The following is a 56,114-nucleotide window of genomic DNA, read 5'->3' as shown; positions in this document are numbered from 1 at the left end:
CTTTGGTGCTTGCCTACAGGGTGGCGGCGTCGGTGGCGCGAGTGGTTTAGGCCGCCGGCTGACGATGGGGGCGACGAGGTGCCCGGGTACCGGGGGGCAGATTGCTTCGCTTCGCTCGCAATGACGGGTTTTGTTGGTGTGCGCGGAGCCTAGAGGGATCAGGAGGTAAGCAGGCCCATGGTGATGGTGACGGACGTGCAGCGGATGGATCAGGCGGACTTGCTGGATCTGCAGCAGCAGGCGGCGCGCCAGGCAGGCGTGTCGGTTGGGTTTCGTGACGAGGCGCGTTCCGGCGCGTCGACGCCGGAGCTGCAGGTGATTCCGGCCGGGGAGTTCGAGATGGGTTCGGATGCCTCGGAGTACGGCCATCAGCCACACGAGGCACCGCGGCGCTACGTGGCGCTGGAGCGACCCTTTGCGCTGGGGCGCTATCAGGTCACCCGCGAGGAGTGGGAGGCTTTCCAGGCGGCGACTGGCTGGGAACCCTGGGAGTGGCTAGTGTGGCCCAGCACCCCGCGCATGCCGATCTTCAACATCAAGCCGGACAGCATCCAGCAGTATCTGGACTGGCTGAGCGAGGAGACGGGCAAGCGCTATCGCCTGCCGACCGAGGCGGAGTGGGAATACGCCTGTCGGGCGGGCACGCGCACGCCGTTCGTCTTTGGCGAGGTGGTGGGGTGCCGCGACGTGCACTTCAATTCGCTGTTTCCGTACGAGGAGCGGCGCCAGCGGCGCAGGTGGTATATCCCGGCGTGTTTCCCGTTGTCGCGGCCGCTGGATGTGGGCAGCTTCCAGCCGAACCTCTGGGGGCTGTACGACATGCACGGTAACGTGCAGGAGTTCACCTCCACCCCCTGGCACGACGGACACCAGTCGCTGCCGCGTGACGGCGTCTATCGCCGAGACCCGGAAAACGAGTGGGTGGTGACCAAGGGTGGCTCCTGGTTCGACCCTGCCGTGAACACGCGCAGCGCCGCCCGGCGCCGCCGCAACATCGACGAGATGGATACCAACCTGGGCTTCCGCGTCCTGCGCGAGCTGGACGATTAGTCGCTTCGCCGGAGGGCGATGCGTTTCGCTGCGCTCAACAGCATCCTACGCGGGGCTGGCTGGACGTAGGGTGCACTGAGCGAAGCGAGCTGCACCGTGTTCAGGAAGGCGCTACAGCCAGCGGGCGAGCCAGAGGCGCAGGCGCAGTTCGAGCGGCGGGGCGTAGCCCTGCTTGCGGAAGACGATTTCGCCGTCGGGTGTGATGATGAAGCTGGCCGGGACGCCGCGCACGTTGTAGCGCGCGGCGAGGGCGCCCTCCGGGTCGTTGATCACGGCGAGTTCGCGCTCCTGTTCGGTCATGTGTTCGAGCAGCTCTTCGTCCACGCCGGACTGCATGGCGACCGTCAGAACCGGGTGGCCTTGCGACAGGCGCACGATTTCGCCTGCCTCCAGGCGGCAGATCGGGCACCAGGTGGCCCAGAAGTGCAGCAGCATGGGTTCGTCCGCGTAGTCCGCCAGTGTCACGGGCGTTCCATCCAGCAGATGGGCCTCGAATTGGGGCGCCGGGCCCTCGACCATGTCGCGGGCCATCCAGGCGCGCACCGCCAGGAAGATCACCAGCGCGAGCCCGATCTGGATGCCCCAGCTGAGCGCGCGGCGGCGCCGCGAGGGCTTGGGGCGTTTCGGCTTTTCTGGCTGGGTCTCGGTCAACGGATCATCTCGGCTTGTCCTGGGCGTGCGCGGGTGCCGCGGGTCTTCGGGCCCTTGCGCACGGCGATGCGTACCAGTTCGTCCTCGTCTTTCATCAGGCGTTCCCTCTGTGCCTCGGTCAACAGCGGATTGCGCGCGACGAAGTAGCGCAGGTTGGGGTCGCGGTCGTTTACGCAGGCCTCCACCTGGTCCGGGGTCAGGTCCGGGCGCTTGGCGCAGTTGAGGCGCACGGTCTGGTTCGGGTCGGCCAGTAGGAGGACGACCTCTTCCGGCGTCAGGTCCATGCGCCGCGAGAAATACGCCTTCACCTGGGCGTGCTGGTCGCGTACCAGTAGCGGGCGCCACTGGTCCTCGAGGTCCGCGGACAGGGCCAGGTCCATGCGTTCCTCGAACGTCATCGCCTTGTATTGCTGCTTCAGCTCGGTCATGGCCGCGACATTATAGGCGGGCCGGTTGGGATGCGCGGATACGACCCCACAATGTGCAGGAACGACAGCGGCCGGGGCCCTGTCGTACTATTAGAAGACGATGATCTACCCCGGATCCTGGGGTGAGAGGGCAGATGAACGCACCGGTGGCCGAAAAACCGATCTTCCACGTGCCGCGCACGGACCATGTGACGGCCTCGCTGCACGCGTTGACCGACACCCAGCGCGACGAGCTGGTGCGCCGCATCAAGCGCTTGCTGATCGAGCGCAACGCGGTGCTGGTTGCGCATTACTACGTGGACGAATCCCTGCAGCGCCTGGCGGACGAGACCGGCGGCTGTGTGTCCGACTCCCTGGAGATGGCGCGTTTCGGCAAGGAGCACCCGGCCGAGACGCTGGTGGTGGCCGGCGTGCGCTTCATGGGCGAGACCGCCAAGATCCTGAGCCCGGAAAAGCGCGTGCTGATGCCGACGCTGGAGGCGGAGTGCTCGCTGGACCTCGGCTGCCCCCCGGACGAGTTCGCGAAGTTCCGCGCGCAATACCCGGATCACACGGTCGTCGTGTATTCGAATACCTCGGTGGACGTGAAGGCGCAGGCCGATTACGTCGTCACCTCCAGCATCGCCGTGCCGTTGGTCGAGCACCTGCGCGACCAGGGCAAGAAGGTTCTCTGGGCCCCGGACAAGCACCTGGGCGATTACATCCGCCGTACCACCGGCGCCGACATGGTGCTTTGGGACGGCTCCTGCGTGGTGCACGACGAATTCCGCTCCTGGGCGCTGGAAGATCTGCGCGGGCGCCATCCCGGCGCCGCCGTGCTGGTCCACCCGGAATCCCCGCGCGAGGTGATCCACCAGGCGGATGTGGTGGGGTCCACCAGCCAGCTGATCGCGGCGGTGAAGGACCGCCCGGAACAGGAATTCATCGTCGCGACGGACAAGGGCATCTTCTACAAGATGCAGCAGGCCGCGCCGGACAAGAAGCTGATCGAGGCGCCCACTGGTGGCCACAGCGCCACCTGCACCAGTTGCGCGCACTGCCCGTGGATGGCGATGAACGACCTGGTCTCGCTGGCCGAGACGCTGGAAGACACCAACGAGCCGGCGAAGAACGAGATCTTCGTCGACGAGACCGCGCGCCAGAAGGCCCTGGTCGCCACCCAGCGCATGCTCGATTTCGCCGCCGAACATCGCAAGGCCACCGAAGGCGACGCGTAGCGGGACGGGCCCTGCCCGTCATCGCGGGGCGCTTGTGGGAGCCTGCTTGCAGGCGAATGCCCCTGCCCGCGTCCAACTCTGGCAGGGGCTTCGCCTGCAAGCAGGCTCCTACGATGGGATTGCTGTTTATCGGTCGTTAAGCCACGCGGCCCACTGCGAGTGGGTGGAGGCGTCCACGCCGGCAGCCTTTGCTTCCTGCTGCAGGTGGGTCTGCAGGTCGGCCATCAGTTCGGAATCCATCAGCTCGGGCTCCAGCGTCAGTTGCGCGTGCAGCGTGCTGTAGACGAGCTTCAGTTCATTCACCGGATAATGCGACCAGTCGAGGTGGGCCATGGTGTCCGTTCTCCATATGGGGTGGGTAATTCGTGTCTCTGAATATAGCTTGGCGTTGACCTCGGTGGCTGGACAAATGGGCTTGCGGGGTATCGGACATGTTTAAGCGGCGGGCGCGCCTGCTGGTGGCGGCCGAGCGGGCCGACGGGCGTGCTGCACGCGTGGCCGAGCTGGGCGCAGCAGCGGAGTTCGAGGACTGGATCGAGGTGCGCCCGGCGCGGATCATGGGCGGGGTCACGGCAGAGGATCTGGCGTGGGCCGATCTGCTCGTGGCGGTCGACGCGGCGGCCGCCCGCGCGATGCCCGCCGAACGCCCGGCCACCTGCCGCCCGAAGTACTGGACGCTGCCGGGCGAGACCGGGGCGGCGTTCGACCTGCAGACCCTGGAGGCGCTGCGTTGCATGGTTGGGGGGATGCGCATGCTCGCGCGCGTGGACGCCGAAGACGACGCCTGACGCATCCTCTCCACGTTCGTCATCCCGGAAACCGGGTAGCAGTTATCCGGGATCTCTTGACCCTGTCCCCATTCCGGCGAGATCCCGGCTCTACGCTCCGCTTCGCCGGGACGGCGATATCCTCCGTGGGCCGTGGCAATATCCATCCGAAACCCCGATGCTCGCGGGTGAGGGGGTGGCGTTCGGGTTGTCCGCGGAGGTCGCCACGGCGCGGCGCGCCTCGCGATGACGTACCCATCAATCCGTCGTGGGGGGCTCCACCGGGGGCTGAGGTGCTTCTACTCCGGGTGGTAGGGGACGGGTGCGCGGGCGTGGAGCTGGGCCAGGTGGTCTTCGTAGAGCGCCCAGATGCGCGGGGCGATGGCGCCGCGCGAGCCGGGGTAGGTGAGGCGGTCGGGGTTGAAGCTGATCAGGCGCTCGATCTCGGTGCAGCGCAGTTCCTCGTTGATCACGTTGAAGATGAGGATCTGCGTACCCTGGTCAGCGATGGGCAGCAGGGCGCCGATGAGGCCGGTGTCGTTCAGCCCGGGGTCGCCGCGGGCATCGCCCAGCTCGGCGGGGGGGCGCACCAGCGTGCCCAACAGCTCCTGATAGGCCTGGTCACAGGCATAGCAGATTTCCGGTGCACGCAGGCCCTGCACGCGCGCACAGGCTTGACGCACAGTTCCGTCTGGCAGCGCCATGCGTTCCGGGGCGACCGGGATGCGGTTGGTCTTGCCGTTCGGAAGCAGGCGCGGGACCGACTCCTGGCAGGAGGGGCAGCGCCATGTTGAGACTCGCGGGCCGTCGATTACGTTATTGGGCGGCATGCGGCGCTCCCCGGAAAATAGATGGGGTCAGTATACGGCGCGGCGAGGGGCTTGTTGGGGATGGCCCGCGGGCGAATGCTCCGGCCAGGATTGGGCGCGGGCAGGGGCATTCGCGGGCAGGCTCGCTCCCACAGGGCTGTTCCCACAAAGCCTTGTTTGAACAGGAGTGCCCGGTTCAGCTGAAGTAGTCGGGCTCGTTTCCCGGGCGCCACTTGATGTTGCAGCCGAGGCTCGGGTGCTGGGGCTCGGGTGCCGGCTTGCCGGCCAGGAGTGCGTCGCTGGCGGCGCGCAGGTCACGTCCGGTCACCGGGACGTCGGATCCCGGGCGGGTCTCGTCGAACTGGCCGCGATAGTAGAGCTTGCGTTCGGCGTCGAACAGGTAGAAGTCCGGCGTGCAGGCGGCGTGATAGGCCTTGGCGACGGACTGGTCCTCGTCCAGGCAGTAGGGGAAGTTGTAGCCGAAGCGGCGGGCATCGTCCTTCATTTTGTCCGGCGCGTCGTCCGGTACGGCCTGGATGTCGTTGGAGTTGATCGCGATGACCGCGATGCCCTTGGTGGAGTATTCGCGGCCGTAGCGGGCGAATTCGTGACGGATGAGCTGCACGAACGGGCAGTGATTGCAGATAAAGGCGATGATGTAGCCTTTCGCGTCGGGGAAGCTGTCGAGGCTGATGGTCTCGCCGGAGACGACGTCCGGAAGGGAAAAGCGGGGTGCCTCGGTGCCGAGTTCGATCATCTGCGAGGGGGTGCGGGCCATGACTGCTCCAGTGTTCGGATTTGCGACAATTATACGGCGTTGGCCGGGGGTGCTTGAAACCTTCCGGCCCCGCCAGCACTCTTCGAGATAATACCCGAGCAATGGAGTAAGGAATATGGGCTGGGTGACCGGTGTCGTACAGGAGCGCAAGCAGTGGACGGATCGACTCTTCTCGCTGCGGGTGGATGCCGAGGTCGAGCTGTTCAAGGCCGGGCAGTTCAACCGCCTGCGTCTGGAGATCGACGGCGAGCCGGTGGCGCGGCCGTATTCCTATGTGAATGCGCCGGGCGAAACGCCGCTGGACTTCTATCTGATCACCGTTCCGGATGGACCGCTGTCCAATCGTCTGGCGCAACTGGGGCCGGGCGACACGGTGGAGCTGATGCCGCGCGCGACCGGCTTTTTCACCCTGGATGAGCTACCGGACAGCCGCGACCTGTGGCTGCTTTCCACGGGCACTGCGCTGGGGCCGTTCCTGTCCATGCTGAAGACCGATACCCCCTGGGAACGCTTCGAGAACATCCGCCTGATCCACGCGGCGCGCAAGGCCGAAGAACTGACCTATCAGGACACGATCCGGCAGTTCCAGGAACGTGATGCGAAGCGGTTCCAGTACATCCCGTTTGTCAGCCGCGAGCCGTTCCCGGGTGGGCTCGAGGGCCGGGTACCGGCCGCGATTGCCGAGGGCCGCCTGGAGCATCACGCGGGCCTGAAGATCACGCCGGAGCACTCCCAGGTCATGCTGTGCGGCAACCCGGACATGGTGAAGGATACCGCCGCGATCCTGCGCGAGCGCGGCCTGGAGAAGAACCGCCGACGCAAGCCGGGGCAGATCACGACCGAGAACTACTGGTAGGTCCCCGGATATGTAGGAGCGTGCTTGCACGCGAAGCCCCTGCCAAAGTCGGAAGTGGGCAGGGGCTTCGCGTGCAAGCACGCTCCTGCGAGTATCAAGCCCCCGGTGCGGGCCCCGGTGCTAGTCCAGCAGGTTCGCCGACCAGGCGCGGATCAGGCCGGCGACATAGCGGGTGTGTTCCGGGCGCGAGAGCAGGTGGTCGGTCTGGTGCAGGGCGACGAAGCTCTTCGGGTGATGGGCCTGCTGGAAAATCTTGCGGGCGTGGTCGACGCTGACCACGGTGTCGCCCGGTGCATGCAGCAGCAGGAGTGGCTGCTCCAGGGTCTCCAGTGCGGCATCCAGGGTCGGCTCCTCGATCGACTCGATAAAGGCGTGGCCGATTTCCACCGGGCGCCCGCCGATGCTGATGCGGGCCGAACCCTCGCGCCGAATCTCCTCCGCGGTATCGCCGAACAGGTGGGCGACATGGCCGGGGCGGCTGGGGGCGGCGATGGTCACGATGCCGTCCAGTGACTCGCGCTGCGCCCCCACATAGATCGCCATGGCGCCGCCGAAGCTATGGCCGATCAGCAGGTTGGTATGCCGCCCCGTGTAGGTCTCCAGCGCCTCGATGGCGGAGTGCAGATCCTCGCAGTAGGTCGCAAGCGTGCTGTCGCGAAACTCCCCTTCGGAGTCGCCCAGCCCCATGAAGTCGAAGCGCAGGGTGGCGATGCCTTCCGCGGCCAGGGCGCGCGCCAGGCGCACCGTGGCGGGGAAGTCCTTGGAGCAGGCGAAACAGTGGGCAATGCAGGCCTGGCCGCGGAGGGCATCGGGCTCGGGCGCGACGATCACGCCGCCGAGGCGGGCGCCGCGTGGGGTCTGAATGGTCAGCGGCGTGTTGTGGATCGCCATCGGGGGCTCCGGATGCAGGGTATTCGCTATGGTCCCACCGGGGACGGTCTGCGATCATACGGGTTTGATGATCCGAATGGCCACGCGGGGTGTCTCCCGGTATACGGCCACCACTTCACGGGACCACTGGGGGACGGCTTGGAAACCGAGAGTCAGATTCGCGCACGCCTGGCCGAGCTGGAGGCCGAGCACCGGGCTCTGGATTCCGCGATCGGCGTGATGCACGAGCAGGCCGCACCGGACATCTTCGCCATCCAGCGCCTGAAGAAGCGCAAGCTGCAGTTGAAGGACTCTATCCAGCGCCTGCGCAGCCGCCTGATCCCCGACCTCAACGCCTGACCCGGGTGTATTCACCACGAAGCGAATGAAGGCACGAAGAAGGGCAGGGATCAGGCGGTTGTCAGGCGAGTAGGATGCGTTGAGCGTTGCGAAACGCATCAGGGGGTGGCAGTTCCGCGGAACCGATGCGATTCGCTGTGCTCATCGGCATCCTACCCTTCCTGTATGTTATCCCCGGCTTCATCCGTGACCTCTGTGGTGCAAATCGCCCTTCTTCGTGTTCGTGGTGGCCGCCAACAAAAAACGGCGCCCGGAGGCGCCGTTTGAGTGTGTTCCATAGTGGAACGCTGGAGCTTAGCCCCAGATGTCGCTGGTGATGCCGTTGTACCAGGCGCGGGTGTATTCCGCCTCGCGGCGACGGAAGCTGGTGCTGGCACCCGACGGGCTGACCCCACCGGCACCGGATACCCCGGCCATCGCACCGTCCTGGTACTGGTAGACCGCGGCTACGCTGACCGCGTAATCGGGGGTCACCAGGCTGTAGCAGGTGTTGGCGGACGAGGGGTTGATGGGCTCCTGCCCCGCCAGTTCGCGGACGATGGCGGCCGCCACGATCTTGCCCTGGTTGTTGGCCGAGTGGCCGGACTTCGGCATGGCGCCCGCCACGCTGGCATCCCCCAGGACGTAGATGTTGTCGTCCATCTCCGACTTGAAGGTCAGCTGGTCGACCGGCACCCAGCCTTCGTCGTTGGTCAGGCCGACGTCATGGGCGATCTGACCGGCGCGCTGGGCCGGGATGAAGTTCAGCACGTCGGCGCGGACGCGTTCGAAACCGCTGTCGGCCAGTACGGTCATGTTGGAGACGTCGATCTCCTCGGCGCGCCCGCCCGATGAGCCGGCCCGCCACTCGATCATGTCGCCATAATGCTCGGCCCAGCCTTCCTCGAACAGGCCCTGCTTGGAGAAGCCATCCTTCGGGTCGAGGATGATGATCTTGGAACGTGGCTTCTCCTGCTTGAAGTAGTTCGCGACCAGGGATACCCGTTCGTACGGCCCCGGCGGGCAGCGGAACGGGTTGGGCGGGGCGACCATGACGAATACGCCGCCGTTCGGCATGTCCTGCAGCTGGGAGCGCAGCAGTTCGGTCTGCGAACCGGCCTTCCAGGCATGCGGGATGCGCTCGGCATCGGACTCGGAGATGCCCGGCATGTCGTCGTAGCGGAAGTCGATGCCCGGGGACATCACGAGCTTGTCGTAGCTCACGCGGTCGCCTCCGCTCAGGCGCACGCTGCGCGCATCGGCGTCCACCGCGGTGACCCGGTCCTCGATGATTTCGATGCCGTATTCATCGCGCAGGGTGTCGTAGCCCTGGGCGATGTCGTCCATGCCGGCGAAGCCGCCGATCACCCAGTTACTGCCGTAGCAGGTGTAGTAGGTGGCGTTGGGCTCGATCAGCGTTACGCGCATGTCGGGCGAGAACTGTTTGATGTATTTCGCGGTGGTCGCGCCGCCGGAGCCGCCGCCGACGACCACGATGTGGGCCTTTTCGGCCCCGCGCATGCCATTGGCGGCACAGCCGATACCGGTGAGGGCCGCGGCGCTGCTGATGCCCGCGACCTTCAGGAAATTACGTCGATTAAAGTCATGCATGATTCGTTTCCCCCTGATCAGAAGCGGCTGAAGTAGCCGGCCATCGATTCGATTTCCTCGTCGGTGTAGCCCTTGGCGTGACGATCCATGATCGTCGCGTCGCGGTCACCGTCGCGGAATGCCTTCATTTGGCTCTCGATGACTTCAGCGGGAATGCGGTTCAGTTCCGGTACGCCGTCGTCTGCAGCGGCTGCGTTGTGGCAGGCCTTGCAGGACGCGGCCATCAGCTGGCCCCGGGTGATTTCGTCGTCGGCAAGGGCCTGGGTAGCAGTGCCCGCCATCGCCAGCGAGGCGGCAAGCCCCACCAGGTACAAGTGCGATTTCTTCATTGAAACGGACTCCTCCGTAAGAAGTGGCTTTTAGCGAGCGACAGCTGTGAAGTACTGTCTTCATCCTTTGGCCCGGTGTGAAGATCCGGGTTGTGATTACGCCACCGGGTTCGAGCCCGGTAGTTGCGCCTGATCGCGAAAACCAACGATCATGAACCTCGTATAGCACAGAAAAAACGCCTTTTCGATGCATTGCAAAGGCATATGCCGCCAGGAGGAGTGCCATGACAGGAGAACGACGTCGTCATCCAAGGATCCCGATGACGGTCGAGGTCGTGGCCGAGTGCGAGAGCGGGGATACGGTCACCCTGACCACGAACGATATCTCCGGCGGGGGGGCCTTCCTCGAGTGGGAAGACCCGGAAAATGCCTGCGTGGGGCACCTGATGAAGCTCGCCTCGGACGACGAACTGATGCTGCAGGTATTCGGCATGCTGGGGGATGGCGGCGCGGCGCCGCGGGTCAAGGCCCAGGTGGTGCGGGTGATGGACGGGGGTATTGCGGTGCGCTTTGACCCCGAAGAGCTGGAATAGCCAACGGGAACGGGGGTTACGCCTCGCGCTCGATCTGTTCCAGCCCCGCGGCCCATTCGTCGGCGATCAGCGGATTGGTCAGCAGCCAGTTCACGGTGTCCGGGCTCCAGTCATCCTGCGCCTCTTGCAGGGCGCTCTCCCAGTCTGCTGCCGTGTAATCCCCGCGCCCCAGGGTGCTGAGGGCCTGCAGCTCCGCCTGTTGGTCCGGACCCAGGTCGCGCAGCGTGCCCTCCAGTTCCTGCAGGGTCAGGTCGCTGGCGTGATCAGCCAGGATCTGCATCGCCCAGTCATTGTCGCTACCCTCGCTTCCGGTATCCGGGAAGACCACATCCTCTTTGGCATGGAATTCCCGCGCGGCCTGGATTAACCGCTCCATCGTCTCGCCGGTGATGCCGAGGGAGATGGCCATCTAGTGGGCCGGCGTCCGTTCCTGGGCCAGGACCCAGGGGGCGGCCACGATCGCAGTGAAGATCGGGTCGTTCGCGGCCCAGCGGCGGGCATCGTCATCCGAGGCCCGCGCGACCTGGTCGTTGGCCAGCCATTCGCTGACCTGATGGGTCGCATCGTCGCGGATGGCGCGGGCGACCTCGATCAGATCCAGCTCCGGCGCCACGCGGATCACCACGCCGCGCGCGAAATGCGGCATCAGGTCTTTCCACGGCAGCGGGCCGGCCTGTTCTTCCAGTGGGACTTCGGGTTGTTCGGCAGTGGCGTCGTGCATGACGGTTCCAGTCGGTTTCAGATATCGTTCAGGCTAGGCCGATACCCTTGTATCTTCAACATCTGCCCACGCACGCGTCCGGAGAATGCACCGATATGCGACCCACGCCGGATCTCCAGCCCGGATACCGCGGGCGGGACCTGACGCGGCCCCGCGCGGGCCACGCACTGGTGCTGGCGACGCTGCTGTTCGTGGCGCTTCCGGCGCAAGGCCAGTTCAACACGGATGACCCCGAGGCCGCCGTCTGGGATCTCGACGAGGCCGTTGCCCAGATCGAGGCGCACTACCCGGGCCGGGTGCTCCACGCGCGCGAGGATGTGAGCCAGTTCGGGGCGCGTCTGTTCATCATCCGTATCCTGACCAACGATCAACAAGTGCGTACCCTCCGGATCGAGGAAGGCACCGAAGTGGAGCTCCCGGAATGAACCTACGCGTGGTACTGATTGAAGACGACGTCGCGCTGCGCAACCAGATTGGCGACGAGTTGGACCGCAGTGGCTGCCGCGTGGATACCGCCTCGGACGGCGAGACCGGGCTTTACCTGCTGACCGAGTACCACTGCGACATCGCGGTGGTGGATCTGGGCCTGCCGGGCATGGATGGGCTGGACGTAATCCGCAAGGCGCGCGAGTCCAAGCCGCGCCTGCCGATCCTGATCCTGACCGCGCGCGACCGCTGGCAGGACAAGGTCGAGGGCCTGGAGGCCGGGGCCGACGACTACCTGGCCAAGCCGTTCCACATCGAGGAATTGCTGGCGCGGCTGCGCGCCCTGGCACGCCGCAGCCTGCAGTCGGGCCAGGAGCGGCTGGCGTTCGGGCCGCTGGTGATCGACACCGCGGGTGACGAGGTCTGGCTGAATGGCGAGCCGGTCACCCTGACCACATTCGAATACCGCCTGCTGATGACATTGGTCCGCCAGCCGGGCCGGGTGCTCAGCAAGGATGCGCTGGCGGACTACCTCTACGATCACGATGAGGACCGCGAAAGCAACGTGATCGAGGTCCTGATCGGGCGCCTGCGGCGCAAGCTGGATGCCGACGGCAGCCTGGGCTTGATCGAGACCCTGCGCGGACGCGGCTACCGCTTCGCCCGCGAACCCGACGCCGTGCCGGAAAACGAGTCGGACAGCCCTCGATGACCTGCCGCGAGGCTGCCGGGTCCGCATGACAGCGGCCCTGCGCAAGCTGCGTGGGAGTCTGGTCCTGCGCTTGGCGGGGGTCACGGCGATCACCGTGCTGATCTTCTCGTTGCTGACCGCCTGGGTGCTGGAGGCCGCCTTCCGCGACAATGCGGCGGATGCGGTAGAAACCCGCCTCGAGGCGCAAGTCCTGCTGCTGATGGGGCTGGCCGAAGTGGTCGGCCCGGCCGATGTGCGCGTCCCCGAGATGCTCCCCGAGAGCCGGCTGCAGTTGCCAGTCAGCGGGCTCTACGCGCGCATCCTGGGCGAGGAGGGGCAGACCCTGTGGCGCTCGCCGTCAGCGGTCGGCGTCTCCCTGCGCGGCTGGACGGAAGACGAGTACTTCAGCTTCAGCCTGCCGGTGCAGTGGGAGCTGGACGGCGGTCAGGTCGGCCTGACCTTCCAGATGCTGGAGGACCGCGAGGCCTTCAGCGAACAGGTCGAGCAGTACCGCACCAGCCTCTGGCAGGGGCTGATGACCATGACCCTCTCCATGATCCTGGTCCTCTCGCTGGCGTTGTGGTTCTGGGGCTTGCGCCCGCTGCGCCAGGTCCGGCGTGACCTCGATGCCCTGCGCCACGGCGACCATGCGCATCTGGCGGGCGATTATCCCACCGAGGTTCGCGCCCTGACCGGCAGCATCAACGACCTGGTCGAGTTCGAACGCGCCCGACTGGCGCGCCAGCAAAATGCCCTCGCGGACCTGGCTCACAGCCTGAAGACCCCAATCTCCGCCCTGCGCCTGAACCTCGAGAGCGCGCGACCGGATAATGACGACATGCAGCGCCAGGTCGACCGGCTGCAGGGCATCGTCCAGCATCAGCTCAACCAGGCCCAGCGGCTTGGGCCGGCCCCGTTCCAGGCTGCCGAGCCGCTGGGGCCGATCATCGAGCGTACCGGACAGGCATTGGGACGGCTCGCGGCCCAGGAAGGGGTGGCGCTGGAGACCGATCTGGCTGCGGGCTGCGTCCTGCGCATGGACAGCGGGGCGATCTTCGAGCTCCTCGGCAATACCCTGGACAATGCCATCCGCCATGCGACCACGCGGGTGCGCATTACCACTCGCTGCCAGCCCGGCGAGGTGATGCTAATCATCGACGATGACGGCCCCGGCATCCCGCCGGCCGATCGTGCCCGGGTGCTGGAGCGCGGGCAGCGCGCCGATACCCGCGGGGGCCAGGATGACGGCCGCGGTGAGGGTCAGGGGCTCGGTCTCAGCATCATCCACACCCTGGTGACCGACCACGGCGGGACGCTGTTCATCGAGCAGGCCCCGGAGCTCCACGGCGCGCGCATCCGCATGGTTTTTTCCGCGTCCTGAAGCCAGTGCGGGCGGGGTCGGGGGTTGCTCCATGATGCGTTTCGCGGTGCTCAACGCATCCTACAAAGCTCCGCAACGACACCGCGCGGCTGGACATCGCCCCCGTAGGATGCGTTGAGCACCGCGAAACGCATCAACCAGGGTGTGTCGCTCCCCAAACCGTTCGAAATCAGAGTGTCAGGCCGTCCATCGGCAACGCCGGGGGTTCGCCCAGCACGCTGTCGCGCACCAGCGCGGCCGCGCCGCAGGCGAAGGTCCAGCCGAGGTGGCCGGATCCGGTATTGAGGTAAAGGCCGGGTACCGCGGTCGCCCCGAGGATCGGGGTGCCGCGTGCGCTCATCGGGCGCAGGCCGGTCCACGGGGCCATGGTCTCGGCATCCATTTGCTCGGGCAGGCTGGCCAGGGTACGCCGGCAATGATCCAGTACGCTGGCGGCCCGTTGCGGGTTCAGGCTGCCGTCGCGACCCGCGAACTCCGCGGTGCCGGCCAGGCGCAGGCGATCGCCCAGCGGGGTCATCACGACCTTGTTGGCGTCGTCGATCAGTGGCAGGTGAATCCGGGTTCCGGCGTTCATCGGCAGGGTCAGCGAGTAGCCCTTGACCGGTGCCACGGGCAGCCGGATCCCGAGTGGGCGCAGCAGATCGGGCGCGTGGTAGCCGTTGGCAACGACACAGGCATCCGCGGCGATCGGGCCTTCCGAGGTCTCCAGTGCATTGAGGCGGCCGCGGAAGGTGCGCAGGCGGCGCACCGCCACGCCCGGGCAATAGGTCAGTCCGCGGCGGCGGGCGATGGCCAGCAGGCCCGCGGTAAAGCGCGCGGCATCGCCGATGGCATCGTCGGGAAAGTAGAGCCCGCCGCACAATTGATCGCGCACGGGGGCCAGCGCCGGCTCTTCGGCGATGATGCGTTCCACGGTCCAGTCCTCGAAGCGCACGCCGGCGTCCGCCATGTCCTCGCTGGCGGTGCGATTGCGGGCCTGGCTGGTCGGGTCCTGGAATAGCTTGAGGATGCCGCTGCGGCGGAAGTCGAAGTCCAGCCCCTCGGGTGCCAGCTCGCGCTGCAGGCGGTCGATCTCCTTCAGGGAGAAGGCCGCCAGGCGCGCATTGAGCCGGGTGTGTTCCTCGAAGCGCGCGCGGCGGCTGTTGCCGAGAAAGCGCAGGCCCCAGCCGATCAGCCCCGGTATGGCGTGCGGGCGCACCAGCAGTGGCGAATCGCGGCGCCCGAGATAGCGCAGCAGGTCGAGACCCACGCCCGGGGCGTTCCAGGGTTCGGCATGGCTGGCATGCAGCATGCCGCCATTGGCGAAACTGGATCCGCTGGCCGGCGCCGCAGCGGCGTCCAGCAGCACGACCTCGGCTCCAGCCTCCTGCAGGTACCAGGCTGTGGTGACACCGATCACCCCGGCGCCGATGACCGCTACGCGCATCCGTTGGTCCTTCCGTTGTCGTGGCTCATGTGCCACTGGCCAGTCGTTGGATCAGTGTCGCGTATTCGCGTTCCAGGCGTTTGGGCGAAACCTTATCGCGGGTGCCCAGTTCCTGGGCGAACTGCGAGACGCGGAATTCCTCGATGCGGTAGCGAAAGGCGAGGACGTCCGGGTGGTCCGGGGCGCGGGCGATCAGTTCCTGTGCCTGCTGCCACAGCGGCTCCACGGCGACGCGGCGGGCGCGGTCCTTGTCCGGGGCCTGGCTCAGGCGCTCCAGGCGCTTGTCGATCGCCTCGAGGTAGCGCGGCAGTTCCGGCAGGACATCATGCGGGATGCGCAGCAGGAAATCCGCCGGGACCAGCGCGTCCAGCTGCCCGCGGATGTCGCGCGCGGCCTCGATCCAGGACAGCGGCAGGTCGCCCTGCAGCCGGGTGCGCAGGTCGTGCCAGCGGCGCAGGATCTCGGCGGTCAGGCGCGAGAGCTCCATTACGGTGGGCGAGAACGCCGGCAGGGACTCGTTGAGTCGTTGGGCGAACGCCTCGGCGGCGCGTGGCCAGGGCTCGGCCAGGAACACGCGGTCCGCAGCGGCCTCCAGGATCTGGTCGCGCAGGGCCTCGCAGCTGCCCAGCGTCGAGTAATTCAGGCAGGCGCGTTCGATCTCCGGGAGCTGGCGGCGCAGATCGCGCGCGGTCTTGCGGGCGCCGAGCAGGAACAGCCGGCGCAGGCCCGCGCGGTGGGCGCGTTCGGCCTTGGCCGGGTCGGGTTCCAGCTCCAGCGAGACCGAATCGCCGCGATCGACCAGGATCGGGAAGGCCCGCAGCTGTGCCCCCTGGTGGTCGAATTCGACGCTCTCTGGCAGCGCACCGAAATCCCACTCCGTGATGCCCTCGCGGGTGATCTCGTCCGGACGGCTGGCATCGAAGTGGGCCTCGGCGCTCCCGCCCAGCCGTGCCTTGAGCGCGGGCAGGTCGCGGCCGCTGGTCTCTTCCTTCCCTTCCGGGTCGAGGATGCGAAAGCGCATGACCAGGTGCGGCTCCAGGGTCTCCGGGCGCCAGGCATCCAGCGGGATGTCGGTGCCGGTCATGGCGCGCAGGGCTGCGGCCAGTGCGGGAATCAATGGGCCCTGGCGGTGTTCGATGCGGGCCAGGGCGGCCTGGGCGAAGTCCGGGGCGGGCACGAACTGGCGGCGCAGGGCCTTCGGCAGGCTCCGCAGCAGGGCGGTCACGCGATCCTCCAGCAGCCCCGGCACCAGCCAGTCGCCCAGCCAGTCGGGCACCGCGTTCAGCGCGGCGATGGGGATGGTGACGGTCACGCCGTCGTCCGGCTGGCCGGGTTCGAAGCGGTAGGCCAGTGGCAGGCGCAGGCCCTCGAGCTCCAGGTGGTCGGGATAGGCGCCTTCCGGGAGCGTGGCCTCTGGCTCGTTCAGGAGCTCGGCGCGGTTGATCTTCAGCGCCTCCGGATCGTGTTTTTCGGTCTTGCGCGCCCAGGTCTCGAAGCTCGTGCCGTCGGTGATCGCGGCCGGCAGACGGGCGTCGTAGAAGTCGAACAGGCGCTCCTCTTCCACCAGCAGGTCGCGGCGGCGCCCGCGCGCCTCCTGTTCGGCGATCTCGGCCACCGCCTCGCGGTTGGCGCGCACGCCGTTGGAGCGCGAGCGCAGCTCGCCACCGACCAGGCCCTCGCGGATCAGGATGCGCCGCGCCTCGGCCGGGTCATGCTTGGCGAAGTCCACCGGTTTCCTGGGTGCCACGACCAGCCCGTACAGGGTGATGCGGTCGAAGGCCCCGACGCGTCCGCTGCGGCCCTGGAAGTGCGGCTCGAAGATGTGGTGCTTAAGCAGATGCGGGGCGGCGGTCAGGATCCAGTCGGGCTCGATGCGCGCGTTGTCGCGGGCGTAGACACGCGTGGTCTCGGCGATCTCCGCGCTCATCACCCAGGCCGGCTTCTTCTTCGCCAGCACCGAGCCGGGGTGGATCTGGAAGCGGCGGTTGCGCGCGCCCAGGTAGTCGCCGCGCTCGGTCTTCTGCCCGACCTGACTGACCAGCCCGGTCAGCAGCGCCCGGTGCACCGCCTCGGCGTCCGCCGGTTGGTGGTTCGGGTGCAGGTCCATCTCGCGCGCCAGGCGCAGGAGTTGTACGCGCAGCTCCTGCCATTCGCGCATGCGCAGAAAGTTCAGGAAGTGCTCGCGGCACCAGCGCTTCAGGGCACTGGACCCGAGGTCCTCGCGGGCGGTGTGCCAGGCGTCCCACAGCCGCAGCATGCCCATGAAGTCGGACCCCTCGACCTGGAACTCGCGGTGGGCCTGGTCCGCCGCCTGGGTGGCCTCGGCCGGGCGCTCGCGCGGGTCCTGCAGCGACAGGGACGCGGCGATGGTGGCGGTCTCGGTGACACAGTCGTGCTCGGTGCCGGCCAGCAGCATCGCCGCGTGGCGCGGGTCGATGGGCATGCGCGCGAGCTGCCGCCCGCGCCGGGTGATCCGGCCACGCTCGTCTACCGCGCCCAATTCGTCGAGCAGGTGGTAGCCATCCTTGACTAGGCGCGGGTCGGGCGGGTCGAGGAACGGGAACTGGCGCGGTTGGCCGAGCTTGAGCGCGGCCATCTGCAGGATCACCGAGGCGAGGTTAGAGCGCTGGATCTCCGGATCGGTGAAGGGCGGGCGCAGGTTGAAGTCGTCTTCCGCGAACAGCCGGATGCAGATGCCGGGGCCCAGCCGCCCGCAGCGCCCGGCGCGCTGGTCGCAGGCGGCCTGCGAGATGGCCTCTAGGCTTAGGCGCTGTACCCGCGAGCGCCAGGAGTAGCGCGAGATGCGCGCGAGCCCCGAGTCGATCACGAAGCGGATGCCGGGCACGGTCAGCGCGGTCTCGGCGACGTTGGTTGCGAGTACGATGCGACGGCCGCTGTGTGACTGGAATACCCGCGACTGCTCGCGCGCGGACAGGCGTGCGTAGAGCGCCAGGATCTCGGTGTCGGCGCGGACCTGGCCGCGCAGGGCCTGGTGGGCGTCGCGGATCTCGCGTTCGCCGGGCAGGAATACCAGTACGTCGCCGGGCCCGGCGCGCTCGCACTCGGCCACCGCGTCGCGGATGCCGTCGAACAGGTCGCGTTCACCACGCCCCTGCTCGTCGCTCTCGTCTCCAGCATCCTCCGGCTCGATCGGGCGGTAGCGGAGCTCTACCGGGTAGGTGCGTCCGGCCACCGTCAGAATCGGGGCGTCGTCGAAGAACGCCGACAGCCGTTCGGGGTCCAGGGTGGCCGAGGTGATGATGATGCGCAGCTCGGGGCGCTTGTGCGACAGGCGTTTGAGCACGCCCATCAGGAAGTCGATGTTCAGGCTGCGTTCGTGCGCCTCGTCGACGATGATGGTGTCGTAGGCGCGTAGCTCCGGGTCATGCGCCATTTCCGCCAGCAGGATGCCGTCGGTCATCAGCTTGATCCAGTTGTTCGGCCCGGTCTGGTCGGAGAAACGTACCTTGAAGCCGACCGTGGAGTCCCGGTTGCCGCCCAGGGTGGTGCCCAGTTCCTCGGCGATGCGGCTGGCCACCGAGCGCGCGGCGATCCGGCGCGGCTGGGTGTGACCGATCAGCCCGGCCTCGCCGCGCCCGGCCTCCAGGCACAGCTTGGGCAGCTGGGTGGTCTTGCCGGAGCCGGTCTCGCCGCACAGCACGAGTACCGGGTGCTCGCGGATGGCGGCGACGATGCGTTCGCGCTCGGCGTGGATCGGCAGGTCGCCGGCGTAGACGGGTTGCGGGCGTAGGCGGGCGCGCTCGTCGCTGCCTACCTGGGGGGCGGCCCCCTCGGTGGTGGCCAGGCGTTCGGCGAGGGTGCGGGCCATGCGGTCGCACGGCTGCCCGCGCCGCTGGCGCTGACGGGCCCGGCGCAGCAGGTCCGCGAGGTCCTTGCGTTCGCCGCCGGCAGGCAACGCCTCGATGCGGGCCGCGAGGGCGTCGAGATCCGGTGCGGGGGCCGGTTTCACGCTCAGCCCTGGTAGCGCAGACGCAGGGCCTCGATATTCTCCGTGCGCAGGCGCTCCAGCGCCTGGCGCACGCGGTCCTCGTCACTGAACGGGCCGAGGTAGACGCGGTACCAGGTCTCGCCCTGGATCTCGACCTCGTGCACTTTCGGGTCCAGACCGAGCAGGGTCAGTCGTGCCTTCATCTCATCGGCCTGGGCAAAGCGGCGGAACGAGCCGGTCTGCAGGACGACCGGATCGCCTTCACTGGGCGATGCGGCCGGTGGCACAGCCGGGGCGGGCGCGTCGCGCTCGGACTCCGGCACCCGGATCTCGTCCTCGGGCAGCAGCTCGTAGTAGCGGAAGCGGGGCTCGTCGTCCGAGGGAACGGTGTCCCGCTCCACCGGTGCCGGGGTCGGGGCGGCCGTCTCGGTCGCGGGATCCGGGTCACCGAACAGCGCGCCCAGATCCGGCGAGCGGTCGGCACCCTGCAGGTACAGCACGGCGGCAAGCCCCAGGCCGATCAGCAGGCCGAGCAACATCCATACCCAGCCGGGGATCGGCCGCGAGGCCTTCCGCGGGGCGGACTTGCGACGGGTCTTGCGCGCCTGGGCCATGGTCTACATCCGTTCCGGGGCGGTCACGCCCAGCAGGCGCAGGCCGTTGTGCAGCACCTGCTTGGCGCCGGTCAGCAGCGCGAGACGCGCACCGATCACGTCGGGGTCGTCCGCGTTGAGGAAGGGTACCGCGTTGTAGTAGGCGTGGAAGCCGGCGGCCAGCTCGCGCAGGTACTGGGCGATCTGGTGCGGTTCGCAGGCCTCGGCGGCCGCCGCGATCACCTCCGGGAAACGGTCCAGGCGATCCAGCAGGTCATCCTCCTGCGGTTCGGTCAGGCGCGTGCTGAGGCCTGCGGCGTCGGCGGCGGCCGGGGCATGCCCGCGCTCGGCAGCGGTGCGCAGCACGCTGGCGATGCGCGCGTGCGCGTACTGGATGTAGTACATCGGGTTGTCGTTGGACTGCGACTTGGCGAGGTCGAGGTCGAAGTCCAGGTGCTGGTCGCAGCGGCGCTGCACGTAGAAGAAGCGCGCGGCATCCGAGCCGACCTCGTCGCGCAGTTCGCGCAGGGTCACGAACTGTCCGGCGCGGGTGGACATGGGCAGGCGCTCGCCACCGCGATAGAGGATCGCGAACTGCACCAGCAGCACGTCGAGGCGGCCGGGGTCCAGGCCCAGGGCCTGCAGCGCGGCGCGCACGCGCGGGACGTAGCCGTGGTGGTCAGCGCCCCAGATGTTGATCACGCGCTCGAAGCCGCGCTGGAACTTCTCGCGGTGGTAGGCGATGTCGGAGGCGAAGTAGGTGTAGTCGCCGTTCTCGCGGCGCACCACGCGGTCCTTGTCGTCGCCGTAGTCGGTGGAGCGGAACCACAGGGCCCCGTCCTGCTCGTACAGCGCGCCGCGCCCCTGCAGGTCCTCCACTGCGGCGTCGATCGCGCCGGAGTCGGCCAGGCTGCGCTCGGAGAACCAGCACTGGTACTCGACGCCAAACTCGCGCAGGTCGTCGCGGATGTCATCGAGGATCGCGTTCAGGCCGCAGTCGAACACCTTGCGGTAGAGCGTCTCGCCCAGGAGCTCGCGGGCGCGGGCGATCACCGCGTCGATGAAGGTTTCCTTGTCGCCGCCGTCCGGTTCGTCCGCCGGAAGGTCGCGGGTGACGGCCTCGGCCGGGTGCACGCCCTGTTCGCCGATCTGCGCGGTCAGGGTCTCGGCGACCGGGTGGATGTAGTCGCCCTTGTAGCCATTGGCCGGGAACGGCACCTGGACACCGTGCTGCTCCAGGTAGCGTAGCCACACACTGGCAGCGAGGATGTTCATCTGCCGCCCGGCGTCGTTCACGTAGTACTCGCGGGTGACATCGAAGCCGCAGAAATCCAGCAGGTCGGCCACCGTGGCGCCGAAGGCCGCGCCGCGGCCATGGCCGACATGCAGCGGCCCGGTGGGATTGGCGGAGACGAATTCCACCTGCACCGGGCGTCCGCCGCCCACGCTGGAGCGGCCGAAGTCGTCACCTTGGGTCGCGACGCGGCCCAGCACCAGCGTGCGGGCATCCGCGGCCAGGCGGAAGTTGATGAAACCGGGGCCGGCGATCTCGGTGCCGGCGAGGCCGGGCACCTCGGGCATGGCCGCACACAGGGCCTCGGCCAGATCGCGTGGCTTGGATTTCGCCGGGCGCGCGAGCTGCATCGCCAGGTTGGCGGCGAAGTCGCCGTGTTCGCGGTCGCGCGCACGCGTGACCTGCACCTCGACACCGTGGTCGGCGGGTACGCGGCCTTCGGCCACCAGGGTCTCCAGTGCGGCCGCCAGGGCCTCGGTCAGGGTGTCTTTCAAGGGAAGCTCGATCCGTCGGGTAAAAAGGGCCGCATTCTAACCCGGAAGCGCTGGTCGTGCCGCCCCGGTACGGGGCGCTCGAAGGGAACCGGGCGGCGGTTTACGCCAGCGAGACCGGGTCGATGTCGATGGCGATGCGGGTGCCGCGCGGGAGGTCGTCGGTCTGCCAGGCGTGGCGGGCGCGGGTCAGGGCCCGATGGAGTGGGCCGCGCTGGGTGGACTGCAGCAGGATCTGTTCGCGGAAGCGGCGATTGACGCGGTGGCGCGGTGCGGGGGCCGGGCCGAGCACGCGCAGGCCTTCGGCGGCGGCGTTGCGCAGGTGGGTGGCGACGCGCTCGGCGTGGCGGCGGGTGGTCTCGGCATCGCCCGCCTCGACGCGGACCAGGGCCAGGTGGCCGTGGGGTGGCATCTCGGCGGCGGCGCGCTCCTCCAGCAGGGGCGCGACCATCGCCGGGTAGTCCGCGGCGTTCAGGCCGCGGATCAGGGGGTGGTCCGGATGACCGGTCTGCAGCAGGACGCGGCCGCCGCCGGAACCGCGTCCGGCGCGCCCGGCGGCCTGCACGATCAGCTGCAGGGTGTTTTCGGTCGCGCGCAGGTCGACGCTGAACAGGCCCTGGTCGACGTCAATCACGCCGACCAGTCCGACCTGCGGGAAGTCGTGGCCCTTGGCCAGCATCTGGGTCCCGACGACGATGGCGGCATCCAGCTGGCGGATACGGTCCAGCGCCTCCTCGAGCGCCCCCTTGTGGCGGATGCTGTCGCGGTCCAGGCGGATCAGCGGAGTGGTCGGGTAGTGGCGGGCCAGGGCCTGTTCCAGGCGCTGGGTGCCGAGACCGCGCTGAGCCAGGGCCTCGCCGCATTGCGGGCAGCGCTGGGGGCGCGGTTCCTGGTGACCGCAGAGGTGGCAGACGGCACGCGGGTTGTGCGCGTGGATGGTCAGGCGCGCATCGCAGTCCGGGCATTCGGCGACCCAGCCGCAGGCGTCGCAGGCCAGCACGCGGGCGAAGCCGCGCCGGTTCAGCAGCAGGAAGCACTGGTGGCCGGCGGCGAGGGTCTGTTGCATGGCATCCAGAAGCGGGGCGGTGAGGCCCTCGTCGGGGGTGTGCACACGCGTGTCGATGGCCTCGACGGCGGGCGGTTGAGAGCCGTCCGGGCGCGTCGCCAGTCGGGTATGGGCGTAGCGGCCAGTGGTCGCCGCATGCAGGGTCTCCAGGGTCGGCGTGGCCGAGCCCAGGACCACCGCGGCCTGTTCCAGCTGGCCGCGCTTGATGGCCAGGTCGCGGGCGTTGTAGCGAAAGCCGTCCTGCTGCTTGAAGGCGCTGTCGTGCTCCTCGTCAACGATGATCAGGCCGAGATCGGGCAGGGGCGTGAACAGCGCCGAACGGGTGCCGACGACGATGCGGCGCTGCCCCTGACGGGCCGACTCCCAGGCGCGCAGGCGCTCGCCCTCGGACAGCCCGGAGTGGAGGAGGGCAACCTGCCCGGGGAAGCGCTGCTGGATGCGCGCGCTCAGCTGTGGCGTCAGGGCGATCTCGGGGATCAGGAACAGGACCTGGCGCCCGCGTGCCAGCACGCGTTCGGCCATTTGCAGGTAGACCTCGGTCTTGCCGCTGCCGGTGACACCCTCCAGCAGGAGGGGTACGCCGGTATCCGGGGTCAGGGCGTCGACGGCGGCGCGTTGTTCGGCGGTCAGGGTGTGGTCGCTGGTGTTCGGGGGCGGTGGCTGTTTCGGGTCGGGCGTGATCGCCTCCAGCCAGCCGCGTTCCGCAAACGCGCGCAGTTCGCGCGGGGCGAGTTGCAGCCCGGTGGCGGCGGCCAGGGTGGCGCGATCCAGGGCCGGTGAGGCATGCGGTGTGGAACCCGGGTGGGCCAGCGCGCGGAGGACGGCCTGCTGGCGTCGCCCGCGGGCGTCACCGTCGGCCAGCGCCTGGCTGCCCGCGGGTGTCATCCGCCACAGGGTCTCCGGGGTCAGGGCGGGGAGCGGGTCGCCATGGCGCAGGGCCGGGGGAAGTGCCCCCAGCAGGGCTTCGCCCAGGGGGTGGTGGTAGTACCGGGCTCCGAACTGCAGCAGCTCCAGCAGGCGGGGCCCCAGGATCGGTTCTGCCTCGGGTGCTTCCTGGATCGCACGCAGGCGGCCGGGTGCAACCTCGCTGGTGGATGCCAGCTCGACCACGACCCCGATGGTCGACCCGCGCCCGAAGGGCACGCGCACCCGCTGGCCGGGTGCAAGCGTCAGTCCCTCGGGGATGCTGTAGTCGAACAGCCGGTCCAGAGGGCGATCCAGCGCGATGCAGGCGATTCGGGGCGCGGCAGGCATGCGCACAGTCTACTGTGTCGGACCCCGGGGAGGGGGCGTGGCCGCCGCACTTCGGGAGGGGGGGGTTATCCACAAAAGCTGTGGATAACTCTGTGGGTGAATCGGTATGAACATCCCTAAATGCTTGTTACTGCTAAGGGCTACCTGGATTGGGCAAAAATCGACCATATCCATTTAATATAGGGAAAACAGCGAGTTATGATCTTTATGTGAAACCGAGTGCGCGCTGTGTGTGCTAACCGGGGTTTGACCCCGGCCCTTGTGGGTAGTTTGTACAGGAAACGTACAGATTTCGGGTTTCAATCCTGGCCCGTTGGGTGAGCAACAAAAAAACCCGGCACCGCAAAACGGTGGCCGGGTTTCGGTTGCGGGGCCCGGTGTCCGGGCCCCGCGAGTGGGGCGGGCCGACTAGCCGAGGGCCTTGACCGATGCCACCAGTTCGGCGGCCACCTTCTGGCCGTCGCCGTACAACATCTGGTTGTTGTCGGCATAGAACAGGTGGTTCTCGATGCCCGAGAAACCGGAGCCCTTGCCGCGCTTAACGCAGATGACGTTGTGCGCCTGGTCCGCGTTGAGGATCGGCATGCCGTAGATCGGCGAGTCCGGATTGGTCCGGGCCACCGGGTTCACGACGTCGTTCGCGCCGATGACCATGGCGACATCCGCGGTCTTGAACTCCTCGTTGATCTCGTCGAGGTCGAAGATGATGTCGTAGGGCACGCCGGCCTCGGCCAGCAGCACGTTCATGTGCCCGGGCATGCGGCCCGCGACCGGGTGGATCGCGAACTTCACGTCCACGCCGCGCTTCTGCAGCAGCTGGGTGAATTCCCAGATCTTGTGCTGTGCCTGCGCCACGGCCATGCCGTAGCCCGGCACGATGATCACCTTCTCGGCAAAGGCCATCATGATCCCGGCGTCGTTGGCCTGGATCTCCTTCATGGTGCCCTCGATCGCTTCCTCGGCACCCCCGCTGCTGCCACCGAACTGGCTGAACAGGATGTTCTTGATCGGGCGGTTCATCGCCTTGGCCATCAGCTGCGTGAGCAGCGTACCGGCCGCGCCGACGACGATACCGGCGATCATCAGGGCCGGGTTGTCGAGCACGATGCCCTTGAGGCCGACTGCCAGGCCGGTGAGGGCGTTGTACAGCGAGATGACCACCGGCATGTCGGCGCCGCCGATCGGCAGGGTCATCAGGATGCCGAAGGCGAGCGACAGGATGAAGAACAACAGCAGTGTGGCCGAGCCGATCTCGCCGCCGCCGGTCGCCAGCATGAAGCCGAGGATCACGGTGATAGCAAAGATGGCGATGTTCACCACCTGCTGGCCCGGGAAGTGGAAGGTCTTCTTCATCAGGCCCTGCAGCTTGGCGTAGGCCACCAGCGAACCGGAGAAGGCGACCGAACCGATCAGCGAGCCGGTGGTGGCGATCGCCAGGCCGGTGTTGCTGACGGTCTCCGGGGTGGCCTGCAGCAGGTAGATCGCGCCGATGCCGGCCGCGGCGCCGCCGCCCATGCCGTTGTACAGCGCGATCATCTGCGGCATGTCGGTCATGGCGACCTTCTTGCCGCTCCACCAGGCGAGACCGCCACCGATGACGATACCCAGGACGATCAGGGTGTAGTTCACGCCCCCGGAGACCTCCGGATGCACGAAGGTCACGAGCGTGGCGAGCACCATCCCCACGCCGGCCCACATGATGCCCGGCCGCGCGGTGGTCGGCGAAGACATCTGCTTGAGGCCGACGATGAACAGGACCGCCGCCGCAAAGTAGGCGAGGTTGATAATCAGACTCATGCGTTATCTCCCTTCTTGTCGTCCTTCTTGCTGGTCTTGAACATCTCCAGCATGCGTTCGGTGACGACATAGCCACCCACGGCGTTGCCCGCGGCCAGGATCACGGCGACAAAGCCGATGGCCTGTTCCAGCGGGGTCGTGGCGTGGCCGAGCGCGACCATGGTCCCGACCAGCACGATGCCGTGGACGAAGTTGGAACCGGACATCAGCGGGGTATGCAGGATGACCGGGACCTTGGAGATGATCTCGTAGCCGGTGAAGGCCGCGAGCATGAAGATGTATAGCGCGATAAAGCCTTCGATGATCATGATTGAGCTCCCTTCAGGGCCTCGCGGGTGGCCTCGTGCACGATCTCGCCATCGCGGGTCAGCACGCTCTTGGCGATGACCTCGTCATCCCAGTCGGGCTGGAATTCGCCGCCTTCTGCGATCATCGGCGTGAGGAAATTCAGCAGGTTCTTGGCATACATCTCGGAGGCATGCAGCGGGACCTGCGAGGGCACGTTCAACGGGGCATGGATGATCACGCCCTTGTGGTCGTGGGTCTCGCCGGGCTTGCTCAGCTCGCAGTTGCCGCCACCTTCGGCCGCCAGGTCGATGATGACCGCACCCGGCTTCATGCCCTCGACCATGATCTTGGGGATCAGCTTGGGTGCATCGCGTCCCGGGATCGCGGCGGTAGTGATCAGCACGTCGGCCTTGGCGATGTACTCGCCCAGGGCATCCTGCTGCTGCTTTTTCTCTTCCGCGGTCAGTTCGCGGGCGTAGCCGCCCTCGCCCTCGGCGGAGACGCCGAGATCGAGGAACTTCGCGCCCAGCGACTCGACCTGCTCCTTGGTGGCGGAGCGCACGTCATAGGCCTCGACCATCGCGCCCAGGCGCTTGGCCGTGGCAATCGCCTGCAGCCCGGCCACGCCGGCGCCGATCACGATGACCTTGGCCGGGCGGATGGTGCCGGCCGCGGTGGTCAGCATCGGGAAGAAGCGGCAGGACAGGTCGGAGCCCATGATCGCGCCCTTGTAGCCGACCACGGCCGCCTGCGAGGACAGCACGTCCATGCTCTGGGCGCGCGAGATGCGCGGGATCAGCTCCATCGCGAAGCTCAGGATCTTGCGCTCCTGCATCGCCTTGACCACATCCGGGTTGCGGTGAGCGTGGAACAGGCTGACCACGGTCGAGCCTTCCGGCAGCTGGTTGATCTCCTCGACTGTCGGCGGTGCCACGCGGACCATCAGGTCCGACTGGCCGTAGGCGGTCGCGGTGTCGACCACGGAGGCCTTCTCGTAGGCCGCATCCGGAAAATGGGCCTCGGAACCGGCACCCTTTTCCAGCTGCACCGTGATGCCCATATCGCTGAACTTGGCCGCTACCGACGGATCCAGGGCCACGCGGCGCTCGCCACTGGCGGATTCCCTGGGAACGGATAATTTGATTGCCATGCGCTCTCTCCCCGGGCCAAGCGTTCCCGTATTCCCTATGGGACGATCAGCCGCGCTCGCGGGTGGTGAAATCGGATGCGGCACGCGTGATTCGGGCGTGCCGCACAAAAAACGACCCGCGAGTGTAGCGGATCCGGCCTCGTGCTTAAACCGTGTCCACCCTCGTTGCAGGGCCCGTCAGGTTGGGCGAGCTTACGATACCGCGGGTCATGGCGTTGTAATTGCTTTGTTCCTGAAGGCTGTTTATTGTTTTTCGGGTATCGAAGGCGGCATGGATTTGTTCACCCGTACGCCGCGTGAGCAAATCCGTGTTTCCTTGAGACGGGACGGGGTCATGTTGCCGAATGAGCATCAGGTCCTGCGCACGGATGCCGCGGGCATGCCGCTAGAGTGGATCGGCCTGGAGCAGGCCGTGCGCCTCTATTACACCGAGCAGGTGGCCTACACCTGTGGCAGCCCGCTATATCGCATGCGCGGCGGCATCAACGCGCGCACCGGGTTGCAGTCACGGGTCGAGGTCAACTCGATCATCGCCACTCACGGCACCCGCAAGTCCCGCTTCAACGACTACATCCCCCCGCTCAATAACACCACCCTGTTCCGCCGCGATGCCCACCTTTGCCTCTACTGCGGTCACGCGTTCCCCGAACGCGATTTGTCCCGCGACCACGTGACCCCGATCAGCCAGGACGGCGAAGACACCTGGACCAACGTGGTCACCGCCTGCAAGCGCTGCAACAACCACAAGGCGGGGTTCACGCCGGAAGAGGCCGGGATGCAGTTGCTCGCCATCCCGTTTACGCCCACCCACGCGGAATACATCTTCCTCAAGGGCAAGCGCGTGCTGGCCGACCAGATGGAGTTCCTGCAGGCGCACTTCCCGCGTACCAGCCCGTTGCGGGGTCGTAGCGTCTGATCCGTCCCGGGCGCGCGCCCACTCGTGCCCGCGGGTATCCTTGGCGTGTGAACCAAAGCGACGCTCCGTGACTCCGACAGGGAGTCACCGTCCCCCATGCCTGCAAGGAGCCCCATGAAGTATTTCGGAGAAGCGGATTATCGCCATGGCCAGGCGCGCGGCGTCGGCGTTTTGCTGACCAACCTGGGGACGCCGGACGAACCCACCGCGCCCGCCTTGCGGCGCTACCTGAAGGAGTTCCTCTGGGACCCGCGCGTGGTCGAGGTCCCGCGACCCATCTGGTGGCTGATTCTGAACGGCGTGATCCTGAACATTCGGCCCAAGCGCTCGGCGGCGAAATACGCAACCGTGTGGACCGACGAGGGCTCGCCGCTGCTGGCGATCTCGAAACGCCAGGCCGCCGGTGTGCGCGAGCGCCTGGCCGCGCAGGTCGGCGAGGATGTCCCGGTCGCCCTGGGCATGCGCTACGGTAACCCGTCCATTGAATCCGGCCTGGACGAACTGCGCCGCCAAGGCGTGCGTCGTGTGGTTGTCCTGCCGCTTTACCCGCAGTACTCGGCCAGCACCAATGGCTCCACCTTCGATGCCGTGGCCGACGTGCTCAAGGGCTGGCGCTGGGTGCCCGATCTGCAGTTCATCGCCGCCTATGACGCCCAGCCCGGCTACATCGAGGCCCTGGCCAACAGCGTGCGCGAGCACTGGCAGGCGCATGGTCAGGCCGATCGCCTGATGATGTCCTTCCACGGCATCCCCAAACGCTACCTGCTGCAGGGCGACCCCTACCACTGCCTGTGCCACGCCACCGGGCACAAGCTGGCGCAGGCGCTGGGGCTGAACGACGACCAGTGGCAGGTCACCTTCCAGTCGCGCTTCGGTCGCGAGGAATGGCTGCAGCCCTACACCGACAAGACCCTGGAGGCCTTGCCGGGGCAGGGCGTGCGCTCAGTGGACGTGATCTGCCCCGGTTTCTCGGCGGATTGCCTGGAGACCATCGAGGAGATCGGCGACGAAAACCGCGAGATCTTCACCGAGGCCGGCGGCGAGCGCTTCCACTACATCCCGGCGCTGAATGACCGCGCTGATCATCTCGACTTCCTGGCCGGGCTGCTACAGCAGCACCTGGCGCCGTGGCTCGACGATCCGGACAACGCCCCCGAGGCGCGTGCGGCTGCGCGCGAGCGCGCGCTGGCCATGGGTGCCAAGCAGTAGATCGGCGATGGATCGACCCACGATGGACGGCCGGGGATCGCACACGATCGAGATCGGCGCCGTGATCATCGGCGACGAGCTCCTGAGCGGGAAGCGCCGTGATCGGCATCAGGCGCACCTGACCGCGGCGCTGGCGGAAAGGGGGCTGGAACTTGCGTGGATCCGTATCGTCGGTGATAACGCCCGCCTGCTGACGCAGACCTTCCGCGAGACCCTGGCCAGCGGCGCCGAGGTGTTCAGCTTCGGCGGCATCGGCGCGACCCCGGATGATCGCACCCGCGCCTGCCTGGCCGAGGCACTGGCCCAGCCGCTGGCGCCTCATCCCGAGTTCATGGCCATCCTCGAGGAGCGCTTCGGTGCCGACGCCTGGCCCCACCGCGTACGCATGGCCGAGCTCCCCGAGGGGGCCAGCCTGATCCCGAACCCGGTCAACGGCATCCCCGGCTTTAGCTGTGCGCAGCATCACTGCGTACCCGGTTTCCCGGCCATGGCCGAGCCCATGGCCCGCTGGGTCCTGGAGCAGCGCTTCCCCGACCGCGATGCGGCAGCGGGTGCCGTGGAAGAGGTCCTGCGCCTGGAGAATGTCACCGAGAGCCGCCTGGTCCCGGTGCTCGAGGCCATGGAGGCCGCGTTCCCCGACCTGCGCATCTCCTGTCTCCCGCGCATGGACCGCCAGGCGCCGCAGGTCGAGCTGGGCCTGCGTGGCGCCCGCGCCCGCGTCACCGAGGCCCAGGCCGCCTTGCGCCAGCACCTGATCGCCGGCGGTTTTCTGGCGTACTAGTCTGCAGCCTCCTGGCAGGGCAACGGTGCTATAAAGCCCTTGCGCACCCCGGCGTTCCCGGTATATATCCTGTGGGGAAGACGCTGATCTGGGCGTCTGCCTGACAGGCGCCCGCCTGCGTGCCGCGATCGCGGCCCGAATGGAAGACCCGAGTACGTGAACCTGCCTGCCCTTGGCCCCGAATGGCTGGAAGCCGCCGAGACCGCGCCGACCCTTGCGCCGGTCGTGGCCGACTCCTCCTCCGAATTTTGCGCGCCCGACGGCTGGCTGGATGCGCTGGCGCGCGAGCATCGGCTCGTCTGGCCCGATTTCCTGCCGCAGGAGATCGTCGACGCCCTGCGAGAGGAGGTCTATGCGCTGCGTGATGCGGCGCAACTGGCGCAGGCGCGGATCGGCCGCGCCGGCGAGCGCCATCGGGACCGGGCGACCCGCGGCGACTGGATTCACTGGCTGGATGGCGCGAGTCCCGCGCAGCAGGCGTTCATGGCGCGCCTCGACGAGATTCGTTTGCAGGCGAGCCGGGCGCTGATTCCGGGCCTGTTCGAGACCGAGTCCCACTTTGCCCTCTATCCGCCTGGCACCCACTACGCCCGGCACGTGGATGCCTTCCAGGCTGGCAATTGCCGCCGCCTGTCGCTGGTGTTCTACCTGAACCGTCACTGGCGCGAACGCGACGGCGGCCAGCTCGCAATCTACGACAGCGAAGGGCGCGAGATCCGCCGCATCCAGCCACGCGCGGGGACGCTGGTGATGTTTCTCAGTCAGACCGTACCCCATGCCGTCCTGCCTACCCGCCGCTGGCGCGCCAGCATCGCCTCCTGGATGCGCATCCGCGATCTCTCGGGCCCCCTCGCCAGCCTCGACCGCTTCTGACGGTCCTGGTTGCCTGAGGGGGGGCACCTGCGCGGCGGGCCGACGCCTGCCGAGTTCTCGCCGAAATCGCAAGTCGACCCCGCCCGTTCGCGACGCGGGACTCGCCCCGACAGCGGCTCCGAGCGGTTCGTTTCGTGTGATGCGCTTCTGGTTTTCCAGCCTTTCCGCGGTCCATGCGGCTATGTGCGTCATCGGGCCTGGCAAACTGCCTAGGCTTGCAAAGGACGTTTCTGGCTAGAGGGAGACCGTGATGCACAAGATTGGCAATTTGACTCGTTTGGTGGGGTTGGGGATCGCGACGGCGGGGCTCGTCGCCTGTGGCGGCGGCGGGAGCAGCGGTGGCGGGACCGGACAGATGAGCCTTGCCGTGACGGATGCCCCTGTCGATTCGGCCAGCCGGGTCGTGGTCCGCTTCACCTATATCGAGCTCCAGCCCTCCGACGGCGAACGCATTCGCATCGATCTGGGTGAGGACGAATCCGTTCGCGAGATCGATTTGCTCGCGTTGCAAGGCGAAGACTCTGAATTCCTGTTCGAGGACGCAGAAGTCCCGGCAGGCGATTACGACTGGATCCGTTTTCATCTGGAGCGCGAAGAGGGTGTCAGTGCGCCGCCGCTCTCCAATTTCGCGACCAGCTCGTTCATCGAGTTCGTGGATGGCTACAGCGAGAACCTGATCATCCCGGGTGGGTTGCAGGCGGGCTTGCAGCTATCCAGCGGCTTCAGCATTGCGGAGGACGAAGAGGCCTCGTTCACCGTGGACTTTGATCTGCGCAAAGCGATCCGCGAAGACACTCGCTTTGAGGGCTACCATCGCATGCGGCGTTCGCTGCGTTTGGTGGATAACCGTGAAGCGGGCGCCATTACGGGGACAGTGGATCCCGGGCTGCTCCCCGCGGATTTCACCTGCGAAGAGCGCGAACCGGGGCTGTACGCCTGCCCGGGCGCGGCGGTTTATGTCTTCGAGGGCCCTGACCGTGAGCCGCGTGATCTCCGCGACGACGATGACGATGCGGTGACCACGGCCAACGTGCACTACCGCCATGTCGAGGCGACCGGTGACTGGGAGTACCGCTACACCGCAGGATTCCTGGAGGCGGGCGATTACACGGTGGCCCTGACCTTCGAGGCGGGCGAGGACGATCCGGAGGAGGCCACTCCCATCGAGTTCGTCGATCAGGCCAACGCCGAAGTCGAGGCGGGTGAGACGACGGAAGTGAATTTCCCGGATAGCTAGTATCGATCGTCCGAGTGGGTTACGGCTTTGGGCCGCTGCCCTGCAGTAGGGGAAGCCATAGGGGCGCCGGGTTCTCACTCAGCGCCCCTTCTGTTGGTGGGGGTGAATCAGTCCCCGTGTCCCGGTTGCGAGGCCCGGTGATCCAGTTCACCCCAGGCGCTGGCCAACGGGGCTACAGGGCAAAACCACCGTCTGTGAACGGCCGCCAGGCGATTCCGAAGTCGAGTCCGGTACGGTCGCGATCCACCCGGAAGGTCTCGCGGGCTCCATATTGAGGCCAGGCTCCGCAGGCCTCGGCGCCGGCACAAATCCGGTCATCGCCCGCGATGTTGGTGCCGGCGACCACGCGATAATCCCCGGCGGGCACCCCTTCGAAGCGATAGCGGTAGGTCCCGAACTCGGGTTCCAGGGCCGTTTGCGCCACGACGCGATCGTCGCGGTCGAGCAGGAGTACGTAGACCCGTCCCACGGTATCGCTTTGCGGGTCGCGCTCGGCGACCCGGATGCCGACCGGAATGTCGCGCGGGTCGCCGTTGTCGGCGGTGATGCGCAAGCGAGACTCGTAGTCGCCCGGGCTCAGGGCATCGCGCTGCCCGTAGGCGAGATAAAGCCCCAGACCGTCGTCGGTGACCTCGTGTGGTTCCACGGTCAGCCAGGTCGCGGGCGTGGCGATGTCTTCAATCTGCAGGGTGCCATCGCCCCCGTTGCGCAGGCGCAGATCCAGGCCCGTTCCGGTGAAGCCGAAGTTCAGGCTTTGTGGGGTTACCGAGATCCGGGGTGCCAGCTCTTCCGAGCCGGCCCGGGCCGCGATCTCCTGGACCGCCTGATGCGCGTCGATCTCGCCCCAGCCGGTTTCCGGCTCCCACCCGGCAGGTCCCAGGTCCCGGGTGAGCCGGCCCGATTCGAGCAACTCCAGCAGCAATCCCGGGGAGAGTCCCGGATTCACCGCGCGGCCCAGCGCAAGGACACCGGAAACAACGGCCGTGGACATTGAAGTGCCCTGGAGGAGTGCGTAGCCCGATTCAAGGGTTCCGGCCGGGTTCTCCTTCACCCAGGTGCTCAGGATGCCGTCACCGGGTTGAATGATGACGCCCCCGGGAGCCACCAGGTCCAGACGGGGGCCGTAGTTGCTGTACCAGGCGCGTTCGGCATTGCGGTCCGTGGCGCCCGCTGCCAATACCGATTCGTAGGCCGCGGGGTAGCCGACCGTGCTGGTTCCATCGTTGCCCGCGGACGCGACCACCAGGATTCCGAGCTCGCGTACCTCCTGCAAGAGTTCATCGGCCTCCGCGCTGTAGCCGCCGCCCCCGAGGCTGAGGTTGATGATGTCGGCCGGCTTCTCGGGTACGGTGCCGGAGTCGTTCGGCAGACCCGCGGCATAGCGAATCCCCTGTAGCGTGTCGTTCAGGGTCCCGGTCCCGTTCAGCGTCCAGACGGGGAGGATGTCCACCCCCCAGGAGATGCCGGCGACGCCAAGACTGTTGTCGGTGGCCGCTCCGATAATTCCGGTGACGTGCGTACCATGCCAGGAACGCTCTTCATCACAGGTGCTGTCTGCCGGATCGCAGACAAACCGCTTTGTCGGGAAGAGTCGGTTCTCGTCCAGGTCTTCGTGCTCGCGGTAGACGCCGGTATCGATGACGGCCACGACAACCTCTTCGTCTGCTTCCTGGCCGGTGGTGATGTCCCAGGCTTGCGGCAGGTTGATGGCTTCGTGGAACCATTGATCTCCCCAGTGTGGGTCGTTGGGCGTCGTCCGCAGGGGAGTCATTCGGTAGTTGGGCGATGCCGAGACGATATCCGGTTGTCCACGAAGCGCCTTGATCACGCGCAGGGTGTCATGGCGAGCGGCTTGTTCCGGGGTGCGCCAGGCCACTGCCGGCGAGATCGAGGGCGTATGCAGGCCCAGCGTACTGATGACTGCCTCCGCATGACCCTCGGGGATGCGCCAGAGCTGCTCGCGTCCCGGCGCCCCGGAAATCCTCTGCAGGAGCATGTCGGCCGGGGTTTTCCCTTGTGCAAATGGGCGGATCTCGTCCGCGCTGCGCACGATGATCTCGCCCGGCACAAAGTCATCCGCCACACGCAGGCTTGCCGCATGCGCGGGGTCCAGCAGCTGCGACGAGTCGAGTCGCAAATGGTACGCGGACTGGCCCGAATAGGCCGATACCCGGACATAGTAAAGCCCGGCCTCGGGTGCGACGACGCGCGCGAAACCCTCGACGCTAATGGAGGCATCCACCAGCATCCCGTCTTCATCAATCAGGTACAGGTCGAGATCGGCCCGTGCGGTATCCGGGAACTCCAGCAAGGCCTGGTCGCCGGCCTCGAACTCGGCCACGAATATGTCATCCGGGTCTCCGGCCGAGCCGAAGCGGCTGTCGGTCAGGGGGCTGGCCACAAATCCGCCGATGATGGCGGGCATGCGTACCGCCTGCGCACTGGCGAGGTCGTTGTTGCTGGAGATCCGGCTTTCCGGGTCGTTCGTATCGGAATCGACATGATGCAAGGCCTGCACCTCGATGCTCCCGGACACGACGAAACCCCCACTGGATGATCCGCCGCCCCCACCCCCGCACCCGACCGCCAGAAGCGCCGAAGACAACGCCAGTGCAATCCATGCGAGGACCAGCCGCATCGATTGCGCTGGTTCATGGCGAAGCAAGTCGCCATTTGATGGGCCGAATGACTGCTTCACTCCAAAGCTCCTCCGGATGACCAGAATGTTCGGGGGCATCGGCGATTTCGACCCGCAATCGGTCCCTCATTTCCCGCGGACCGCAGACGCGAAAAGGAATTTGCCGCGATCGATCAAGAATCGCTGGTTCGAACGGTATGTGGCCGTCAACCCCTGCCCAATGCGGCATTTCAAGAGTGGCCTTCCGACCGGATGTGGTCTGTACGCGCGGCCACTGATTCAATCCGCGGTCGTTGCCTCGGGGGCTGATTCATTCGCACAGGTTCAAGGGTAAAGACTGCAAGCGAGAACGGCCGCAGGGGCGGCATGGCCTCGCGGCTGTAGGAGTTGTCGTGGCGCCACACTGTGGCGGGTCGTCCGGCGATGCCGGTTCTGCAAACGGGAGCGATGGCGCAGGTTGGGATTCGTTCTCGACCTCCGCAATAAAGGAAGGGGAAACTCTGCATGATTGCGGGGCCGGTTACCGGCGTTCGGGAAAACTCGGCGGGTCATTCCGGCGGTTGGGGTTCGTCGCCTGGCCGGTTAGTCCCCGGCATCGTCTTCGCCGGCGTCACGTGCCTCCAGTCTCTCGGCGGCGGTTTGCGCAGCGGTGGTACCCGGGTAGTAGTCGCGCACGTACTCGATTCGTGCGCGGGCCTCCTCTGCGTGCCCGGCGGCGGCGGATCGGTCGGCGATCTCCAGTTCGATGTCGGCCAGGTTCTCGCGCATACGGGCCAGGCGTGGGGCAATGGACTCCGCGTACTCCGACATGGGGTAGTCGTTGAGGAAGGCGGCAAGCCGGAGGAAGACCTGGCGGCCCTGTTCACTGCGTTGCTGCGGCGGCGCGGACGCGGCCCGGTTCCACGTTCCCAGATGCGCCAGTGCACCGAGATACGCGGCGTAGTCGATATCCGGGTGATCCGGGTTCTCCTGGCGGATGGTATCGGTGAGGTTGCGGGTGCGCGCGAATTCCCCGCGCTGCAGACATACCCGGGCGACCGACAGGCGGACGTCGACCGAGGCGGGTGCGTCGGCAGTGTCCAGCGCACTGTAAGCCGCACGGCAGTCCCCGCGTTCCAGGGCATAGCGAATATCCTCTGGCGGGGGTTCGGACCCGGTAGGCGGGGTGGTGGCACACCCCGCCAGAATCAGGCCGAACAGTGTGCTGGCGGTTAGCGCAGCAGGCCGGAACCGGCGGGGGGTTATCGGGTTTTGTTCGGGTTTCACGGGGCTGATCCTGCGGTCCATAGGTACCGTCCCTGATCGTCACGGCGGAGATTGTTTTCGAGTAGGCGCTGGATGGCGGCATCGGCGTGGGCGCGCGGGTCCAGCGAAACCCGCGCATCCATGCCCGGGGGATCCGTGCGCAGGTCCAGGCGAATCGTGCCGGTGATGCCCAGTTCGGCATCTGGCGAGGCATCCAGGTCGATCCCCAGGCGCTGGTCCTCTTCGCGCAGGGTGGCGCGTTGCTCGCCCAGGGGCAAGGGACGGGGGAGTCCCGCGGCCGCTTCCTGCCAGTTGACCCGCCCCGAGGCCTGTTCCACCGATCCGTCCCGATGGATCCGGAGGTGCAGTCCGCTGGTCTGCAGCCGGCCGTCCAGAACCAGGGGGATGCCCGTGTCCCACTGATGCAGGGCGGCCGCGGGCAGGGCCCCTTCGAGCCCGGAGAGTTGCACGCTGTCGAGCCCGAGCCGGAGCGCTCCCCGGAGTTCGCCGCCGCCGGGTGGGGCCCAGAGGATGTCGGCGCCCAGCCCCCCGCGCAGAAGCTCGCCGGGGCGCACATCCCAGCGCAGCTGGCCCATCGGCCCCACCGGTGATTGAACCCCCTCGACGCTACCCTGCCAGAGCGAACCGTGCACCCGTTCCCAGGTGATTGTGTCCGGCAAACCGGCCCACCGCTCGGCACCCGCCAGCGCGACGGAAGCGGGTGCGCGTACGACCAGTGCAAGCAGCAGGACGAGAACAAAAAATGCCCCCAACGAGAACCATGCAGGGCGATCCCGGTGGCGTTCATCGACGCGGTTTTCGGGGGTGACGGTCACGCTACGACTCGCGGGTCAGAAAGAGTTCGGCATTGATGCGCCCCGGTGCGACGACGCGTTCCAGCAAGATGCGTCCGGGTATGACGCCGTCTTCTTGTTCCAGCTCGCCGAGCCAGCGCATCAGGTCGCTGTAGGGCGCCCCCTCGAGGTGTACGGTCACGCCGGCATCGCCAGGACGCGCGCGTGCCAGGTACTCGCCGAGACCGAAGGCCCGCGCGGAGGCATCCACGTGGGCGATCAGCGAGCGGCCTTCAAGGTGCGGTCGCTGATTGTCCTGTGTCGGTTCGCGACTGCGGGCGGCCGCGACCTCGGGGGCATTGGCTTGCATCCAGGCCAACTCCGCGCGCGCCTCGGCGAGCCGGTCGCGGGACTGTTCCCGGCTTTCCAGCAGGGGCTCGACGACGCCCAGGAACACCACCGCGATCAGCAGGACCAAACCGCCTGCCAGCAGGATCCGTTGTTCGCGCGTCTGCAGGGCGCCCCAGTAGGCCTTCATGGTTCCTGCTCGATGGTCATGCGTGCCCGGACACCCTGCTCGCCGGTTTCGGCCGAGACGATCCGGACGCGCGCGGACATGGCTTCGCGCAGGCCCTCGCGCAACTGTTCCAGTTCCGCGATTCCGCTGCCCTCCAGCTCGAGTTCAAGGCGAGCCGGGTCGCCCCGCAGGCGCTGCAGGGTGAGGTCGCGCGGGGCGAGGCCCTCCATGATGCTGGCAACGGCTTCGCCGAGCGGGCTGTGTACCGTCGCAGTCGTCGTGTCCGGTCCGGCCTGTCCCAGCAGGCTCTCGAACTGGGCCACGGGGTCGACCATGCGGGCCTGCGGCAGGGTTTCCTCGAACAGGGCCGCGATGTCCCGTTCGGTCGCCCGGTACTCCCGCTCGAGCTGCCAGGCCTCCAGCCACACGGACCCAAGCCAGACTACGGCCAGCATGAGCGCCAGTGCCGCCGGTGCGCGCCATGGTGCGGGAAGGGCGCCGAGCGAGGTCGGGCTTTCGGCGGAGGATGCGAAATCGAAGGCCAGTGCAGCCCGGACGGCGCGCTGTAGATCGGGTGGCGGCAGGCTCCCCGATTGCACCCCGGCCAGCAGGAGTTCGAGGACGTCGCCGGACCATTCGGGTGGGGGCTGGAGGGGTGCGCGTGGGTCGGGTTCGGCGGACGGATCCACCACATGAACCGCAGCCTGGGGAGACTGCGTTTCGTCGGCGCTGGTGTCATCGGAGGCCGTGGTGGCGGCGGAGCGTTGCTGCAACCACCAGCTGGCGACTTCCCGGGGCATCGCGAGGGGTTCGGCCTCGGGCGAAAGCACGATGCTGCGTTGCGTTCCCGAGAGCAGGAAGATCTGATCGCCCGGGTCCAGGCTTCGCAGCAGTGCAAGGTCCGGGATCATGTGCGATACGCGGATGCCGTGCTCGCGAAGCCAGTCTTCCCAGCGCTCCAGGTCCCGATGCGCCACCACGCCGGCCAGGGTCTCGCTACCGTGGCGAGGGCCAGCAATGATCCGGAGCTGTTCCAGGTCCTCGCTGAGACGCTCCTCCAGGGCGAACGGAAGCGCGCGGCGACGCACGCGGCCCGACTTCCCGGGCACGAACACCCGATGGAGAGGGGCGCGTTCCCCGGGGAGCAGCGCAACCGCATGGTCGTCCGCGGCGAGCAGGGCGCGCAGCTCGTCCGGTGCCGCCTCGCCCTGATCCGCGAGCGCGCCGTTCCTGCGCAGCCGCAGCCAGCGCAGCCGAAGCGGCGTGTCCGCGCCCAGCATCTCGGGTTCTGGCAGCTGGAAGAGGAACCAGTTCATGCGGGGTCCGGTGAGTGAAAGGCGTCTGCAGGCATCCGGCTTTCTTGTTCAGGGTTCGCAGGGGGCGTGTTCGCGAATAATGGTACGCCCGTTGGGGCCATCGAGGATCGCGCAGTGAAAATAATCCCGTCCGGCGATGCGGACAACCAGTTGTAGACGGAAATAGCGAATGTCGCGGCTCTGTTCGGTCGCCTGACCCAGCGCCGCGGTGGTGACGGGGTCCGGGGCGCGTTCCATGTCGATGGCGTTGTCCGTGCCCGGCCGGGCCACGACCCAGGGCGCCAGTGCCTGCCAGAGGTCCGGATCGAACCCGTGTACCTGAAGCAACTCCGACGCGAGGCGCATCGGGCGGTTGCCGCTGAGTCGGGGCGGTTCCAGGCCGCGGTATACCGGGTCGTCCGTTTCCGGGTTCATCCAGTCATGTACGGCGACCGCCAGGCGCTGGGCGTTACCCGACTGACCCTCGGTTGCCGCGAGGGCGTGCTCGATCAGGCCGGCGAAGGCCTCAAGGGGTGGGTCATCGGCGCGCCCGAGGCTGTTGAGGTTGAAGCGGCAGTGAAGGTTCTCCAGGCGGGCGCGCACGCCGACACCCTCCAACTCCAGTGGCAATGTCGGAGACGCGCAGCCGTCCCACGGCAGGTCGTCGTAGTTTGGCAGCCTTTCCAGCATGTGCAGGGCGACGGTTTCGGCCCCCTGGGTCAGGTGCCGCGCCCGATCCTGGTCCTGGATGGTGGCCGCGCGGAACACCTGCTGACTGTCGCGCATGGTCATGGTGACCGCCGTCACGCTGGCGATCGCGACCACCAGCAGGGCGGTGATCAGCGCGGCACCCGAATGCCGGCCCCTCACTGGGCCCCCGGCAGGGCAATGCGGCGCTCGACGGGTCCGAGTCCCGGCACGACCAGGCGGACGATCACCTGCGCCGGTCGGCGGTCGCCGCCATCCAGCGGCGGCCAGCTGTCCGTGACCTCCTGAGTGTCGCCATCGACAAAGTCAAAGTGGATCTTCAGGTCATCGCCCGCGTCCGGCGCCATCCGGCCGTTCGCCGTGGACGCTCGCCCGGCGTGTGCATCCCGGCCCAGAAACAGGCGCACCTGCTCGGATTCCGGCAGGGCGCCGTCCAGCACCGGCCAGGTGACCCGTTCCAGCCCCCGCTCACTGACTCTCCAGGCGACCCGCGCGAGGCGGCCGTGTTCCCCGCTTCCCGCCCGTACCAGCTCCAGTTGTCGCGGGTCCGTGACCGGGCTGTAGCGCAGGGCGGGGAGGCGGTCGCCGTAGCCGTCGCGGGGGTGCAGCTCGATGCTGTGGCGCAGGTCGCGTTCCAGCACAGCCAGTGTGACCTGCAGCTCCGCCAGGCGCTGGCTCTGGGCCTGCGTGGCATGGTCCGCCATCAGCACTGCACGCAGTCCGCCGATGGCGAGCACGCCGACGGTGGCGAACACGGCCACGGCCACGAGCAGCTCCAGCAGGGTAAAGCCGCGCGAGGCGCCGAAAGAACATGACCGATGTGCCGGCACGTCAGGGCAATGCATAGCTGGTTGCCTGGGCGAGGGGATGGTCGGGGTCGCCATCGAGCGGCCACACCCGGACCTCGATGCGGCGCACCGCCGGGAGCTCCAGCGGGGCGTCGATGATCGTATCGGTGATCTCGATGCGGGCCTCCCATTCGCGGTCCGCGAGTGTGGACTGGATGCGCTGGGTGCCGACATCGACTCGCCGCAACCCGGCCTCGTAGTCGGCGAGCAGGTTGCTGGCCACCCATCCGGCCAGCGTACGTTCCTGCAGGTAGGCGGTATTGCGTGCGTGTTCGCTGCCCGCCTTGATGAGGGCCCCGAGGGCGACGCCGAGCACCACCAGGGCAATCAGGACCTCGAGGAGCGTGAATCCGCGCCGTGTGCCGCGTGCCAGCATGGCTAGTTGGGCTGTGCCGGGCGGGCCATCAGCAGGTGGCGGGGCTCGCCGCGTACCGGTGGCGGGTGTTCGAAGGCCTGGATGGGTTGACCTCGTTCGACCCGGAGCACGAGACCGCTTTGCCCGTCGGGGCGCTCCAGCACCAATTCAAAGGGTTCGATGTCGCCGCCATTGCTGATGGCGATGCGGTTATGTTCCGGCCCTTCGCGGAGGCTGCTTCGCCGCCCGTCCACATAAAGCCGTGGTTGCAGCCCGACTGGCCGGAAGTCCCGCGGGCCCAGCGGTCCCCGCTCGATCGGTGTCCAGGTGACCTGGGCATCGTCGATCCACTGGCGCTCCAGAATGACCAGCCCCTCGGTGCCAACGCCGATGGACAGCGCCTGGCCGGTCAACAGGGTGTGCTCCCGGGCGAGTTCGATCTGGCCCGCCAGCTGGCGGGCGGTCTGTTCGAGGCTCCGGCTGCCCAGCTGGCTCATGGACAGTACGCCGATGCTGGCCACCACGCCGATGATGAACATCACGACCAGCAGTTCGAGCAGGGTGAAGCCGGTGGGGCATGCGCGGCGGGTCGCCATTGGCGTCCTCAGAACTCGTCCATGTTCCAGTTGCCGATCTCGCCCTCGATGCCCTCGCCACCGCGGCGGCCGTTGGCGCCATAGCTGAAGACGTCAAAGTCGCCATGTCGCCCGGGGTGCAGGTACTGGTACGGGTTGCCCCAGGGGTCGCTTGGCAGGCGGTCCATGTAGCCGCCCTGGCGGTACTGGGGGGCTTCCGGGCCGCTGCGCGGGCGTTCCACCAGGGCATCCAGTCCCTGGTCGGTGGTCGGGTACCGGAAATTATCCAGCCGGTAGAGATTCAGGGCGCTTTCCAGGGTGCGGATATCCTGCTTGACCTTGGTGATCCGGGCGTCGTCCGGGCGATCCATCACGCGAGGGACCACGATGGCCGCAAGGATGCCGAGGATGACCACCACCACCATGATCTCGATCAGGGTGAAACCCCGGGCACCGCGGAATCCGGTACTCGCAAGGCAGGCAGAGCGGGGTTCTTGCATGTTCAATTCACCAGCTGGTTGAGTTCGAAGATCGGGAGCAGGATGGCGAGGACGATGGTCAGGACGATGCCGCCCATGGTCAGGATCAGCAAGGGCTCGAACAGCCCCATGCTGATACTGATGCGGGATTCGACCTCCTGTTCCTGGGTCTCGGCGGCCCGTTCCAGCATCTCGGTGAGCCGTCCGCTGGACTCGCCGCTACGGATCAAGTGTACGGTGATCGGCGGGAAGTATCCCGTCTCTTCCAGGGCCTGACCGATGCTGCGGCCCTCGCGGATTCGCAGCGAGGCATCCTCCACGGCGGCGCGCATGGGGCGGCTGTCGATGACCTCGGCACCGGTTCGCAGCGCATCCAGGAGTGACACCCCACTGGCGGACAGGATGCTGAGGGTGCGCGCAAACCGGGCCGTGTTGAGCCCCCGGACCAGGCGCCCCACAAGCGGGAGGCGCAGGACCAGCCGGTCGAAGCGCATGCGCGGCCCAGGTTTGCGCAGCCAGTGGGCCAGCAGCGCCACGAGCACGCCCAGGGCGATCAGCGCGTACAGGCCATAGCTTCGCAACAGATCACTGGTGCTGATCAGCATGCGGGTCAGGGTGGGCAGCTGCTGGTCCAGGCCCTCGAAGACCTGGACCACTTCGGGGACCACATAGACGACCAGGCCCACGGTCACGCCCAGGGCCACCAGCGTCAGGATGACCGGGTAGATCAGGGCGAGCATGACCTTTTGCCGCAACGCGTGACGATTCTCGAGGTATTCGGCCAGGCGCTCCAGTACCAGGTGCAGATGCCCGGAGGCCTCGCCGGCCGAGACGGTGCTGCGGTAGATCTCGGGGAACGCGCGCGGAAATGCGCCCAGCGCCTGGGCCAGCGAGTGCCCCTCCATGACCCGGGTGCGCACGGCACTGAGGATGTTGCGTACCTTCTGCTTTTCGGACTGGCGTGCGACGGTCGCCAGCCATTCCTCCACCGGCAGGCCGGCGCGCGCAAGCGTGGCCATCTGACGTGTCGCGAGCGCGAGGTCGAGGGCGCCGATGCCGCCGGCCCCGCCGCGTCCCGAGTGGGTCCGGGTACCCCGGGTGGCGGCCGAGGATTCGCCGATTTCGAGCAGATCCAGTGGGGTCAGGCCTTCGCTGCGCAACTGGGACCGGACGCTGCGGGCGGTATCCCCCTCGGTCACGCCCTTGTGCGTTCGGCCGGCTGCGTCCAGCGCCTGGTATTCGAAGGCGGGCATGGCCCTAGCCCGCCTCGGTGACGCGCAGCATTTCCTCGAGGCTGGTCGTGCCGTCGAGAACGCGCCGGCAGGCATCCGCGCGGAGACTCACGCTGTTCTCGCGCGCGGCCCGGACCATGGCCTGTTCGCTGGCATTGTCATGAATGAGTGTGCGCAGGCGTTCGTTCACCTCCACCAGCTCATAGATGCCGGTCCGGCCCCGATAGCCGAGTTCGTTGCAGCTCGGGCAGCCGCGCGCACGGTAGAGCGTGGGAGGTTCCGTGGAGGCTACGCCCAGCAGTTCGCATTCCCGTGGCGATGCCGGGTGGGGTTCACGGCAGTCCTTGCACAGGACCCGTACCAGCCGCTGGGCGAGAATCCCGTTCAGGGTCGACGAGAGCAGGAACGGCTCCACGCCCATGTCGCGCAGGCGCGTGATGGCCCCGATCGCGGAGTTGGTGTGCAGGGTGGAAAATACCAGATGCCCTGTCAGGCTCGCCTGCACCGCGATCTGGACAGTATCGACATCGCGGATCTCGCCGACCATCACCACATCCGGGTCCTGGCGCAGGATGGCCCGCAGCCCGCGGGCAAAGGTCATGTCGATACGGCTGTTGATCTGGGTCTGCCCGATCCCGTCGAGGTAGTACTCGATCGGGTCCTCGACGGTCAGGATATTGCGGCTGCGGTCATTGAGCCGGGTCAGCGCCGCGTACAGTGTCGTCGTCTTGCCCGACCCGGTCGGGCCGGTGACCAGCACGATCCCGTGCGGCCTTGTGACAATCCGTTCCAAGGTGTCACGGGTATCCGGATCCATGCCCAGGTGGGTGAGGTCGAGGCGGCCGGCCTGCTTGTCCAGCAGTCGCATCACCACGCGTTCTCCGTGGCCCGAGGGCAGGGTGGAGACGCGCACGTCCACCGCGCGGCCGGCGACCCTGAGGGAGATGCGTCCGTCCTGTGGCAGTCGCTTCTCCGCGATGTCCAGCCGTGCCATCACCTTGATGCGCGAGACGATGAGCGATGCAAGCCCCGCGGGCGGGGTCAGAATCTCGCGCAAGACGCCGTCCACACGCAGCCGGACGGCCAGGCGACTCTCGAAGGGCTCGATGTGGATGTCCGACGCGTTTTCCCGTACCGCCTCCGTCAGCAGCGCATTGATGAGCCGGATAATCGGGGCATCGTCTTCGGCCTCCAGGAGGTCCTGCGGCTCGGCGAGGGATTCCGCCACGCTCGACAGGTCGAGGTTGCCATCCAGCTCCTCCATCGATTGCATGGCCCGCGAGCTGGAGGATTCGTAGCGCTCGCGCAGCCGCTGCTCGAAGGTCTTGTCATCGACGGTTTCCAGGTTCAGCGGCTCGGGGCTGCGTCGGCGCAGTTCCAGGAGCCCCTGCGGATCGGCGTCGTGGCGCAGGAAGATCTGGCGCTTGCCCGCGACCAGATCGCCGGGCACGGCGCCGACCCGGCGCGCGAAGGTGTAGCTCACGGCGAACGTACCGGTCACCGGCGTCCCGGGCGCGTTCGGGTCGTCCGGCACGAGTTCCCGGGTCGCCCCTGCGCTCATGGCCTGGGTACCCTCGGCCATTCAGTCGCGCTTGCCATGGACATCTTCGAAGCTCGGCGGGAGCTGGGTCAGGCGCTCCCATTCCGGCAGGACCGGACTTCTGCGCTGCTGGGTGCGTGCCTGCTCGCGCAGTTGCTCGCCGCGGATAAAGCTGTACTTCTCGCTGGTCAGCTCGGCGCCACGGGCGCTGTCCCGGACGATGCGCGGGTGCAGGAACACCATCAGGTTCCGTTTCTCGGTCTGGTTGCGATCCGCCCGAAAGAGTCGTCCAAGCCCGGGGATGCTGCCCAGCCCGGGGACGCGCGCCTCGCTGTCCGTTTGCTGTTCTTCAATCAGCCCGCCGAGCACCAGCATGTCGCCGTCATCGATCAGGACGTGGGTCTTCAGTGTCCGGGTATTGGTAATGAGATCGGCCGCGCCGGAAGTACCCGGCGCCAACTGCGAGACCTCCTGTTCGATCTCCAGGCGCACGGCATTGCCCTGGTTGATCTGAGGCCGCACGCGAAGCTTCACTCCGACATCCTCGCGACGAATCGTGTCGAAGGCCTGGCCCGAATCCTCGATCGAGCGTCCGACGATGAACGGCACGTTCTGGCCGACCACGATCTCGGCTTCCTCGTTGTCCAGTGTCAGAAGGCTGGGGGTGGACAGGATGTTGCTGGAGGTGTCGCGTTGCAGCATGTTGACTAGGGCCGCGATCCGCGTGCTTCCGGTCGACCCCACGCCCCCGGCGGTCAGGCCGTCTCCGATATCCGGGGGGGAGGACACGCTCCCGTCAAGGAACCCCTCCACGCCCGCGGCGAGTTCGAGGATCCCGCGTGACCCGGGGCCGGAAAAGTTGAGGACCCCGGCACCGCTGTTTCCGATGGCGCCCCACTGCACGCCGAGGTCCTGCACGCGATCCGACGAGACCTCCGCGATGACGGCTTCGACCAGGACTTGCGCCCGGCGGATATCGAGCTGCTCCACGATGATGTCGAAGTCGCGGATGAAGTCGGAGGGGCCGTAGGTCACCACCGCATTTGTGGACTCGTGTGCCTCGATGTGGATCCTGTTTCCGCCCTGTTCGTCGGGGCCGATATCCGGGCTCTTTTCGGCGATGTTGCGCAGCAGTTCGGCAACCTCCTCGGCCCGCGCATACTTCAGGTAGTGCACGCGTGCGTTCCCTTCTTCCATCTCGCGGTCAAGCTGGGCAATGAGCCCGCGCAGGCGCAGGCGAGACTCCTCGCGCCCGGAGAGGATGATGGCGTTGCTGCGGCGATCCGCGAGGACCTGGGGTGTGGCGAGCTCTCCCGTGCCCTCCCGGGCCAGAACCTGCAGCTGCTCGGCGAGTTCCCCGGCGCGGGCGTGCCGGAGTTCAATGACCTCGAAATCGTCAGCGAATGGCAGGTCCATGCGTTCGACGAGGGCACGGATGCGATGCACGTTGCTGCGCGTATCCGAAATCAGCAGCGTGTTGGGCTCGGTGGCCGCCGCAAGATGCCCCCCTTGCGGGATCAGCGGGCGAAGGACCGGAACGAGCTGGGCGGCGGCGACATGCCGCAACGCGATCACGTGGGTGACGATGCTCCCGCCCCGTACGTCGGCGTCCGGTTCTGCCTCGATATCGAGGATTGTGGGCGTATCCTGCTTGGCCTGCGCGTCGGGCACGATGCGGGTGGACGATTCGCCCGGAATGGCTGCGAATCCGTGGATCTTGAGGATGTCGTGGAACAGATCCATCAGTTCGTCCCGAGGCACGGGGCGGCTGGAAACGACCGTGATGTTGCCGCGCACCCGTGGGTCCACGATGAAATTGGTCCCGGTTTCCTCGGACACAAGATCGATCAGGTTGCTGATGTTGGTGTCGCGAAGATTAAGCGTCAGCTCGTCCGCTGCGACGGACCCCGTTGCGCAGATCAGGGACAGTGCAAGGGCGCCAAGGCGGAGTCGAAGGCTCATTCGGTTAACTCGATGGTCAGCGGCAGGGTCTGCCCGTCACGTTCTATGGTGATGTTCACCCGGTCGGTGTTGCCGAGTCCAGCGAGGATCTGTTCGGGGTCTTCGATGTCGCGGACCTGCTGCCCCTGGATCGATGTGATGATGTCGCCTTCCTGAAGACCGGCGCGTTCGAATTCGCGCTGGTTGCGCGTCGGGGTGACCCGAATGCCCAGCAGCGCGCCATCCCGCATTACGGGCTGGGCACGCAGCGAATTCATGGCGCGCTGCGGGTCCTCGAGCCAGCGGGATCGGCTGATGTTGGCCGTGATCGGCGCTGGGGAACCGGTGGTTTGTGACGAGCGCTGATCGGTATCGGAGCGGCCGCCATCGACTCGCAGTTCGTCGCCCCGCGGGAGCCGCAGTGTCTCCAGTCGGCCTTCGCGCTCCAGGATGACCCGGTCCGCGTGTACCTGATGCAGTGTCGCCAGCTGGTTCCCGATGGTGTCGCCCACGTGGTAGAGCTCGACATTGGTTCGTCCGGTGGAAATGATCGCGCTGCCGTTGCCCTGTCCGGTTGCCAGGACGCCGAGGAGTTCGAGACTCAGGCGGGTCTCCGGCGCGTTCTCGATGGCCTGTTGGCCCGCTTGCCGGGGGCTGCCGAAGGGAGTGAATTCGGCGCTTCGGGCAAACCCGGACCGAGGAGGGGCATCGGCTGCGGGAGACGTGCTGGGGCGACTGGCGGTTGCCCGTTCCGCGTGGACCGTGGTGCCTGACGGGTACGTGTCCCCCGGAACGGCGATCGACCAGACCAGACCCGCGATCAGCCATGCCGTGACCGCCAGCAGCCCGGCACTGAGTATCCAGGGAAGGGGGAATGGCACAAGTCGGGGCGAAGGTGGCATCGTCAACGGCGTTCGCGGGTTATTCGGTTGGCTGGCCCCGGCGGTTCTCGCTAGGTCGAGTCGGATCGCGTCTTGAAAGAGGGCCTGGGGGAACACGGTTTAATGTACCCGTTCGCGTCGATGCCCCTGATTCCCCGATCCTGCATTGTTCAGCATGCCGCTTTCGCCAAGTGGGGTCGAGTCCCGGGCCATGCGGCCTCCGGTTTCCCGGAGATGCGCCGCTCCCGGTCTGGAAGTGAGTGTTCGTCCTGACGACCATGGGATGAGGTCACGCCGGCCGGTGGAGGGGAGCCACCGGGACCGGCAGCTCCATCCATCGCGTCCGAAGGCGGCCTGGTTGACGGACATCACCGACGACATCAGCTTCTTCTGCAACGAGTGCCGTCCCCGCACCGTAATTCCGGCTTTCGGGCGAATGCCGGAATTACGGTCCCGAACAAGCCTGGATGGTCTTGTCCCCATCTGCCACGAACACCTCGCCGTACTTCTCGTACTTTACGGCGACCTCAAATGACGATTCTTCGTTGCCTGAGAGGCCGCCGAAGTCGATCACGTATTGATCCTTAAAGAGCAGGAGGGCCACTTGCACAAAGACCTGTTGGAGGTTGGCATCACTCGCCAACTCGTAGAACAAGCCGCCCGTTTCGACCGCGAGTTGTTGTAGCTCATCTTTCTGAAGGTATTGGCCGAACCCGATGGTGAAGACGGGTATATCTTCCCCTAGGGCCTGAGCGATAGCGTCGTCTAGCGCGAGATCCCTCTCGTCAACAGGAACAGTAGTATCTTCGCCGTCGGTCAAGGCGATGACGGCCTTCCTGTCGTTGGTGCCGCCTTCCGTTTCGAAACGATCGATGGCTATCTCGGTTGCGTAGTAGAACGCGGTATCTCTGCCGATATCGCCCGGATCCTTGTCGATCGCGGTCTCTAGTACGTCCTTGTCGGAAGTGAAACCGGAGAGGGTCATGGGCTTGACGTCGAGGGCGTACTTGATGATGTCCGCCTTATCCTTATCGTTGTCCTTCATCGCGTCCACCAGCGACTTCGCGCCCGCTTCCATGTTGTCTACAGCATCGGGGAAGTCGGTGATACTGCCGCTGTAGTCCATCGCGATGCTGAGAGAGAGGTCGGTGTCGGTGCTGGTTCCGCCAACCTGTCGGACACCTATGAGGTCGAGCCCTTCAAGAGTGAACCCTCCAAAGGACTGCACGTCCGAAATCGGCCATCCCGCTTGGTCGGTGACGGACACAAAGGCTTGATGAGGCTCGTCAGGGCGAGGGCAGGCATTTATCTGGTTGACGGTGACGTTGATCGACTTGATTCGTTCGTAGGTTCCGGCCAGAGTGCTCCCGACCGTGGGGGTGTTGGGGTCATCGCTCTGCGCGATCAATAGGGCCTCGTATGTGTCGAAACGCCGTGGATCAAATTCGACCTCAACGGTGCAGCTGCCGCCGCCGGCGAGGTCAAACGGGGGCGCTCCGCAGGGGTTACTGCCACCTGAGGTGTCCACGCTAAAAGCGCCGAAGTCATCCCGACGCAGACTGATATCCGCGATGTTGGAGGACGTCGTGCCCTCGTTGCGGATGATGAATTGCCGAGGGAGCACGTGATCCTCGTTGCCTTCCGTAATGATCCCGAAATCGAAACGCTCCGGCACCACCGTGATCCCGGCCGAAGGCGTGGTGCCACCGCCGCCACCATCGCCGCCGCCACCGCCACCGCAGCCACTTAGGCCGATTGACGCCGCCAGCAAGGCTGGTACTAGGAGTCGGGACTTTCCGTATTCAAGCGTCATGGGTTTGTTTCTCCATCGATGGGCGGGGTGACCGGGTCGGTGCCCTGCAAGGGTTGCGGGCGCCGGGAACGGTCAGGCGGCGAGTGGGGTTGTCCGCCGGGAACCTGATCACGGAGAAAATCTAGTGGAAGAACGAGAACTGGGTCCGTGCGGTGCCGAACATAGGCGACCCGTCCGTGCCAGAACCCCTGTCGTCCGGAGGGCTCCCTTCTGCCCAAGAATAGTGATGAATGAACGCCGTGGAAGGCATCCCGTTACCCCCTCGTTAACGCGCCGGGGTCCCGAAAGCGGGGTTCTACCCCGTTTAAACGGATACTTGCCCGGTATATCGCTTCGGCAGGCACTTGTTGTGTGCCGCCGCGGCGGCCCGATGGACGCCCCCTGCACGTGAATCTGCCTCTCCCGCGGCCCGAGTGGCCATCCCCCACCGAGATCGTTCCGGCCTGCCTGCCGAAGCCGTCTGATGTTGCATTCCCCGGGACCCGCGAGCCGGATGGCTGGATGGTTCGAGCGCCGCCCGGCAGGCGTTCATGGCGCGCCTGGACGAGATCCGGCTGCAGGTGAGGCGGTCGCTGATCCCGGGCCTGTTCGAGACGGAATCGCACTTCGCCCTGTATCCGCCCGGGCACCCACTACGCCTGGGACGTGGGCGCCTTCCAGGCCGGTAACTGCCGCCGCCTGTCGCTGATGTCCTACCTGAACCGCCACTGACGCGAACGCGACGGTGGGCAGTTCGCGATCTACGAGCGCGAAGGGTGCGAGATCCGCCGCATCCGGCCGCGGGCGGGGACGCTGGTGCTGTTCCTCATGCCGTGTTGTCCACTCGCCGCTGGCGCGCCAGCATCGCCTCCTGGATGCGCATCCGCGACCTGCCGAACCCGCTCGCCAGCCTCGACCGCTTCTGATGGATGCCGGCGGCGCTGCCTTGCAGCGTCCGCCGCCGGCGCCCATGATCGGAGAACAGGCTTCCTGAAGCCCCGGATCGAACGCGGAGCGGCGGGCCATCATGGGCGACAGCTGGCAATCGCATGACAACGCGCTACCCCCTCGGGACACGTCGCTCGACGTGCCGTTGCAGCCCTCGTCCTATGCGATCTGGGCCGAGCGCTATCAGCTTCGCGATGCGCAGGGCGAGCCCGTGGACAGTTCGGTGGAGTCGATGTTCGACCGTGTGGCGCGGGCGCTCGCTGCGGTCGAGGTGCCGGACAAGCGCGCGCAGGTCGAGCGGGACTTCCGCTGGGCGCTGGACAATGGCGCCATCCCGGCCGGGCGCATCCTGGCCAATGCCGCGGCCGAGGCGTACAAGCCGCACACCACGCTGATCAACTGCACCGTCTCGCGGACGATCCGCGATTCCCTGCAGGCCATCCTCGATGCCAATACCGCTGCCGGCCTGACGCTGAAGGCCGGGGCCGGCATCGGCTATGACTTCAGCACGCTGCGCCCGAAAGGTGCGCTGGTCGCGGGCGCCGGGGCCCCGACCAACGGTCCGGTCGCGTTCATGCAGATCTTCGACCAGACCTGCCGGACCATCGGCGCGGCTGGCGGGCGCCGCGGGGCGCAGATGGCGACGCTGGATGTCGGCCACCCCGACATCCAGCGCTTCATCCTCGCCAAGCGCCGCAAGGGGCGGCTGACCCAGTTCAATCTCTCGGTGCTGGTGCGCGACGCCTTCCTGGAGGCGGTGGAGCGCGACGCGGAGTGGGCGCTGGCCTTCCCGCTGTTGCCTGTAGAGCGGGACCAGGTGGCCGCATCCGACATCGTCTACCGCGACTGGCCGGTCGTCGAGGACGACTACCGCGTCGATGAACAGGGCCGCGTCGCCTGCCGCATCTACCGCCGCGTCCGTGCCCGCGAGCTGTGGGAGGCCCTGATGCGCAGCACCTATGACGTCGGGGAACCCGGCATCATCCTGATAGATCAGGTCAATCGCCAGAACAACGCCTGGTTCGACGAGGTGATCCGAACGACCAACCCCTGCGGCGAAGAGCCGCTGCCACCGGACGGCGCCTGCCTGCTGGGGTCGGTGAACCTGACCGGGTTCGTCTCTGCGCCGTTCACCGAAGACGCGACATTCGACTGGGCCCGTTTCGAGCGCGTGGTGCGCGTATTCACGCGCATGCTGGACAACGTCGCGGATATCTCGGGGCTGCCGCTGCCGGAGCAGCGCGCCGAGATGCTGCGCAAGCGCCGCCACGGCATGGGCATCCTCGGGCTCGGTTCGGCGCTGGCGATGCTGGGGGAGGCCTACGGATCCGAGTCGGCCGCCGCCTTCACCGGGGAGGTCTGTCGACGTCTCGCGCTGGAGAGCTGGCGGGCCGGGCTGGATCTCGCGCGGGAGAAGAGCCCGGCGCCGATCATGGACGAGGACTTCCCGCTGACGGCCGACATGCTGCGTCGTCAGCCGGCGCTGGCCGAGGCCGGCTACCGGGTCGGGGATGTGCTGAAGGGTCGCGAGCTGCACGCGCGCTTCAGCGCCTACATGCAGCGCATCGCCGGGGCGGACCCGGCCCTGGTCGCGGCGCTGGCGGAGGAGGGCGCGCGCTTTACCCACGCCACCTCCATCGCGCCCACCGGCACCATCAGCTTGTCGGTCGCCAACAACGCCAGCAACGGCATCGAGCCGACCTTTCTCCACCACACCACGCGCAACATCCGCCGGTCCGGGCGGCGTACCCGCGAGGCGGTGGACTGCTATTCCTTCGAACTGCTGGCCTACCGCGCTCTGGTCGATGCCGAGGCGGGGCCGGGGGATCTGCCCGCCAACGCGATCACCGCGGACCAGGTCAGCGTGGACGCCCACATCCGCATGCAGGCCGCCGCCCAGCCGTGGGTGGACTCGGCCATCTCCAAGACGCTCAATGTCCCGAGCGAGTTCCCGTTCGAAGACTTTCAGCAGGTCTACCTGCAGGCCTGGCGCGCGGGGCTCAAGGGTTGCACCACCTACCGGCCGAACCCGCAGGCGCAGATGGGCGTGCTGATGGACCCGGAGCGCCTGCGCAGCACCTGGTACACCTTTTCCCTGGCGGATGGCCAGGAGGTGACCCTGCGCGGCGACGAAGATGTGGAGTACGAGGGCCAGGTGCACACCGCCGCCAATCTCTTCGCGGCGCTGGACGAGGGCTACTACGACGATGTCTGACGTCATCGGGGAGGACACGATGCACCGGATCGACCAGCCCATCATCGCCGTTCGCCGTTCGGATGTTGCGGCAGGAGAGAGTCCACCGCCGGGCGACGACAACCCGCTGGGCAAGCGTATCCCGTCGCGCCCCGAGGGCGAGCTCGAGTCGGTCACCGAAAAGGTCCGCTACTGGACCCAGGAGGGGCCGCAGACGGTCTACTTCGTGGTCAGCTTCGTGGCCGTTTCCGGAACGGTGGGCGGCGAGCGTGTGACCATCGAGCGCCCGATCGAATTCTTCCTGCCCACCGGGCAGCACTCCGAGTCCTACCAGTGGATCTCCGCCACCATGCGCAGCCTGTCGCTGGCGGCCCGCGGGGGCTACGCCAGCCGCGCCCTGCGCGACCTGCGCAAGGTCACCTGGGATCGCGGCCCGGTCCGCTGCGGCACCAACGAATACGGCAAGCCCCTCTACCATCCCTCCGAGGTCGCGGCCATTGCCCACGCCCTGCAACAAATCCTCCAGCGCCGCGGCTTCCTCGATCCGGACGGCCAGCCGCGCCCGCTGCGCGAGCTTGCCGCCACCTTTCGCGACCAGGACCGAACCCCTGATTCCGCCGCAGCCGTGACCCTGGAGGCACCGGCTCAAACAACCATCGGCGCAGCCCCCTGCCCCCAGTGCGGCGGCCACCTCGAGATCATCGACGGCTGCCCCACCTGCCGCGACTGCGGCTATTCCAAGTGTCCCTGACACCTAAAACTGGATATTTGACCAAGACCTCCTGGAGCCATCCGGCACCGACGAGTCAGAGGCCGGTGGCCCTCATCGCGTATCCACCAGCATGGATAACCCCTCGGCCGACAGGGCCGCCGTGGAAATCTCAAAGGGGGTCTCGTAGTCTCCCCGGATCGTCCATTCCGCCCTGGAGACATCGTGGCCAACATCCTGAACCCGTACGCCGACGAGCAGCCCGAGTCGAAGCACATCGTGCTACGTGCCCGCAGTGGCCAGGCGGTCTCCGCCGATTTCACCCTGCAGGATCGGCGCGGGCGCGAAAGCGCGGCGGAATACCTGTTTCATCTCTATTCCACCATCAAGCAGAAGCTGGGCGAACCGGTCCTGGATACTGCTGCACCATCGCCGGACGACCAGACCGCCATGCAGCGACTGATTCTGTACTCGGCCGGCGCCCACGACACCATGTTCGGCACCTTTAATGCCTCCAGTGCCTCCTCGGAGATGCCGGAGGAGGAGCGAAACGAGTTCGTGGAGATCTTCCTGCTGGCCAGCGCCACGGTCATCGAGGGACAGCGGATCACCGTCGACCTCCAGCGCGGCCTCATCACCTCCGAGGCGCCCTGAGCGCAAGGTCCCGTGCGGGGTCGCCGCCGCAGCACGGATTGCCCGTGCAGATGGGCATGGATGCATGCCGGCTCGTTTCAGGGACGGCCTTGTGCCGTAAGTCTTGGATGGGAGGGGTGGGCCCGGTTGGGTGGAGGCCGGCCGCGTAGCGGCGCGTAGCCTGGCTTCGCGAGGCCGGAGCGGCGTGCGCCGGGAGGCGCGCGACTGGAATATTCCGATCCGCCCAGCAGGAGCGAAGCGAATGGTGGGCCCGGTCGGACTCGAACCGACGACCAAAGGATTATGAGTCCCCTGCTCTAACCAACTGAGCTACAGGCCCGTATTCGGGGGGGCGTACAAACGACTGCGGCGCCATTCTACCCGCAAGGGGAAGATGGCGCCGCATCGCTAGGTCGGGTTCCGGCCGCCGGGCCGGGACGCCGGTTACTCGGCGTCGGTGTAGGTGCGCAGCAGTTCGGCGCGGGTCGGGTGGCGCAGCTTGCGCAGGGCCTTGGCCTCGATCTGGCGGATGCGCTCGCGGGTGACGTCGAACTGCTTGCCGACCTCCTCGAGGGTGTGGTCGGTGTTCATGTCGATACCGAAGCGCATGCGCAGGACCTTGGCCTCGCGCGGGGTCAGCGTGGACAGGATCTCGCGGGTGGCCTCGGTGAGGCTCTCCTGTGCGGCGGAGTCGGACGGCGAGGCGACCTTCTCGTCCTCGATGAAGTCGCCCAGATGCGAGTCTTCGTCGTCGCCGATCGGGGTCTCCATGGAGATCGGCTCCTTGGAAATCTTGAGCACCTTGCGGATCTTGTCCTCGGGCATCTCCATGCGCTCGGCCAGCTCTTCCGGGGTGGCCTCGCGGCCCATCTCCTGCAGCATCTGGCGGGAGACGCGGTTGAGCTTGTTGATCGTCTCGATCATGTGCACCGGGATGCGAATGGTGCGCGCCTGGTCCGCGATGGAGCGAGTGATCGCCTGGCGAATCCACCAGGTGGCGTAGGTCGAGAACTTGTAGCCGCGGCGGTATTCGAACTTGTCCACGGCCTTCATCAGGCCGATGTTGCCTTCCTGGATGAGGTCGAGGAACTGCAGGCCGCGGTTGGTGTACTTCTTGGCGATGGAGATCACCAGGCGCAGGTTGGCCTCGACCATCTCTTTCTTCGCGCGGCGGGCCTTGGCCTCGCCGATGGACATGCGGCGGTTGATCTCCTTGATCTCGGCGATGTTCAGGCTGGCCTCGCGCTCGATCTCGGCCAGCTTCTTCTGCAGGCGCACGATCTCTTCTTCGTGCTGGGCCAGGGCGTTGGTGTACTTGCCCTTGGCCTTGCAGGCTTCCTTGATCCAGTCGAGATTGGTCTCGTTCTTGGGGAAGCTGTCGATGAAGGCCTTGCGCGGCATCTGGGCCTGCTCGACGGCGAGCGCCATGATGCGGCGCTCGTGGCGGCGGACGTGGTCGATGCTGCCGTGCAGCTGGGTGGTCAGCTGGTCGACCATGCGCGGGATCAGCTTGAACTCCATGAAGTACTTGGCGGTGGCCTCGCGCGCTACAGCGTAGGCCTCGCGGTTGCCCTTCTCGAAGGCCTTGTGCGCCTTGGCGTGCAGCTTGCGCAGCTTTTCGAAGCGCTCGCGCGCCTCTTCCGGATCCGGGCCGGTGTCCACCGGCTCGGCGGCTTCTTCGTCTTCCTCGGCGTCTTCCACCTCGTCGACGATGGCATCCAGTTCGGCGCTGGCCTGCTGCTCGGCGGCGGCCGCCGCAGCCGCCTTCTGCTCGTCCTGGGCCTTCTGGGCCTGTTCCGGTGTCACCAGGCCACGGGCCACGGCCTCACCGTTGGCGTGATCATTCGGGTCGATGAAGGAAACCACCAGGTCGGTCAGGCGGCCATTGTTCTCGACGATCCGGTCGTATTCGCGGATCAGCCGTTCGATCGCGCCCGGATGGTGGGCGAGCGCGAACAGGACCTGCATCAGGCCCTCTTCGATGCGCTTGGCGATGCGGATCTCGCCTTCGCGGGTCAACAGCTCGACCGTGCCCATCTCGCGCATGTACATGCGCACGGGGTCGGTGGTGCGGCCGAAGTCGCTGTCGGCGGAGGCGAGCGCCGCCACGGCGTCCTCGGCGTCGTCGTCGGCAGAGACCGAACCGTCGGACAGCAGAAGGCTGTCGGCGTCCGGGGCCTGCTCATGCACCGCGATGCCCATGTCGTTGATCATCGCAATGATGTCCTCGACCTGGTCGGAGTCGATGATCGAGTCGGGCAGGTGGTCGTTTACCTCGGTATACGTGAGGTATCCCTGCTCCTTGCCCTTGGCAATCAGTTCCTTGAGCTGGGATTGCTGCTCTTCACGATTCATTGCGGTCGTACTCCGAGGTGCTTGTTTGAGCCGTGGCAAGACGGCTCAAGGAAAGTGGGACGCAGAAAAATCAATCCTACATTGTAGCAGAAGATTCTTATATTGCCGGTGGCCTGATGGATTCTCGGGTCAAGGCTGGGTCGCGACCCGGCTCTGGGGCGACCTCCTTGACCGCTATGTTGAGGGCGAATCCGGGCGCTTCAAGCCCCGGCGCGCTATTTGGGCAGGTCGAACCGCTGCAACTGCTGGGTAAGACGGGCGAGCTCGGCGCGTTGTTCCGTTCCGAGTTCGGAACCGGGGCGAGTCAGTTCACGAATTCGCAATCGATAGTGCTGACGCAGGAGCTGGCGGGCGCAGTCCAGCGCCGTCTGGCGGGTGACCGCTGGCTCGCCGTCGTTGAGCTCCTGGTGGGCCAGGGCCATGAGTCGCTGAAAGTGGCGCTGGTCGCGAAAGCGCTCCAGCAGGCCGGCCGTGTGGCGTCCAGGGCTCTCGTCCAGGGCCGCGAGGACATTGCGCAGGGTCTCGGCGGCCGCTCCGGGCAGCTCGACGACCTGGCGGAACTCGGGCTGTGACCAGTCCAGTTCCGGGTGTTGCAGGACGCGGGCGAGCAGGGCACCCCACAAGGCCGGGGCGCTCTCGCCGCGCGCGGGCGCA

52 protein-coding genes, 1 tRNA gene and 1 pseudogene (1 of these 54 running past the window's edge) are annotated in these 56,114 nt (G+C 67.1%); 18 read left to right on the top strand and 36 right to left on the bottom strand.

Going from position 1 to position 56,114, the window contains the following annotated elements; all coding sequences use genetic code 11:
* Window positions 1-183: 183 nt before the first annotated feature.
* Window positions 184-1,050, top strand: coding sequence for an SUMF1/EgtB/PvdO family nonheme iron enzyme (locus tag F792_RS0103160; RefSeq protein WP_026305887.1), 867 nt, complete (start codon window positions 184-186; stop codon window positions 1,048-1,050).
* A gap of 111 nt (window positions 1,051-1,161) precedes the next feature.
* On the opposite strand, the gene F792_RS0103155 is transcribed toward F792_RS0103160, so the two are convergent.
* A complete protein-coding gene (locus tag F792_RS0103155) occupies window positions 1,162-1,701 on the bottom strand; it encodes a protein disulfide oxidoreductase (RefSeq protein ID WP_018168334.1) in 540 nt (179 codons plus the stop codon).
* Window positions 1,698-2,129, bottom strand: a complete 432-nt coding sequence (locus F792_RS0103150; RefSeq protein ID WP_018168333.1) for a hypothetical protein — start codon at window positions 2,127-2,129, stop codon at window positions 1,698-1,700. Before F792_RS0103150 ends, F792_RS0103155 begins: the two co-directional genes overlap by 4 nt.
* Window positions 2,130-2,263: 134 nt before the next feature.
* On the opposite strand from F792_RS0103150, the gene nadA reads away from it, so the two are divergent.
* The gene (nadA, locus tag F792_RS0103145) at window positions 2,264-3,346 is read left to right on the top strand and encodes a quinolinate synthase NadA (RefSeq protein WP_018168332.1); all 1,083 of its coding nucleotides are present in this window, start codon (window positions 2,264-2,266) and stop codon (window positions 3,344-3,346) included.
* 126 nt (window positions 3,347-3,472) lie between these two features.
* Here the strand turns inward: nadA and F792_RS0103140 are convergent, their stop codons facing one another.
* Window positions 3,473-3,679: a hypothetical protein gene (locus F792_RS0103140; protein ID WP_018144602.1), complete on the bottom strand. Its 207-nt coding sequence runs from the start codon at window positions 3,677-3,679 to the stop codon at window positions 3,473-3,475.
* A gap of 98 nt (window positions 3,680-3,777) precedes the next feature.
* On the opposite strand from F792_RS0103140, the gene F792_RS0103135 reads away from it, so the two are divergent.
* Complete coding sequence (locus F792_RS0103135; protein ID WP_018168331.1) at window positions 3,778-4,134, top strand: hypothetical protein; 357 nt, start codon at window positions 3,778-3,780, stop codon at window positions 4,132-4,134.
* 278 nt (window positions 4,135-4,412) lie between these two features.
* Here the strand turns inward: F792_RS0103135 and F792_RS0103130 are convergent, their stop codons facing one another.
* Both F792_RS0103130 and F792_RS0103125 read right to left on the bottom strand, forming a co-directional pair.
* Entirely contained in the window at window positions 4,413-4,943 is a 531-nt protein-coding gene (locus F792_RS0103130; protein WP_018168330.1) for a hypothetical protein, read from the bottom strand.
* A 175-nt stretch (window positions 4,944-5,118) separates the two neighbouring features.
* The gene (locus tag F792_RS0103125) at window positions 5,119-5,700 is read right to left on the bottom strand and encodes a thioredoxin family protein (RefSeq protein ID WP_018168329.1); all 582 of its coding nucleotides are present in this window, start codon (window positions 5,698-5,700) and stop codon (window positions 5,119-5,121) included.
* Between the two features lie 115 nt (window positions 5,701-5,815).
* Here F792_RS0103125 and F792_RS0103120 point away from each other — a divergent pair, with 115 nt between their 5' ends.
* Entirely contained in the window at window positions 5,816-6,556 is a 741-nt protein-coding gene (locus F792_RS0103120; protein WP_018168328.1) for a ferredoxin--NADP reductase, read from the top strand.
* A gap of 120 nt (window positions 6,557-6,676) precedes the next feature.
* Here F792_RS0103120 and F792_RS0103115 read toward each other — a convergent pair whose 3' ends face one another.
* Window positions 6,677-7,447, bottom strand: coding sequence for a S9 family peptidase (locus F792_RS0103115; protein WP_018168327.1), 771 nt, complete (start codon window positions 7,445-7,447; stop codon window positions 6,677-6,679).
* A 138-nt stretch (window positions 7,448-7,585) separates the two neighbouring features.
* On the opposite strand from F792_RS0103115, the gene F792_RS0103110 reads away from it, so the two are divergent.
* On the top strand, window positions 7,586-7,786 hold the full coding sequence (locus F792_RS0103110; RefSeq protein ID WP_018168326.1) for a YdcH family protein: 201 nt from the start codon (window positions 7,586-7,588) through the stop codon (window positions 7,784-7,786).
* A gap of 294 nt (window positions 7,787-8,080) precedes the next feature.
* On the opposite strand, the gene F792_RS0103105 is transcribed toward F792_RS0103110, so the two are convergent.
* Together F792_RS0103105 and F792_RS0103100 are read right to left on the bottom strand one after the other, a co-directional pair.
* Window positions 8,081-9,376, bottom strand: coding sequence for an FCSD flavin-binding domain-containing protein (locus F792_RS0103105; RefSeq protein WP_018168325.1), 1,296 nt, complete (start codon window positions 9,374-9,376; stop codon window positions 8,081-8,083).
* A gap of 17 nt (window positions 9,377-9,393) precedes the next feature.
* Window positions 9,394-9,705: a c-type cytochrome gene (locus F792_RS0103100; RefSeq protein WP_018144594.1), complete on the bottom strand. Its 312-nt coding sequence runs from the start codon at window positions 9,703-9,705 to the stop codon at window positions 9,394-9,396.
* 224 nt (window positions 9,706-9,929) lie between these two features.
* Between F792_RS0103100 and F792_RS0103095 the strand changes: the two genes are divergently transcribed.
* Window positions 9,930-10,238 carry a PilZ domain-containing protein gene (locus F792_RS0103095; protein WP_077277014.1) on the top strand — a complete coding sequence of 103 codons (309 nt, stop codon included), beginning with the start codon at window positions 9,930-9,932 and terminating at the stop codon, window positions 10,236-10,238.
* 16 nt (window positions 10,239-10,254) lie between these two features.
* Here the strand turns inward: F792_RS0103095 and F792_RS0103090 are convergent, their stop codons facing one another.
* Together F792_RS0103090 and F792_RS0103085 are read right to left on the bottom strand one after the other, a co-directional pair.
* Window positions 10,255-10,647 carry a DUF3775 domain-containing protein gene (locus F792_RS0103090; protein WP_018144592.1) on the bottom strand — a complete coding sequence of 131 codons (393 nt, stop codon included), beginning with the start codon at window positions 10,645-10,647 and terminating at the stop codon, window positions 10,255-10,257.
* Window positions 10,648-10,959 (bottom strand): DUF2288 family protein, encoded by a 312-nt coding sequence (locus F792_RS0103085; RefSeq protein ID WP_018144591.1) that lies wholly within the window; start codon window positions 10,957-10,959, stop codon window positions 10,648-10,650.
* A 95-nt stretch (window positions 10,960-11,054) separates the two neighbouring features.
* Here F792_RS0103085 and F792_RS0103080 point away from each other — a divergent pair, with 95 nt between their 5' ends.
* Genes F792_RS0103080 through F792_RS0103070 form a run of 3 tightly spaced genes read left to right on the top strand, consistent with a single transcriptional unit; the run spans window position 11,055 to window position 13,457 of the window.
* Entirely contained in the window at window positions 11,055-11,384 is a 330-nt protein-coding gene (locus F792_RS0103080) for a PepSY domain-containing protein (protein ID WP_018144590.1), read from the top strand.
* Window positions 11,381-12,097 carry a response regulator transcription factor gene (locus F792_RS0103075; RefSeq protein ID WP_018168324.1) on the top strand — a complete coding sequence of 239 codons (717 nt, stop codon included), beginning with the start codon at window positions 11,381-11,383 and terminating at the stop codon, window positions 12,095-12,097. The genes F792_RS0103080 and F792_RS0103075 overlap by 4 nt, the downstream gene beginning before the upstream one ends.
* A 25-nt stretch (window positions 12,098-12,122) precedes the next feature.
* Window positions 12,123-13,457: an ATP-binding protein gene (locus F792_RS0103070; protein ID WP_018168323.1), complete on the top strand. Its 1,335-nt coding sequence runs from the start codon at window positions 12,123-12,125 to the stop codon at window positions 13,455-13,457.
* Window positions 13,458-13,626: 169 nt separating this feature from the next.
* On the opposite strand, the gene F792_RS0103065 is transcribed toward F792_RS0103070, so the two are convergent.
* The 8 genes from F792_RS0103065 to F792_RS0103030 form a co-directional block, all read right to left on the bottom strand.
* Window positions 13,627-14,883, bottom strand: coding sequence for an FAD-dependent oxidoreductase (locus F792_RS0103065; RefSeq protein WP_018168322.1), 1,257 nt, complete (start codon window positions 14,881-14,883; stop codon window positions 13,627-13,629).
* A gap of 25 nt (window positions 14,884-14,908) precedes the next feature.
* On the bottom strand, window positions 14,909-18,853 hold the full coding sequence (gene hrpA, locus F792_RS0103060; RefSeq protein ID WP_018168321.1) for an ATP-dependent RNA helicase HrpA: 3,945 nt from the start codon (window positions 18,851-18,853) through the stop codon (window positions 14,909-14,911).
* A gap of 2 nt (window positions 18,854-18,855) precedes the next feature.
* Complete coding sequence (locus F792_RS0103055; RefSeq protein WP_018144585.1) at window positions 18,856-19,446, bottom strand: SPOR domain-containing protein; 591 nt, start codon at window positions 19,444-19,446, stop codon at window positions 18,856-18,858.
* A 3-nt stretch (window positions 19,447-19,449) separates the two neighbouring features.
* Window positions 19,450-21,213, bottom strand: coding sequence for an arginine--tRNA ligase (gene argS / locus F792_RS0103050; RefSeq protein WP_018168320.1), 1,764 nt, complete (start codon window positions 21,211-21,213; stop codon window positions 19,450-19,452).
* 100 nt (window positions 21,214-21,313) lie between these two features.
* Window positions 21,314-23,530, bottom strand: a complete 2,217-nt coding sequence (locus F792_RS0103045; RefSeq protein ID WP_018168319.1) for a primosomal protein N' — start codon at window positions 23,528-23,530, stop codon at window positions 21,314-21,316.
* Between the two features lie 408 nt (window positions 23,531-23,938).
* A complete protein-coding gene (locus F792_RS0103040; RefSeq protein WP_018168318.1) occupies window positions 23,939-25,327 on the bottom strand; it encodes an NAD(P)(+) transhydrogenase (Re/Si-specific) subunit beta in 1,389 nt (462 codons plus the stop codon).
* Window positions 25,324-25,635: an NAD(P) transhydrogenase subunit alpha gene (locus F792_RS0103035; RefSeq protein WP_017942675.1), complete on the bottom strand. Its 312-nt coding sequence runs from the start codon at window positions 25,633-25,635 to the stop codon at window positions 25,324-25,326. Before F792_RS0103035 ends, F792_RS0103040 begins: the two co-directional genes overlap by 4 nt.
* Window positions 25,632-26,765 (bottom strand): NAD(P) transhydrogenase subunit alpha, encoded by a 1,134-nt coding sequence (locus F792_RS0103030; protein WP_038084261.1) that lies wholly within the window; start codon window positions 26,763-26,765, stop codon window positions 25,632-25,634. The genes F792_RS0103035 and F792_RS0103030 overlap by 4 nt, the downstream gene beginning before the upstream one ends.
* A 334-nt stretch (window positions 26,766-27,099) precedes the next feature.
* Between F792_RS0103030 and F792_RS0103025 the strand changes: the two genes are divergently transcribed.
* The 5 genes from F792_RS0103025 to F792_RS0103005 all read left to right on the top strand — a co-directional run bounded on the left by F792_RS0103025 (window position 27,100) and on the right by F792_RS0103005 (window position 31,781).
* Window positions 27,100-27,681, top strand: coding sequence for an HNH endonuclease (locus F792_RS0103025; protein ID WP_018168316.1), 582 nt, complete (start codon window positions 27,100-27,102; stop codon window positions 27,679-27,681).
* 114 nt (window positions 27,682-27,795) lie between these two features.
* Complete coding sequence (gene hemH, locus F792_RS0103020) at window positions 27,796-28,890, top strand: ferrochelatase (RefSeq protein ID WP_018144579.1); 1,095 nt, start codon at window positions 27,796-27,798, stop codon at window positions 28,888-28,890.
* Window positions 28,891-28,912: 22 nt separating this feature from the next.
* Window positions 28,913-29,671, top strand: a complete 759-nt coding sequence (locus F792_RS0103015) for a molybdopterin-binding protein (RefSeq protein ID WP_018168315.1) — start codon at window positions 28,913-28,915, stop codon at window positions 29,669-29,671.
* Window positions 29,672-29,827: 156 nt separating this feature from the next.
* Window positions 29,828-30,544 carry a 2OG-Fe(II) oxygenase gene (locus F792_RS0103010; protein WP_018168314.1) on the top strand — a complete coding sequence of 239 codons (717 nt, stop codon included), beginning with the start codon at window positions 29,828-29,830 and terminating at the stop codon, window positions 30,542-30,544.
* 250 nt (window positions 30,545-30,794) lie between these two features.
* Window positions 30,795-31,781: a DUF4382 domain-containing protein gene (locus tag F792_RS0103005; protein WP_018168313.1), complete on the top strand. Its 987-nt coding sequence runs from the start codon at window positions 30,795-30,797 to the stop codon at window positions 31,779-31,781.
* 172 nt (window positions 31,782-31,953) lie between these two features.
* Here F792_RS0103005 and F792_RS0103000 read toward each other — a convergent pair whose 3' ends face one another.
* The 15 genes from F792_RS0103000 to F792_RS0102930 all read right to left on the bottom strand — a co-directional run bounded on the left by F792_RS0103000 (window position 31,954) and on the right by F792_RS0102930 (window position 48,642).
* Entirely contained in the window at window positions 31,954-34,299 is a 2,346-nt protein-coding gene (locus F792_RS0103000; RefSeq protein WP_018168312.1) for a S8 family serine peptidase, read from the bottom strand.
* A gap of 702 nt (window positions 34,300-35,001) precedes the next feature.
* Window positions 35,002-35,685: an outer membrane protein assembly factor BamD gene (locus tag F792_RS0102995; RefSeq protein WP_018168311.1), complete on the bottom strand. Its 684-nt coding sequence runs from the start codon at window positions 35,683-35,685 to the stop codon at window positions 35,002-35,004.
* Window positions 35,682-36,500, bottom strand: coding sequence for a type II secretion system protein N (gene gspN, locus F792_RS0102990; RefSeq protein ID WP_018168310.1), 819 nt, complete (start codon window positions 36,498-36,500; stop codon window positions 35,682-35,684). Before gspN ends, F792_RS0102995 begins: the two co-directional genes overlap by 4 nt.
* A 1-nt stretch (window position 36,501) precedes the next feature.
* Complete coding sequence (gene gspM / locus F792_RS0102985) at window positions 36,502-36,996, bottom strand: type II secretion system protein GspM (protein WP_018168309.1); 495 nt, start codon at window positions 36,994-36,996, stop codon at window positions 36,502-36,504.
* Window positions 36,993-38,291 carry a type II secretion system protein GspL gene (gspL, locus tag F792_RS0102980; protein ID WP_018168308.1) on the bottom strand — a complete coding sequence of 433 codons (1,299 nt, stop codon included), beginning with the start codon at window positions 38,289-38,291 and terminating at the stop codon, window positions 36,993-36,995. The genes gspM and gspL overlap by 4 nt, the downstream gene beginning before the upstream one ends.
* A gap of 48 nt (window positions 38,292-38,339) precedes the next feature.
* On the bottom strand, window positions 38,340-39,140 hold the full coding sequence (locus tag F792_RS0102975) for a general secretion pathway protein GspK (protein WP_018168307.1): 801 nt from the start codon (window positions 39,138-39,140) through the stop codon (window positions 38,340-38,342).
* Entirely contained in the window at window positions 39,137-39,823 is a 687-nt protein-coding gene (gene gspJ, locus F792_RS0102970) for a type II secretion system minor pseudopilin GspJ (RefSeq protein ID WP_026305886.1), read from the bottom strand. The genes F792_RS0102975 and gspJ overlap by 4 nt, the downstream gene beginning before the upstream one ends.
* On the bottom strand, window positions 39,810-40,202 hold the full coding sequence (gspI, locus tag F792_RS0102965; protein ID WP_018168305.1) for a type II secretion system minor pseudopilin GspI: 393 nt from the start codon (window positions 40,200-40,202) through the stop codon (window positions 39,810-39,812). Before gspI ends, gspJ begins: the two co-directional genes overlap by 14 nt.
* A gap of 2 nt (window positions 40,203-40,204) precedes the next feature.
* Window positions 40,205-40,777 (bottom strand): Tfp pilus assembly protein FimT/FimU, encoded by a 573-nt coding sequence (locus F792_RS0102960; RefSeq protein ID WP_018168304.1) that lies wholly within the window; start codon window positions 40,775-40,777, stop codon window positions 40,205-40,207.
* An 8-nt stretch (window positions 40,778-40,785) separates the two neighbouring features.
* Window positions 40,786-41,256 (bottom strand): type II secretion system major pseudopilin GspG, encoded by a 471-nt coding sequence (gspG, locus tag F792_RS0102955; RefSeq protein ID WP_018168303.1) that lies wholly within the window; start codon window positions 41,254-41,256, stop codon window positions 40,786-40,788.
* Window positions 41,257-41,258: 2 nt separating this feature from the next.
* Window positions 41,259-42,488, bottom strand: a complete 1,230-nt coding sequence (gene gspF, locus F792_RS0102950; RefSeq protein WP_018168302.1) for a type II secretion system inner membrane protein GspF — start codon at window positions 42,486-42,488, stop codon at window positions 41,259-41,261.
* A 4-nt stretch (window positions 42,489-42,492) separates the two neighbouring features.
* Window positions 42,493-44,049 (bottom strand): type II secretion system ATPase GspE, encoded by a 1,557-nt coding sequence (gene gspE / locus F792_RS0102945; RefSeq protein ID WP_018168301.1) that lies wholly within the window; start codon window positions 44,047-44,049, stop codon window positions 42,493-42,495.
* Complete coding sequence (gene gspD / locus F792_RS0102940) at window positions 44,050-45,969, bottom strand: type II secretion system secretin GspD (protein WP_018168300.1); 1,920 nt, start codon at window positions 45,967-45,969, stop codon at window positions 44,050-44,052.
* Window positions 45,966-46,850, bottom strand: coding sequence for a type II secretion system protein GspC (gene gspC / locus F792_RS0102935; protein WP_038084256.1), 885 nt, complete (start codon window positions 46,848-46,850; stop codon window positions 45,966-45,968). The genes gspD and gspC overlap by 4 nt, the downstream gene beginning before the upstream one ends.
* A 424-nt stretch (window positions 46,851-47,274) precedes the next feature.
* The gene (locus F792_RS0102930) at window positions 47,275-48,642 is read right to left on the bottom strand and encodes a VWA domain-containing protein (protein WP_018168298.1); all 1,368 of its coding nucleotides are present in this window, start codon (window positions 48,640-48,642) and stop codon (window positions 47,275-47,277) included.
* A 494-nt stretch (window positions 48,643-49,136) separates the two neighbouring features.
* Here F792_RS0102930 and F792_RS14435 point away from each other — a divergent pair.
* From F792_RS14435 to F792_RS0102905, 4 genes and pseudogenes are all read left to right on the top strand, one after another.
* A pseudogene (locus tag F792_RS14435) lies at window positions 49,137-49,547 on the top strand (2OG-Fe(II) oxygenase); the annotation flags it as partial.
* A 101-nt stretch (window positions 49,548-49,648) separates the two neighbouring features.
* On the top strand, window positions 49,649-51,784 hold the full coding sequence (locus F792_RS0102915) for an adenosylcobalamin-dependent ribonucleoside-diphosphate reductase (protein WP_018168296.1): 2,136 nt from the start codon (window positions 49,649-49,651) through the stop codon (window positions 51,782-51,784).
* Window positions 51,785-51,803: 19 nt separating this feature from the next.
* Window positions 51,804-52,514 (top strand): hypothetical protein, encoded by a 711-nt coding sequence (locus F792_RS0102910; protein ID WP_026305885.1) that lies wholly within the window; start codon window positions 51,804-51,806, stop codon window positions 52,512-52,514.
* A 183-nt stretch (window positions 52,515-52,697) separates the two neighbouring features.
* Window positions 52,698-53,126 carry a hypothetical protein gene (locus F792_RS0102905; protein ID WP_018168294.1) on the top strand — a complete coding sequence of 143 codons (429 nt, stop codon included), beginning with the start codon at window positions 52,698-52,700 and terminating at the stop codon, window positions 53,124-53,126.
* Window positions 53,127-53,368: 242 nt separating this feature from the next.
* Here F792_RS0102905 and F792_RS0102900 read toward each other — a convergent pair.
* The 3 genes from F792_RS0102900 to dnaG form a co-directional block, all read right to left on the bottom strand.
* A tRNA-Ile gene (locus F792_RS0102900) sits at window positions 53,369-53,445 on the bottom strand.
* A 104-nt stretch (window positions 53,446-53,549) separates the two neighbouring features.
* Entirely contained in the window at window positions 53,550-55,499 is a 1,950-nt protein-coding gene (gene rpoD, locus F792_RS0102895; RefSeq protein WP_255346797.1) for an RNA polymerase sigma factor RpoD, read from the bottom strand.
* A 176-nt stretch (window positions 55,500-55,675) separates the two neighbouring features.
* Window positions 55,676-56,114: the 3' end of a DNA primase gene (dnaG, locus tag F792_RS0102890; RefSeq protein WP_018144554.1), read on the bottom strand. The gene runs 1,343 nt beyond the window's last position; the window shows 439 of its 1,782 coding nt (coding positions 1,344-1,782); the start codon falls outside the window, past its right edge; its stop codon occupies window positions 55,676-55,678.

The sequence above is a fragment of the Thioalkalivibrio sp. ALMg9 genome (genome assembly GCF_000380625.1).
Lineage (GTDB): Bacteria > Pseudomonadota > Gammaproteobacteria > Ectothiorhodospirales > Ectothiorhodospiraceae > Thioalkalivibrio > Thioalkalivibrio versutus.
Note: the sequence above shows the minus strand (reverse complement) of the source record. Positions and strands in the feature narration are given on the sequence as shown.

What these genes read in the sequence shown, in the direction of transcription:
- F792_RS0103160 (WP_026305887.1), top strand. Translation starts at nt 184, where the DNA reads ATGGTGACGGACGTGCAGCGGATGGATCAGGCGGACTTGCTGGATCTG.
- F792_RS0103150 (WP_018168333.1), bottom strand. Translation starts at nt 2,129, where the DNA reads ATGACCGAGCTGAAGCAGCAATACAAGGCGATGACGTTCGAGGAACGC.
- nadA (WP_018168332.1), top strand. Translation starts at nt 2,264, where the DNA reads ATGAACGCACCGGTGGCCGAAAAACCGATCTTCCACGTGCCGCGCACG.
- F792_RS0103140 (WP_018144602.1), bottom strand. Translation starts at nt 3,679, where the DNA reads ATGGCCCACCTCGACTGGTCGCATTATCCGGTGAATGAACTGAAGCTC.
- F792_RS0103135 (WP_018168331.1), top strand. Translation starts at nt 3,778, where the DNA reads ATGTTTAAGCGGCGGGCGCGCCTGCTGGTGGCGGCCGAGCGGGCCGAC.
- F792_RS0103130 (WP_018168330.1), bottom strand. Translation starts at nt 4,943, where the DNA reads ATGCCGCCCAATAACGTAATCGACGGCCCGCGAGTCTCAACATGGCGC.
- F792_RS0103125 (WP_018168329.1), bottom strand. Translation starts at nt 5,700, where the DNA reads ATGGCCCGCACCCCCTCGCAGATGATCGAACTCGGCACCGAGGCACCC.
- F792_RS0103120 (WP_018168328.1), top strand. Translation starts at nt 5,816, where the DNA reads ATGGGCTGGGTGACCGGTGTCGTACAGGAGCGCAAGCAGTGGACGGAT.
- F792_RS0103115 (WP_018168327.1), bottom strand. Translation starts at nt 7,447, where the DNA reads ATGGCGATCCACAACACGCCGCTGACCATTCAGACCCCACGCGGCGCC.
- F792_RS0103105 (WP_018168325.1), bottom strand. Translation starts at nt 9,376, where the DNA reads ATGCATGACTTTAATCGACGTAATTTCCTGAAGGTCGCGGGCATCAGC.
- F792_RS0103100 (WP_018144594.1), bottom strand. Translation starts at nt 9,705, where the DNA reads ATGAAGAAATCGCACTTGTACCTGGTGGGGCTTGCCGCCTCGCTGGCG.
- F792_RS0103095 (WP_077277014.1), top strand. Translation starts at nt 9,930, where the DNA reads ATGACAGGAGAACGACGTCGTCATCCAAGGATCCCGATGACGGTCGAG.
- F792_RS0103090 (WP_018144592.1), bottom strand. Translation starts at nt 10,647, where the DNA reads ATGGCCATCTCCCTCGGCATCACCGGCGAGACGATGGAGCGGTTAATC.
- F792_RS0103085 (WP_018144591.1), bottom strand. Translation starts at nt 10,959, where the DNA reads ATGCACGACGCCACTGCCGAACAACCCGAAGTCCCACTGGAAGAACAG.
- F792_RS0103080 (WP_018144590.1), top strand. Translation starts at nt 11,055, where the DNA reads ATGCGACCCACGCCGGATCTCCAGCCCGGATACCGCGGGCGGGACCTG.
- F792_RS0103075 (WP_018168324.1), top strand. Translation starts at nt 11,381, where the DNA reads ATGAACCTACGCGTGGTACTGATTGAAGACGACGTCGCGCTGCGCAAC.
- F792_RS0103070 (WP_018168323.1), top strand. Translation starts at nt 12,123, where the DNA reads ATGACAGCGGCCCTGCGCAAGCTGCGTGGGAGTCTGGTCCTGCGCTTG.
- F792_RS0103065 (WP_018168322.1), bottom strand. Translation starts at nt 14,883, where the DNA reads ATGCGCGTAGCGGTCATCGGCGCCGGGGTGATCGGTGTCACCACAGCC.
- F792_RS0103055 (WP_018144585.1), bottom strand. Translation starts at nt 19,446, where the DNA reads ATGGCCCAGGCGCGCAAGACCCGTCGCAAGTCCGCCCCGCGGAAGGCC.
- F792_RS0103045 (WP_018168319.1), bottom strand. Translation starts at nt 23,530, where the DNA reads ATGCCTGCCGCGCCCCGAATCGCCTGCATCGCGCTGGATCGCCCTCTG.
- F792_RS0103040 (WP_018168318.1), bottom strand. Translation starts at nt 25,327, where the DNA reads ATGAGTCTGATTATCAACCTCGCCTACTTTGCGGCGGCGGTCCTGTTC.
- F792_RS0103035 (WP_017942675.1), bottom strand. Translation starts at nt 25,635, where the DNA reads ATGATCATCGAAGGCTTTATCGCGCTATACATCTTCATGCTCGCGGCC.
- F792_RS0103030 (WP_038084261.1), bottom strand. Translation starts at nt 26,765, where the DNA reads ATGGCAATCAAATTATCCGTTCCCAGGGAATCCGCCAGTGGCGAGCGC.
- F792_RS0103025 (WP_018168316.1), top strand. Translation starts at nt 27,100, where the DNA reads ATGTTGCCGAATGAGCATCAGGTCCTGCGCACGGATGCCGCGGGCATG.
- hemH (WP_018144579.1), top strand. Translation starts at nt 27,796, where the DNA reads ATGAAGTATTTCGGAGAAGCGGATTATCGCCATGGCCAGGCGCGCGGC.
- F792_RS0103015 (WP_018168315.1), top strand. Translation starts at nt 28,913, where the DNA reads ATGGACGGCCGGGGATCGCACACGATCGAGATCGGCGCCGTGATCATC.
- F792_RS0103005 (WP_018168313.1), top strand. Translation starts at nt 30,795, where the DNA reads ATGCACAAGATTGGCAATTTGACTCGTTTGGTGGGGTTGGGGATCGCG.
- gspM (WP_018168309.1), bottom strand. Translation starts at nt 36,996, where the DNA reads ATGAAGGCCTACTGGGGCGCCCTGCAGACGCGCGAACAACGGATCCTG.
- gspL (WP_018168308.1), bottom strand. Translation starts at nt 38,291, where the DNA reads ATGAACTGGTTCCTCTTCCAGCTGCCAGAACCCGAGATGCTGGGCGCG.
- gspJ (WP_026305886.1), bottom strand. Translation starts at nt 39,823, where the DNA reads ATGCATTGCCCTGACGTGCCGGCACATCGGTCATGTTCTTTCGGCGCC.
- gspI (WP_018168305.1), bottom strand. Translation starts at nt 40,202, where the DNA reads ATGCTGGCACGCGGCACACGGCGCGGATTCACGCTCCTCGAGGTCCTG.
- F792_RS0102960 (WP_018168304.1), bottom strand. Translation starts at nt 40,777, where the DNA reads ATGGCGACCCGCCGCGCATGCCCCACCGGCTTCACCCTGCTCGAACTG.
- gspG (WP_018168303.1), bottom strand. Translation starts at nt 41,256, where the DNA reads ATGCAAGAACCCCGCTCTGCCTGCCTTGCGAGTACCGGATTCCGCGGT.
- gspF (WP_018168302.1), bottom strand. Translation starts at nt 42,488, where the DNA reads ATGCCCGCCTTCGAATACCAGGCGCTGGACGCAGCCGGCCGAACGCAC.
- gspE (WP_018168301.1), bottom strand. Translation starts at nt 44,049, where the DNA reads ATGGCCGAGGGTACCCAGGCCATGAGCGCAGGGGCGACCCGGGAACTC.
- gspD (WP_018168300.1), bottom strand. Translation starts at nt 45,969, where the DNA reads ATGAGCCTTCGACTCCGCCTTGGCGCCCTTGCACTGTCCCTGATCTGC.
- gspC (WP_038084256.1), bottom strand. Translation starts at nt 46,850, where the DNA reads ATGCCACCTTCGCCCCGACTTGTGCCATTCCCCCTTCCCTGGATACTC.
- F792_RS0102930 (WP_018168298.1), bottom strand. Translation starts at nt 48,642, where the DNA reads ATGACGCTTGAATACGGAAAGTCCCGACTCCTAGTACCAGCCTTGCTG.
- F792_RS0102915 (WP_018168296.1), top strand. Translation starts at nt 49,649, where the DNA reads ATGGGCGACAGCTGGCAATCGCATGACAACGCGCTACCCCCTCGGGAC.
- F792_RS0102910 (WP_026305885.1), top strand. Translation starts at nt 51,804, where the DNA reads ATGCACCGGATCGACCAGCCCATCATCGCCGTTCGCCGTTCGGATGTT.